This window comes from Sphingopyxis sp. Root154 (assembly GCF_001427105.1).
In the GTDB taxonomy this organism is placed as follows: Bacteria; Pseudomonadota; Alphaproteobacteria; order Sphingomonadales; family Sphingomonadaceae; genus Sphingopyxis.
Genome location: NZ_LMGI01000004.1, coordinates 394,509 through 452,179, shown reverse-complemented (window position 1 = coordinate 452,179; position 57,671 = coordinate 394,509). Strand labels below are relative to the sequence as shown.

The 57,671-nt window shown below is 64.7% G+C and carries 49 protein-coding genes (2 of these 49 cut by a window edge); 27 read left to right on the top strand and 22 right to left on the bottom strand.

Going from position 1 to position 57,671, the window contains the following annotated elements; all coding sequences use genetic code 11:
- The 5 genes from ASD73_RS21700 to ASD73_RS21680 all read right to left on the bottom strand — a co-directional run.
- On the bottom strand, window positions 1–793 hold the 5' portion of the coding sequence (locus tag ASD73_RS21700) for a serine hydrolase (protein ID WP_056368187.1). 356 nt of this gene lie to the left of the window's left edge; 793 of the gene's 1,149 nt are visible here — the first part of the coding sequence; it begins with the start codon at window positions 791–793; its stop codon lies beyond the left edge, outside the window.
- A 169-nt stretch (window positions 794–962) separates the two neighbouring features.
- Window positions 963–1,643 (bottom strand): peptide-methionine (S)-S-oxide reductase MsrA, encoded by a 681-nt coding sequence (msrA, locus tag ASD73_RS21695; protein WP_056368302.1) that lies wholly within the window; start codon window positions 1,641–1,643, stop codon window positions 963–965.
- 353 nt (window positions 1,644–1,996) lie between these two features.
- Window positions 1,997–3,208: a pyridoxal phosphate-dependent aminotransferase gene (locus ASD73_RS21690; RefSeq protein WP_056368185.1), complete on the bottom strand. Its 1,212-nt coding sequence runs from the start codon at window positions 3,206–3,208 to the stop codon at window positions 1,997–1,999.
- A 206-nt stretch (window positions 3,209–3,414) separates the two neighbouring features.
- Window positions 3,415–5,241 (bottom strand): aminodeoxychorismate synthase component I, encoded by a 1,827-nt coding sequence (gene pabB, locus ASD73_RS21685; protein ID WP_200934997.1) that lies wholly within the window; start codon window positions 5,239–5,241, stop codon window positions 3,415–3,417.
- A 37-nt stretch (window positions 5,242–5,278) separates the two neighbouring features.
- Complete coding sequence (locus tag ASD73_RS21680) at window positions 5,279–5,812, bottom strand: hypothetical protein (RefSeq protein ID WP_056368183.1); 534 nt, start codon at window positions 5,810–5,812, stop codon at window positions 5,279–5,281.
- Between the two features lie 135 nt (window positions 5,813–5,947).
- On the opposite strand from ASD73_RS21680, the gene ASD73_RS21675 reads away from it, so the two are divergent.
- Together ASD73_RS21675 and ASD73_RS21670 are read left to right on the top strand one after the other, a co-directional pair.
- Window positions 5,948–7,627: an AMP-binding protein gene (locus ASD73_RS21675; protein WP_056368181.1), complete on the top strand. Its 1,680-nt coding sequence runs from the start codon at window positions 5,948–5,950 to the stop codon at window positions 7,625–7,627.
- 65 nt (window positions 7,628–7,692) lie between these two features.
- Entirely contained in the window at window positions 7,693–8,133 is a 441-nt protein-coding gene (locus ASD73_RS21670; protein ID WP_056368180.1) for a DUF6894 family protein, read from the top strand.
- A gap of 12 nt (window positions 8,134–8,145) precedes the next feature.
- Here the strand turns inward: ASD73_RS21670 and ASD73_RS21665 are convergent, their stop codons facing one another.
- A complete protein-coding gene (locus tag ASD73_RS21665; RefSeq protein WP_235534638.1) occupies window positions 8,146–8,841 on the bottom strand; it encodes a Crp/Fnr family transcriptional regulator in 696 nt (231 codons plus the stop codon).
- Window positions 8,842–9,216: 375 nt separating this feature from the next.
- Between ASD73_RS21665 and ASD73_RS21660 the strand changes: the two genes are divergently transcribed.
- The 7 genes from ASD73_RS21660 to ASD73_RS21630 all read left to right on the top strand — a co-directional run bounded on the left by ASD73_RS21660 (window position 9,217) and on the right by ASD73_RS21630 (window position 15,290).
- A complete protein-coding gene (locus tag ASD73_RS21660; RefSeq protein ID WP_082521757.1) occupies window positions 9,217–9,672 on the top strand; it encodes a MerC domain-containing protein in 456 nt (151 codons plus the stop codon).
- Between the two features lie 101 nt (window positions 9,673–9,773).
- Window positions 9,774–10,238: a Fur family transcriptional regulator gene (locus ASD73_RS21655; protein ID WP_056368177.1), complete on the top strand. Its 465-nt coding sequence runs from the start codon at window positions 9,774–9,776 to the stop codon at window positions 10,236–10,238.
- A 34-nt stretch (window positions 10,239–10,272) separates the two neighbouring features.
- Window positions 10,273–11,109 (top strand): hypothetical protein, encoded by an 837-nt coding sequence (locus tag ASD73_RS21650; RefSeq protein WP_200934996.1) that lies wholly within the window; start codon window positions 10,273–10,275, stop codon window positions 11,107–11,109.
- A 69-nt stretch (window positions 11,110–11,178) separates the two neighbouring features.
- On the top strand, window positions 11,179–12,702 hold the full coding sequence (locus ASD73_RS21645) for a fumarate hydratase (RefSeq protein WP_056368175.1): 1,524 nt from the start codon (window positions 11,179–11,181) through the stop codon (window positions 12,700–12,702).
- A 12-nt stretch (window positions 12,703–12,714) separates the two neighbouring features.
- A complete protein-coding gene (locus tag ASD73_RS21640; RefSeq protein WP_056368172.1) occupies window positions 12,715–13,206 on the top strand; it encodes a hypothetical protein in 492 nt (163 codons plus the stop codon).
- Window positions 13,207–13,284: 78 nt separating this feature from the next.
- Window positions 13,285–14,823 (top strand): M20/M25/M40 family metallo-hydrolase, encoded by a 1,539-nt coding sequence (locus tag ASD73_RS21635; protein WP_443027989.1) that lies wholly within the window; start codon window positions 13,285–13,287, stop codon window positions 14,821–14,823.
- An 11-nt stretch (window positions 14,824–14,834) separates the two neighbouring features.
- Window positions 14,835–15,290 (top strand): VOC family protein, encoded by a 456-nt coding sequence (locus ASD73_RS21630; RefSeq protein WP_056368167.1) that lies wholly within the window; start codon window positions 14,835–14,837, stop codon window positions 15,288–15,290.
- On the opposite strand, the gene ASD73_RS21625 is transcribed toward ASD73_RS21630, so the two are convergent.
- Complete coding sequence (locus tag ASD73_RS21625; RefSeq protein ID WP_235534637.1) at window positions 15,287–16,468, bottom strand: DUF481 domain-containing protein; 1,182 nt, start codon at window positions 16,466–16,468, stop codon at window positions 15,287–15,289. The two genes, ASD73_RS21630 and ASD73_RS21625, sit on opposite strands and share 4 nt — an antisense overlap.
- Before the next feature lie 132 nt (window positions 16,469–16,600).
- On the opposite strand from ASD73_RS21625, the gene ASD73_RS21620 reads away from it, so the two are divergent.
- Window positions 16,601–16,876 carry a hypothetical protein gene (locus ASD73_RS21620; protein WP_037518141.1) on the top strand — a complete coding sequence of 92 codons (276 nt, stop codon included), beginning with the start codon at window positions 16,601–16,603 and terminating at the stop codon, window positions 16,874–16,876.
- Between the two features lie 7 nt (window positions 16,877–16,883).
- Here ASD73_RS21620 and ASD73_RS21615 read toward each other — a convergent pair whose 3' ends face one another.
- From ASD73_RS21615 to ASD73_RS21600, 4 genes are all read right to left on the bottom strand, one after another.
- Entirely contained in the window at window positions 16,884–17,819 is a 936-nt protein-coding gene (locus ASD73_RS21615) for a TraB/GumN family protein (RefSeq protein ID WP_056368165.1), read from the bottom strand.
- Window positions 17,819–18,958, bottom strand: a complete 1,140-nt coding sequence (locus ASD73_RS21610) for an MBL fold metallo-hydrolase (RefSeq protein WP_056368163.1) — start codon at window positions 18,956–18,958, stop codon at window positions 17,819–17,821. Before ASD73_RS21610 ends, ASD73_RS21615 begins: the two co-directional genes overlap by 1 nt.
- Before the next feature lie 3 nt (window positions 18,959–18,961).
- Window positions 18,962–19,630, bottom strand: coding sequence for a DUF1013 domain-containing protein (locus ASD73_RS21605; protein WP_082521756.1), 669 nt, complete (start codon window positions 19,628–19,630; stop codon window positions 18,962–18,964).
- Window positions 19,631–19,707: 77 nt separating this feature from the next.
- The gene (locus tag ASD73_RS21600; protein WP_156377499.1) at window positions 19,708–20,628 is read right to left on the bottom strand and encodes a LysR substrate-binding domain-containing protein; all 921 of its coding nucleotides are present in this window, start codon (window positions 20,626–20,628) and stop codon (window positions 19,708–19,710) included.
- A 105-nt stretch (window positions 20,629–20,733) separates the two neighbouring features.
- On the opposite strand from ASD73_RS21600, the gene ASD73_RS21595 reads away from it, so the two are divergent.
- The gene (locus tag ASD73_RS21595; protein ID WP_056368158.1) at window positions 20,734–21,468 is read left to right on the top strand and encodes an FMN-dependent NADH-azoreductase; all 735 of its coding nucleotides are present in this window, start codon (window positions 20,734–20,736) and stop codon (window positions 21,466–21,468) included.
- Here ASD73_RS21595 and ASD73_RS21590 read toward each other — a convergent pair.
- The 3 genes from ASD73_RS21590 to ASD73_RS21580 form a co-directional block, all read right to left on the bottom strand.
- Window positions 21,450–22,070: a glutathione S-transferase family protein gene (locus tag ASD73_RS21590; RefSeq protein WP_056368155.1), complete on the bottom strand. Its 621-nt coding sequence runs from the start codon at window positions 22,068–22,070 to the stop codon at window positions 21,450–21,452. The genes ASD73_RS21595 and ASD73_RS21590 overlap by 19 nt on opposite strands.
- 89 nt (window positions 22,071–22,159) lie before the next feature.
- Window positions 22,160–22,726: a hypothetical protein gene (locus tag ASD73_RS21585; RefSeq protein ID WP_056368153.1), complete on the bottom strand. Its 567-nt coding sequence runs from the start codon at window positions 22,724–22,726 to the stop codon at window positions 22,160–22,162.
- A 72-nt stretch (window positions 22,727–22,798) separates the two neighbouring features.
- A complete protein-coding gene (locus tag ASD73_RS21580) occupies window positions 22,799–23,779 on the bottom strand; it encodes an NAD(P)H-quinone oxidoreductase (protein WP_056368151.1) in 981 nt (326 codons plus the stop codon).
- A 142-nt stretch (window positions 23,780–23,921) separates the two neighbouring features.
- On the opposite strand from ASD73_RS21580, the gene ASD73_RS21575 reads away from it, so the two are divergent.
- A complete protein-coding gene (locus ASD73_RS21575) occupies window positions 23,922–24,119 on the top strand; it encodes a DUF1192 domain-containing protein (RefSeq protein ID WP_056368149.1) in 198 nt (65 codons plus the stop codon).
- Between the two features lie 58 nt (window positions 24,120–24,177).
- Here ASD73_RS21575 and ASD73_RS21570 read toward each other — a convergent pair whose 3' ends face one another.
- A complete protein-coding gene (locus ASD73_RS21570; protein ID WP_056368147.1) occupies window positions 24,178–25,662 on the bottom strand; it encodes a peroxidase family protein in 1,485 nt (494 codons plus the stop codon).
- Window positions 25,663–25,865: 203 nt separating this feature from the next.
- Complete coding sequence (locus tag ASD73_RS21565; RefSeq protein ID WP_235534636.1) at window positions 25,866–27,338, bottom strand: ATP-binding protein; 1,473 nt, start codon at window positions 27,336–27,338, stop codon at window positions 25,866–25,868.
- 110 nt (window positions 27,339–27,448) lie between these two features.
- On the opposite strand from ASD73_RS21565, the gene ASD73_RS21560 reads away from it, so the two are divergent.
- The 13 genes from ASD73_RS21560 to argJ all read left to right on the top strand — a co-directional run bounded on the left by ASD73_RS21560 (window position 27,449) and on the right by argJ (window position 43,488).
- Window positions 27,449–27,709: a hypothetical protein gene (locus tag ASD73_RS21560; protein ID WP_056368145.1), complete on the top strand. Its 261-nt coding sequence runs from the start codon at window positions 27,449–27,451 to the stop codon at window positions 27,707–27,709.
- 96 nt (window positions 27,710–27,805) lie between these two features.
- Window positions 27,806–28,195 (top strand): hypothetical protein, encoded by a 390-nt coding sequence (locus tag ASD73_RS22900; protein WP_156407298.1) that lies wholly within the window; start codon window positions 27,806–27,808, stop codon window positions 28,193–28,195.
- Window positions 28,196–28,625: 430 nt separating this feature from the next.
- Window positions 28,626–30,965, top strand: a complete 2,340-nt coding sequence (gene clpA, locus ASD73_RS21555) for an ATP-dependent Clp protease ATP-binding subunit ClpA (RefSeq protein WP_056368143.1) — start codon at window positions 28,626–28,628, stop codon at window positions 30,963–30,965.
- A gap of 63 nt (window positions 30,966–31,028) precedes the next feature.
- Window positions 31,029–31,868, top strand: coding sequence for a type I methionyl aminopeptidase (map, locus tag ASD73_RS21550; protein WP_056368142.1), 840 nt, complete (start codon window positions 31,029–31,031; stop codon window positions 31,866–31,868).
- A gap of 211 nt (window positions 31,869–32,079) precedes the next feature.
- Window positions 32,080–34,266, top strand: coding sequence for a PQQ-dependent dehydrogenase, methanol/ethanol family (locus tag ASD73_RS21545; RefSeq protein ID WP_056368140.1), 2,187 nt, complete (start codon window positions 32,080–32,082; stop codon window positions 34,264–34,266).
- Window positions 34,267–34,494: 228 nt separating this feature from the next.
- The gene (locus ASD73_RS21540; protein ID WP_056368137.1) at window positions 34,495–34,833 is read left to right on the top strand and encodes a P-II family nitrogen regulator; all 339 of its coding nucleotides are present in this window, start codon (window positions 34,495–34,497) and stop codon (window positions 34,831–34,833) included.
- A 71-nt stretch (window positions 34,834–34,904) separates the two neighbouring features.
- A complete protein-coding gene (gene glnA / locus ASD73_RS21535; RefSeq protein ID WP_056368135.1) occupies window positions 34,905–36,317 on the top strand; it encodes a type I glutamate--ammonia ligase in 1,413 nt (470 codons plus the stop codon).
- A gap of 142 nt (window positions 36,318–36,459) precedes the next feature.
- The gene (locus ASD73_RS21530; protein WP_056368133.1) at window positions 36,460–36,978 is read left to right on the top strand and encodes a hypothetical protein; all 519 of its coding nucleotides are present in this window, start codon (window positions 36,460–36,462) and stop codon (window positions 36,976–36,978) included.
- Between the two features lie 82 nt (window positions 36,979–37,060).
- Window positions 37,061–38,545, top strand: a complete 1,485-nt coding sequence (locus tag ASD73_RS21525) for a PQQ-dependent sugar dehydrogenase (protein ID WP_082521754.1) — start codon at window positions 37,061–37,063, stop codon at window positions 38,543–38,545.
- Window positions 38,546–38,598: 53 nt separating this feature from the next.
- Complete coding sequence (locus ASD73_RS21520; protein WP_056368130.1) at window positions 38,599–39,210, top strand: flavodoxin family protein; 612 nt, start codon at window positions 38,599–38,601, stop codon at window positions 39,208–39,210.
- 56 nt (window positions 39,211–39,266) lie between these two features.
- The gene (locus ASD73_RS21515) at window positions 39,267–40,577 is read left to right on the top strand and encodes a M20/M25/M40 family metallo-hydrolase (RefSeq protein ID WP_056368129.1); all 1,311 of its coding nucleotides are present in this window, start codon (window positions 39,267–39,269) and stop codon (window positions 40,575–40,577) included.
- A gap of 95 nt (window positions 40,578–40,672) precedes the next feature.
- The gene (locus tag ASD73_RS21510) at window positions 40,673–42,106 is read left to right on the top strand and encodes an aldehyde dehydrogenase family protein (protein WP_056368126.1); all 1,434 of its coding nucleotides are present in this window, start codon (window positions 40,673–40,675) and stop codon (window positions 42,104–42,106) included.
- Window positions 42,107–42,261: 155 nt separating this feature from the next.
- Window positions 42,262–43,488, top strand: a complete 1,227-nt coding sequence (argJ, locus tag ASD73_RS21505; RefSeq protein ID WP_056368124.1) for a bifunctional glutamate N-acetyltransferase/amino-acid acetyltransferase ArgJ — start codon at window positions 42,262–42,264, stop codon at window positions 43,486–43,488.
- A gap of 101 nt (window positions 43,489–43,589) precedes the next feature.
- Here argJ and ASD73_RS21500 read toward each other — a convergent pair whose 3' ends face one another.
- The 5 genes from ASD73_RS21500 to ASD73_RS21480 all read right to left on the bottom strand — a co-directional run bounded on the left by ASD73_RS21500 (window position 43,590) and on the right by ASD73_RS21480 (window position 53,409).
- Window positions 43,590–45,632, bottom strand: coding sequence for a glycoside hydrolase family 97 protein (locus tag ASD73_RS21500; protein WP_056368122.1), 2,043 nt, complete (start codon window positions 45,630–45,632; stop codon window positions 43,590–43,592).
- Entirely contained in the window at window positions 45,632–47,272 is a 1,641-nt protein-coding gene (locus tag ASD73_RS21495; protein ID WP_056368120.1) for an alpha-amylase family glycosyl hydrolase, read from the bottom strand. Before ASD73_RS21495 ends, ASD73_RS21500 begins: the two co-directional genes overlap by 1 nt.
- 17 nt (window positions 47,273–47,289) lie before the next feature.
- Entirely contained in the window at window positions 47,290–49,083 is a 1,794-nt protein-coding gene (locus tag ASD73_RS21490) for an alpha-amylase family glycosyl hydrolase (RefSeq protein ID WP_200934995.1), read from the bottom strand.
- A complete protein-coding gene (locus ASD73_RS21485) occupies window positions 49,080–50,597 on the bottom strand; it encodes a tryptophan halogenase family protein (RefSeq protein ID WP_056368292.1) in 1,518 nt (505 codons plus the stop codon). Before ASD73_RS21485 ends, ASD73_RS21490 begins: the two co-directional genes overlap by 4 nt.
- 61 nt (window positions 50,598–50,658) lie before the next feature.
- Window positions 50,659–53,409, bottom strand: coding sequence for a TonB-dependent receptor (locus tag ASD73_RS21480; protein ID WP_162248183.1), 2,751 nt, complete (start codon window positions 53,407–53,409; stop codon window positions 50,659–50,661).
- A 318-nt stretch (window positions 53,410–53,727) separates the two neighbouring features.
- Between ASD73_RS21480 and ASD73_RS21475 the strand changes: the two genes are divergently transcribed.
- Both ASD73_RS21475 and ASD73_RS21470 read left to right on the top strand, forming a co-directional pair.
- A complete protein-coding gene (locus ASD73_RS21475; RefSeq protein WP_056368116.1) occupies window positions 53,728–54,762 on the top strand; it encodes a LacI family DNA-binding transcriptional regulator in 1,035 nt (344 codons plus the stop codon).
- Window positions 54,763–54,870: 108 nt separating this feature from the next.
- Entirely contained in the window at window positions 54,871–56,376 is a 1,506-nt protein-coding gene (locus tag ASD73_RS21470) for an MFS transporter (RefSeq protein WP_056368114.1), read from the top strand.
- A 10-nt stretch (window positions 56,377–56,386) separates the two neighbouring features.
- Here the strand turns inward: ASD73_RS21470 and ASD73_RS21465 are convergent, their stop codons facing one another.
- On the bottom strand, window positions 56,387–57,671 hold the 3' portion of the coding sequence (locus ASD73_RS21465) for a sulfatase-like hydrolase/transferase (protein ID WP_056368111.1). The gene runs 419 nt beyond the window's last position; only the last 1,285 of its 1,704 coding nucleotides appear in the window; its start codon lies beyond the right edge, outside the window; its stop codon occupies window positions 56,387–56,389.

The following is a 57,671-nucleotide window of genomic DNA, read 5'->3' as shown; positions in this document are numbered from 1 at the left end:
CGGGATTGGCGAGATAATTGTTCATCGCGGCCTGGCGCGCCGCGGCCGACAGCGCGGCGCGCGCGGTCTCGAAATTGCGGCCGACCGAATAGCTTTGCTGCCAGGTCAGCCCCGCGGTCCCCGCCTGCAACAGGCGTTCGCCAGGGCCAAAGCGGATCGAGCCGAGGTCCTTTTTCGCGATGAAGGCGCGCACGGCGGCAGGTCCACCGACGGTGCGCAAAAGGCTGTCGTTCGCAAGATTGTCGCTGTGGGTGATCGCGGTCTCGATCAGGTCACGGACGCTCATCGTAACCGAGCGCTCAGCCCGCACGCGTGCCGCGAGCGGCTGGTGAAAGACCACCAGATCCTCGGGGCCGATGCGGACGCGCTGGTCCATCGTCATCCGCCCCTGATCGACCGCGTCGAGCACTGTGAGCGTGACCCACAGCTTCGACACGCTCTGCTGCGGGAACAGCTCGCCGCCGCGCTGCGACAGCGACCATTCACCATCGATGCGCTGCACCGCGATGCCGGTCTTGCCGGGGAAGGCGCGCCACAGTTCATAGATGCGGTCGTTGAGACCCGCGGGGGCGCGGCGGAAGCCGGGATCGACGGGGCCGGCGGGGCGCGGCATCGCCGACCGCACCGGTTGACCGATCGGCACCGTCACCGACCCGGACGGACCGCGCACCGCCGCTGGCTGCTGCTGCGCGCGTGGCTGCGGAACGATCGCGGCGCTGCTGACGCAGCCCGCAAGCACCGCGGCGCTCATCGACACGGCGAGGAGCGGCTTGCCGGAAAACCTGAACTTCATTCGAACCCCGCACTTGCGACTTTATATTATCCCGACCCCATTCGGACTTTATCCTGCGTCACGCAGGCGCGCGGGAGGGGCCAGCGATTTGCGGTGAATGATTCTTCTGCCGCGACCAATCGCGGAACCGGGCGGATTTCAGGGCGCGGGGTTCGCCCGGACGCCGTTGTCAGGGTGCGGGCTTCGCCCGAACCATATCGGGATAGAGCCGCTTCAACGCCGCGAGCTTGGGCGCGTCCCAGCGCAATATATAGCCGTTCTTGGGATTGCGGCGCATGAAATCCTGATGATTCGCCTCGGCGGGATAGAAACGCTTGTACGCCTCGATCGGCACCGCGACGGGCTTGGCGAAATATTTGCCGCCGCCGATCTGCGACAGATAGGCAGTTGCGACCTGGCGCTGGCTGGCGTCGAGCGGCACGATCGCGGCGCGATATTGCGGACCCGTGTCGGGACCCTGACGATTCTTGAGCGTCGGGTCGGCGATCACCGAAAAGAGGATGCGGAGCAGGCTGCCATAGCTGACCTGCGACGGGTCATAGACGATGCGAACCGCCTCGGCATGGCCCGACTTGCCGTCATGAGTGAGTTCATATTTGGCCGTCGCGGCGTTGCCGCCATGATAGCCCGATTCGACCGAAATCACGCCTTTGACGTTGGAAAAGACGCCTTCAACGCCCCAGAAACAACCGCCGGCGAGTACCGCGGTCGCGCGTTTCGCACTAACGGCGGGATCGACTAGCGCAGCGGGCAGCTTGACGACGCTTTCGGCCTGCGCCGGAGTGCATTGCGCGACGATCGCGCCTGCAACCAGCGCCGTGACGGCGCGAAGCGAAAGGCTTCGCCGCAGCGGCGTCAAGCCGGGATCGGCAGCGCCGGCTGATTGAGCACGATATAGGTTGCGCCAATCGCGAAGCCAGCGAGCATGGTCAGGAACCAGTCGGAGCGGAGCATGGAGAGCATATGGGCCTCTTTTTTTCATATCTGTCAATTCGCGGCCGAGACCGCTTTGGTTACACCGACGATATGGAGCGCCCCGACCAGCCGTGCAGTGATGGCAGTCACCCTTAACGGAAATGACTTACTATCCGGTGAACCGGGCGGTTAACCGCCGTTCAGGTTCAAATAGTCGCCCCCGCTGCGATTACAAGACCGATCGGTACAAAATAATCGTGCGCAGATAAATTTGCGCTGGATGAGGTGTTAGCTGAGCGCAGCGCACGCCTGCTGGATGCGCACGCAGGCTTCCTTCAGCACTGCTTCCGACGTCGCGTAAGAGACGCGGAACGCCGGCGACAGGCCAAAAGCGCCGCCGTGCACCGCCGCGACCTTCGCGCTGTCGACGAAATAGTCGATCAGCGCCTCGTCGCTGTCGATCAGCTTGCCGTCGGGGGTCTTCTTGCCGATGCAGCCCGACGCGTCGGGATAGACGTAGAAAGCGCCGTCGGGGACCGGGCAGTTGAGGCCGGGCGCGTCGTTGAGCATCGCGACGACCATGTCACGGCGCTTCTTGAACGCGGCGTTGCGGTCGTCGAGGAACTGCTGCGGCCCGCCGAGCGCGGCGGCGGCAGCGGCCTGCGCGATCGAACAGGGGTTCGACGTCGACTGCGACTGGAGCTTGCCCATCGCCTTGATAATCCACGCGGGGCCGCCGGCATAGCCGATGCGCCAGCCGGTCATCGCATAGGCTTTCGAACAGCCGTTCACGGTCAGGATGCGGTCGATCAGGTCGGGGCAACGCTGCGCGAAGGTCGTGAATTCGAAATCGGCGTACCAGACATGCTCATACATATCGTCGGTCATCACCATCACATGCGGATGACGGCGGATCACCTCGCCGAGCGCGTCAAGTTCCTCGCCCGAATAGGCGGCGCCCGACGGGTTCGACGGCGAGTTGAACATCACCCAGCGCGTCTTCGCGGTGATCGCGGCGTCGAGCTGCCCCGGGGTGATCTTGTAGTTCTGCGCCGCGGTGCCCTCGATGATCACCGGCGTGCCGCCCGCAAAGGCGACGATGTCGGGGTAGCTGACCCAATAGGGCGCGGGGATGATCACCTCGTCGCCCGGATCGACCGTCGCGACGAGCGCGTTGAACAAAGTGTGCTTGCCGCCGACGTTCACCGAAATCTGGTCGAGCCCATATTCGAGGCCGTTGTCGCGGCGGAATTTGCCGCGGATCGCCTCTTTCAGCGCCACCGTGCCGTCGACGAGCGTATATTTGGTCTGCCCATTGCGGATCGCCTCGATCGCCGCTTCCTTGACGAAGTCGGGGGTGTCGAAATCGGGCTCGCCGGCGCTGAGGCCGATCACGTCGACGCCCGCGGCTTTCAGCGCCGACACGCGCGCGGTCATCGCGAGCGTTGCCGACGGCTGGATGCGGTTGAGGGCGGCGGAGACATGGGGCTTCAGCGACATGACGATATCTTCCGTGGCTTGCGCGGTCGGGCTGCAAAAGGACAGGAAATTGCGCGCGGCCGCGCCTAAAGCCTCTAACCAACATTCGCAAGCGCGCTGGTTGATAATTTACCTATGCATGGCCCAAGATGTCGCACGACACAGTCTCAAAGCTGCGCGTGTCACCGGGGTCGAGATTCCCGCCTTCGCCAGAATGACGGAGTTTTTCAGGAAGAAATGGCAGCGTCCGCCAAGCGCGCCGGGATCAGTCCGCGCAGCGAATTGCCGATGAAGAATCCGCTCTCCAGATCCGCGATCCGCAGGTGCGATTCGACCGCGCGGCCCTTGTCGATCAGTTCGGCGCGCAGCACCCCGGGAAGCAGCCCCAGCGCGAGCGGCGGGGTGAGCAACTGCCCATCGCGTTCGACGAAGATATTGCTCCAGCTCCCTTCGGTGACGAAGCCGGGCTCGTCGACGAAGACAACCTCGGCCGTGCCGCTCTCTTGCCGCGCGCCGTCATAGGCGGCGCGCAGGCTCGTCTTGTGCGTCAGGCGGAAATCGTCGGCGGCCATCGGCGCGGGCCGCACCGCGACGGGCACGGGCAGCTCGGCAAGCCGCGGCAGCGGAGACACCTCGATCGCGAGCGCCCCCGACGGCGCGAGCCGCATCCGCACCCGCGCGGCGCTGCGCAGGCGAAAGGTCGCCGATTGCAGGACGTTGCGCGCGCCGTGCCGGTCGAACACGAAGCCCAGCGCCGCGGCGCTCGCCTTCATCCTCGCCAGATGCCCCTCGATCCGCTGGACGCCTTCGACCGGATCGAAGAACATCGTTTCGATGAGGTCGAAGCTTTCCCCCGCTGCGCCCACAAATTCCCCTTTGGCCAGACATTCGCGCCATTCTTCAACCGGTTCGCTGTCGGCGACGATTCCGGAGCCCAGTCCCAGCGTGGCGCAAGCAAGGCCGTCCTGCAAGGCGCTTTGCGGTAACAAAAGCGTCCGGATCGCGACATTGAATGCCGCATCCCCCCCCGGCTCGATGAACCCGATCGAGCCCGTGTAAAGCCCGCGCGCACCCGATTCCAGTGCGTCGATGATTTCCATCGCGCGCACTTTCGGCGCCCCGGTGATAGACCCGCACGGAAAAGCGGCACGCAACACGTCGACTGCCCCGGCGCCTTCGGGCAGGCGCGCGCTGACATCGGAGACGAGCTGGTGGATCGTCGGAAAGCTTTCGACACGGAACAGTTCGGGCACCGCGACCGACCCCGGCACCGCGACGCGCGACAGGTCGTTGCGGATCAGGTCGACGATCATCAGATTTTCGGCGCGCTGCTTGGGATCTTCGGCAAGCTCGCGCGCCGCAGCAGCATCGGCCTCGGGAGCGGAAAGCCGCGCCGCGGTTCCCTTCATCGGCCGTGCCATCACCTGCCCCTCGCGCAGCGCGAAGAAGAGTTCGGGCGAGTGTGAGACAATCGCCTGTTCGCCAGTCCAGATCACCCCGCCATAACCCGCGCGCGCGGTGCGGCGCAGCCGGGCATGAACCGCGAGCGGATTGCCGCGCACCGGAACGTCGGCGCGAAAGGTGAAATTCGCCTGATAGATATCGCCGGCGCGGATCAGGCCGAGCACGGATTCGACGGCAGCCAGATAGTCGGCGCGCGCGACGCGCGGCGCGACCTTGCCGATCCACGCCGACGCGGGATCGGGGAGAAGGTCCGCGACCTTGTCGGCGTCGATCCGCCGGACCGTGTGAAACAGCCCGAACCAGCCGAGCGGAGCCGCGCCCGCTTCGGCATCGACCGCACCGCGCCACGCCGGCGCGAGCGCCTTGCCGGCCTCATAGGTGAGATAGCCCGCGGCATGGAGCCCGCGGCCCTGCGCCGCTTCGAGCGCCGACAGCAGCGCCGGGACCTCGGCCGCCGAATGCGCCGTCAGCACGTCGACGGGATCGACGAACAATCGCGCCGCCGCCGCGCCTTCGGCGCGCGCATCGTCGAGCAGCACGAAAGGTGGGCAGTCCGGGCCCGGAACGGGAATCGCGTCGCCCTCGGCCATCGCTATTTCGCAGGGTTCGATGGCGCGCCGGCCGCGATCAGCGGTCGCGCTTCATGCGGATCGTGCGGCCGCCGTCGATCGTCGCGAAATAGCTGCCCATCGTCGCGACCTTGATCTTGACCTTCTGCCCCGGCTTGGGCTGGCGCGGGCTGCTCCCGTCGAGCTGTACCCACACCGCATCGTCTTCCATCGTAAGCGTATATTTGCCCGAGCGGTCCACGCTGACCGAACGGATCGTCGTTTCGATTTCCTTGACCTCGTCCTCGTCACCGCCGAAAATTCCGCCGAGCTTGGGGAAGTTGAAACCGAACAGCCCGCGCCGGGCCTTTTTGGCGGTCTCGCGGTCGGTGAAGGTGATTTCGCGCGCCTGGTCGGCCGCCGACAACTCGCCGACCTCGCGGTCGAAACAGGCGAGGCGCGCCGCCGGATCGGTGATGTCGCGGCACGCGTAAAGCTCTTTGATCTGGGTCGGAACGCCCGCCGGCAGCCTGTCCTTGGCGGCGGCCGGCACAGCGGCGGCGCAGGCGAGAAGGACGAGCGACGCGGCGACGCGCGATGACAGCTGCAACATGGCAAAACCCCTGGCGATAACGATATGCGCTGCCTAGCCGCAGCGGCGCCGCGCCGCAAGCGAGCCCGGTTGCGATATGGGCTTACTGACCCTAGTGTCAGGAAGCCCCTCCCGTTTCAAAGGACGTCCGCCCGCATGGATAGCCACTTTTCCTGGTCGACCGATTATCGCCACCCCACGGCCTGGGATCAGGAATTTCCGCCGCTGTCGCTGCCCGACATGCTCGCCGCCAGCGTCGCGCGGCGCGGCGACGCGCCGATGCTCGACTTCATGGGCCGCCAGTTCGGCTATGCCGAGGTGGCGCGCGGCGCCGCGCGCGTTGCGCGCGGATTGCAATTGCAGGGCATCGGCAAGGACAGCCGCGTCGGCCTGTTCCTCCCCAACGTCCCCCATTATGTCGCCGCCTATTATGGCGCGCTCGCTGCGGGGGCCACCGTGGTCAATTTCTCGCCGCTCTATACCGTTGCCGAGCTGGAAGCGCAGGTCGAGGATTCGGGGACCGAGACGCTGTTCACAATCAGCGCCGCCGCCCTGCTGCCCACCGCGCTCAAGGTGCTCGACGGGTCGAGCCTCAAACGGCTGGTCGTCGGCTCCGTCGCGGGTGGTCTTCCCGCCGCCAAGTCGGTGCTCTACCGCCTGCTCAAGCGCAGCGAGGTCGCGGCGCTGCCCGTCGACCCGCGCGTCATCCGTTTCTCGGCGCTCACCGACAATGACGGCCGACCCGACCCCGTCACGATCGACGCCCGAAAGGATATCGCGCTGATCCAGTATACCGGCGGCACGACCGGAACGCCAAAGGGCGCGAAGCTGACGCACCAGAACCTCACCGCCAATGCGCGGCAGGTGAACGCTATCGATCCCGATCACGACGCCGCCGACCGCATCCTCGGCGTGCTCCCCTTCTTCCACGTTTTTGCGAACACCTGCGTGCTCAACCGAACGATCCTCAACGGCGGCACGATCACGATGCTGCCGCGTTTCGAGGCGAAACAGGCGCTGCAGGCAATCACGCGGACGAAAACGACCGCACTCCCCGGCGTGCCGACGATGTACCAGGCGCTGCTCGATCATCCCGATCTGGCGAAGACCGACTTCTCTTCGCTGCGCATCTGCATTTCGGGCGGCGCGCCGATGCCCGGCGAGCTGCGCGAGAAATTCACCGCGGCGACCGGGGCGTCGCTCGTCGAAGGCTATGGCCTCACCGAAAGTTCGGGGGTCGTCGCGACCAATCCCTATGAAGGCCCGGCCCAGCCGGGCACGATTGGCCAGCCGCTCCCCGCGACGCACATTCGCCTGCTCGACAAGGAAGACCCATCGAAAGATGCGCCAGACGGCGAGCCCGGCGAACTCGCGGTCAAGGGACCGCAGATCATGCAGGGGTACTGGAACCGGGCCGAGGCGGACAAGGACAGCTTCACCGACGACGGCTGGCTGCGCACCGGCGACGTCGCGGTGGTCGAAGCCGATGGTTATATCCGCATCGTCGACCGGCTGAAGGACATGATCGCGGTTGGCGGCTTCAAGGTCTACCCGAGCGTGATCGAGGCGCATCTGTACGAGCATCCCGCGGTCAAGGAAGCGATCGTGCTGGGCGTTCCCGACGCCTATCGCGGCGAAGCGCCCAAGGCGTTCGTCACGCTCGAGGACGGCTTTCAGATCAGCGGCGAGGCGCTGGCTGCGTGGCTCAACCCGCAGCTCGGCAAGCATGAGCGAGTGAAGGCGGTCGAGGTGCGGCTGAACCTGCCCAAGACGATGATCGGCAAGCTCGACCGCAAGGCCTTACGCGCGGAGGAAGATCCGAAAGCCAGAGTCTAACCTGTTTTATGGACCCGGCGGCCAAGCTGCGCGACCATGCCCCCCCTCATATGGGGAGAAGGGGCATGGAAGAGAATCGCGAATTCCTGGCCCGACGGCGTGCCGAAGAAGAAGCCGCCGCCGTCTGCGCCTTGTCCGAGGAAGAACGCGTCCTGCGCCGCGAACTCGCGCAATATTATGCCGGGCGCCTAGCGCAATTCACCTCGATCGAGACGAATCCCCCTGTAACAACAGTTTGGACGGATGCTGACATGGCCGACACCTACCCCCCCCGCAGCTATTATTTCCATGTCCGTAACGGCCATGGCTTTGTCCGCGACGAAGAGGGGCAGATGGTGTCGCCGGACAAAAGCGTCCGTCAGATCGCGATCGACGGCGCGCGATCGGTGATGGCGGCCGATATATTGGACGGTTTTCTGGACCTGTCGGGACAGATCGAGGTGGCGGACGACGAGAATGCGACGATTCTGACCCTTCGCTTTGGCGACGCCATCATCATGAAATGAGGCCCCGCGCCCTCATGCTTCCACATCGACCGAGTCTTTGGTCAGATTGGGGTGAAGATAGCGGTCGTTAAAGTCGCCCAGTTCCTCCAGTGCCGCCCATTCGACGATGCAGATGGTCCGCTTCTCGCGCTTGATCAGATTCTTGCGTTCTAGGTCTCGCAGCGTCCGGTTGACGTGGATCGGGGTCAATCCCACGGCGTCGGCCAGCTGCTCCTGCGTCAGCGGCATCTTGTAGCAATGATCCTTCGCCAGACCGGCGTGCGTGAGGCGGATCGAAAGTTCGCACAGCAAGTGCGCGATGCGCGATGCAGCGTCACGGCGGCCGACATTGACGATCCATTCGCGAAAAATGGCCGCGTCGATCAACGTATCGCGCCACAAGGCGCGTCCCAGCGCCGGGCGCTCGGCGATCAGCGCCTCGATCGCCGTCACGGGGATCAGCGCCACATGCGCCTTGGTCAAGGTTTGCACACTATGGTCGGCGACATCGAGGAGCGAGTTTTGCAAATCGACGAAATCGCCCGGAATCTGGATCGAGACGATCTGTCGATTGCCGCCGTTGGTCACCTTGTGCCGGATCGCAATGCCTTCGAGCAAGACGCAGCAATGCTCGATCCGGTCGTCCTCGCGCACCACATAGCCACCAAGATCGAGCCATTTCAGACGGTGCGGCAGCGCCAGAAACGCGTCGACATCGTCCTGCGACAAGCGCTCAAGTCGCCTCAGTTTCTCGGCTGCAGGGTAAAAGATCGACGATGGCGACAAAAACTGGCTCCCCTTTTGGATAGTGGGAGCATCGCGCATCTCTCAGTCGCTGAAGCAAAGGCACATTCAACGATCAGCGAGATATAGCAAAAAACTTGGCCCCCGTCGCGATTTATACACGCGGCGCGAGAAGCCGACTTAACTTCGGCAACGCATTGATAACTTAACTTACATTAGCTGTTGTCGATTTGAGGTGGGCAAAATTTGCCGCGGACGGGTTATTGAACCTGGCGGAATCCACGGAATCGCAATGTGATGTTGTAACCTTTGTCATGATATGCCATATCTCGCCTCGCAATTGCACCAACGGAGAATCGGGTGACCCAAGTCGCCAGCCATGCCCCTGTCCTGACGCGCCCTGCCCCTTTCTTGAAGCGGTGGGTCGCGGTGGTTCGGGCTGCACGCGATTCGCGGCCGCTGACCTCCTTGAGCGGCGACCAGCTGGCGATGGGCCTGTCGGGTCTGTGCCTCGTCCACTGCCTCGCAACGACGATCTTCTTCGCGTCGATCGCCTCGGTCGGTGGCGTGTTTCTCGACAATCATCTGTTCCACGAGATCGGGCTGATCATCGCGATCGGCTTTGCGCTGATCACGCTCGTTTCGGGCGTGCTCAGCCACGGTTATATGATGCCCTTCGCGGTCGGCAGCTTCGGGCTCGGCATGATGGCGGGCGCGCTGTCGCGGCCGCACGACGGCAGCGAAGTGATCGCGACGATGATCGGTGTCGCGGTCGTCGCCCTGGGTCACGACCTCAACCGCCGCGCGCGGCACTGATCCCACCGCATCGGAGATGTCCGCAACTTGCGGGCACGCCCTAAACAGCCTACATTGAAGCGATAGTTAGCGCGGGATTTCCCACGCCTGAGGAAACGCCAATGGGCAAGCATGATCATCCGCACGTCGAGGCCAGCGGCGCCTCGCTCGCCAGGGCGGCGCAGAGCGCGCTCGAGGGCGCGGGCGAAGCATGGACCGACATGCGCGCGCAGATTTTCGACGCGGTCGCAGAGATCGGCAAGCCCGCGAGCGCCTATGAAATCGCCGACATCGTCTCGCAAAAACGCGGCAAGCGCGTCGCGCCGAACAGCGTCTATCGCATCCTCGACCTGTTCGTCGCGAACAACCTCGTCCGCCGCGTCGAGAGCGCGAATGCCTTTGTCGCGAACAGCCACCCCGGCTGCCTTCACGACTGCATCTTCCTGATCTGCGATACGTGCGGCAGCGCGGTGCATGTCGACAATGACAAGATTTCGGGCGGCGTCCGCGCTGCGGCCGAGGCGACGGGCTTCGCCGCCGAACGCCCGGTGATCGAGGTGCGCGGCAAATGCGCCGAGTGCCAATAAGGTGATCCGCCGCGCTCCACCGGACAGCTAGAGCGTGTTCGGGGGGCTTCAGCATTGGATCGAAGCGCAGCGGACGCGCCCGCCCGCGCCAACGCGCGTGTGGGTCTGGACGTTGGCTTTCGGCATCGCCACGCTCCTCTTCGGCCTTCACCTGGAGCAGGTTTTTCCGCAAGCGGGCCATGACATCGCGCCCGGCTATGGCGCGCCCGTCCTCGCGTTCGAGTTCGCCGGCGGGCAAGCCGATCTCGAAGCGATCTTCGGCTTCTATACCGATCCCGAGCAGGTCACGCGCCTCGCGGCGATGCGGACGGGCAACGAGCGCGACTATCTCTACATGCTGCTCTACGCCGGCTTTCTGACGAGCGGCTGTATCGCGCTGTGGTACGAGCTTCGCCTCCGCGCGCTCCTCGCCGCGGCGGTACTGCCGATCGCCGCGTCGCTTTGCGACGCATGGGAAAATTACCTGCTCTTCGACATCCAGGCCGCCTTCACGCTCGGCGACTATTCGCCCGCGATGGCAAGCCTACCCTATCCCGTCGCCGCCAAGTTCCTGCTGCTCGCCGCGACCAATGTCGTGATCGGGGCGGCGGCGACGCAGATCGGGCGCTGGTGGGCGCTGTTCGGGACGATCGCGATCCTCGCCGCGATCCCGACCGTGATGGCGATCATCACCCCCGCCGCCTTCGCCTGGGCGCTGATACCGTCCGCCGCGGGCGGCTGGCTTCTGCTCCTCGCACTCGCTGCGGCGGGCAGTTGGCAGGCGTTCGTCCGCAAGCGTCCGCTTGTCGACTTGGGTGATGCGGTCCCCGTGTCCGACGAACTACAACCCGTCTCATCGGCTCGCCGCGTCTTCGGCCGCCGCCGCACCTGACCCCTTGTCCACCCCGGCCGTGCAGGTCTAGGGAGGCCGCGAATCCCGCAAAAGGGCGAAAGGCTGCACATGAATACCGTGATCATCCGCGAAGACGACCTCATCGAAACGATCGCCGACGCGCTCCAGTACATCAGCTATTTCCATCCGATGGATTATATCCGCGCGCTCGGCGCCGCGTATGAACGCGAAGTCTCGCCCGCCGCGAAGGACGCGATGGCGCAGATCCTGTCGAACAGCCGCATGTGCGCCGAGGGGCATCGCCCGATCTGCCAAGACACGGGAATCGTCACGGTCTTCATCAAATGGGGCATGGACTGCCGCCTCGACTCACCCCGCAGCCTGCAGCAGGTCGTCGACGAGGGCGTGCGCAAGGCGTACCTCCACCCCGACAACAAGCTCCGCGCCTCGATCCTCGCCGACCCCGCATTCAGCCGCGTGAACACCAAGGACAACACGCCCTCGGTGCTCAATGTCGAGATGGTGCCCGGCGCGAAGGTCCATATCGACGTCGCGGCGAAGGGCGGCGGCAGCGAGAACAAGTCGAAGTTCAAGATGATGAACCCCAGCGACAGCATCGTCGACTGGGTGCTCGAAATGGTCCCGCAGATGGGCGCCGGCTGGTGTCCGCCGGGCATGCTCGGCATCGGCATCGGCGGCACCGCCGAAAAAGCGATGCTGCTCGCGAAACAGTCGCTGATGGACCCGATCGACATGACCGAACTGCTCGCGCGCGGGCCGTCGAACCCGACCGAGGAACTGCGCATCGAACTGTATGAAAAGGTCAATGCGCTCGGCATCGGCGCGCAGGGGCTTGGCGGCCTCGCGACCGTGCTCGACATCAAGATCGCCGACTGGCCGACGCACGCCGCATCGAAGCCCGTCGCGATGATCCCGAACTGCGCCGCAACGCGCCACGCGCACGTGACGCTCGACGGCACCGGGCCGGCCTTTCTCGAACCGCCGGTGCTCGCCGATTATCCGCAGATCGACTGGAAGCCCGATCAGGCGGCGATCCGCGTCGATCTCGATAACCTTACCCCCGAGGTCGTCGCCAGCTGGAAACAGGGTGATCGGCTCTTGCTCAACGGCAAGATGCTCACCGGCCGCGACGCCGCGCACAAGCGCATCGCCGAGATGCTGACGAAAGGCGAAGAACTGCCTGTCACCTTCCGCGACCGCGTGATCTATTATGTCGGCCCCGTCGACCCGGTCGGCGAGGAAATCGTCGGCCCGGCAGGCCCGACGACCGCGACGCGCATGGACAAGTTCATGGACATGATGCTCGATCAGGGCCTGCTCGCCTGCGTCGGCAAGGCCGAACGCGGCCCCGCCGCGACACAATCGATCGCGAAGCACAAGAGCGCCTATCTGATGGCGGTCGGCGGCGCCGCCTATCTCGTCGCGCGCGCGATCAAGGGCAGCAAGGTCGTCGGTTTTGCCGACCTCGGCATGGAAGCGATCTACGAATTCGAGGTTCAGGACTTCCCCGTCACCGTCGCGGTCGACAGCGAAGGCCAGAATGTCCACGTCAACGCACCAATGCTGTGGCAGAAGCGGATCAAGGAAGAAGGTCTGCTCGAAAAGGCGTAAGGGGACAGGGCGATGGCGGACAGCGAAGCGATCGACCTCTACTCGCCCCTCTCGCCCGAGGCCATCGCACGCAAGCTCAAGAAGATCATGGACGACCCGATGCCGGACGCGAAGGCCCGCGTGCTCGGCAAGGGTAGTGAGCGCGACATGACACTGCGCTACCGTCAGCGCGATGCGCGCACGAATATGGAACCGGTGCTCGACGCGCTGATGGAGCCGCACAACGGCGGCACCCGGATCACCGGCACCTTCGGCACGCCGCCGGGAGCGCGCTATTTTCCCTATGTGTGGGTCGGCTTCCTCTCGCTGTTCGTCATCGGCGGCGTCCTCGCCTTTATGTACATTCCCGGTGCCGGGTTGTTCGCGACCTTCTTTGCCGGCATCCCGATGCTGATGATCTTCGGAGGGCTCGCCGCCTTTCGTGCCCAGCCAAGCCCTGCCGCGGACAAGGCGAAGATTCTCGCTTTCCTCGCCCGCGAAATAGACGCCCGGCCGTCCGCGTAACGGTAAGTCCCCGGCACGGCCTTGCGTTTCCCCGCCGATGCGGCACATTGCTTCGCATACGAAGCAGGCAGGGGACGCATGATGGATTTCCGTGAGCTTAACCGACTGAACCGCCGCGACATGTTGCGCGGCACCGCGATGCTGGGCGCGGGCGCCGCCTTCATGCAGCCCGTCCCGCTCTGGGCGCAGTCGGGCACGATGACGGATATCCGGAAAGCGGCCGAAGCGGGTAAGGACGCGTCGATCAAGCGCATCCGCGACTGGATCGCCCTCCCCTCGATCGCCGCCGAAAACCGCAGCATGCCCGAAGGCGCGGCCTATATGGCCGAGCTCGCGAAGGACGCGGGCTTCACCAATGTCGAGATCGTCCCGACCGACGGCCACCCCGGCGTGTTCGGCACGATCGACGTCGGCGCCCCGCGCACGCTCGGCATCTATTTCATGTACGACGTCAAACAGTTCGATCCGGCCGAATGGTCGTCACCGCCGCTCGAAGGCAAGATGGTCGAGCGCCCCGGTTTCGGGCAGGCGATCATGGGCCGCGGCGCGGTGAACCAGAAGGGGCCCGAGGCGACCTTCCTCGCCGCGCTCCACGCGATCCGCGCCGCAGGGCGCAAGCTGCCGGTCAATATCGTGCTCGTGTGCGAGGGCGAGGAGGAGATCGGATCGCCGCACTTCCGCCAGATCGCGACCAGGCCGAACATCCTCGCCGCACTCAAGAAGTGCGAAGGCATTTTCATTCCCTTTGCCTCGCAGGGCAAGACCGGCAACGTCACGGTCAACCTCGGCTCGAAAGGCATCATCGAACTCGAACTGATCGCGAGCGGCGAGAAATGGGGCCGCGGTCCGAAAGGCGACGTCCATTCGAGCCTGAAAGCGATGGTCGATTCGCCCGCATGGCGTCTGGTGCAGGCGCTCCAGACCCTCGTCACGCCCGATGGCAACAAGCCCGCGATCGAGGGCTGGTTCGAAAATGTCCGCCCGCTCACCGACCGCGAAAAGACGCTGATCCGCGAAGCCGCGAAGGCGGGCGACGAGGCACAGCAGAAGGCGGCGCTCGGCATCACTCACTGGATCGACAATCTCGCCTACGACGACGCGCTGATCCGCCTCGCGCAGGAACCGACGGTCAATATCGAGGGGCTGGTCGCGGGCTATACCGGCCCCGGCGGCAAGACCGTGCTGCCCGGCAAGGCGGTCGCGAAGCTCGACCTGCGCCTCGTCCCGAACCAGACGCGCGCCGAGGCCGAGAAGAAGCTGCGCGCGCATCTCGACAAACATGGCTTCACCGATGTCGAGGTGAACGTGTCGGGCGGTTACGATCCGACCGAGGTCGCCGAGGACAGCCGCCTCGTCCGCTCGGAACTCGCAACCTACAAGAAGCTCGGTATCGCGACGAGCCTCAACCCGCGGATGGCGGGCAGCTGGCCGGGCTCGACCTTCACCGCGCCGCCGGTGTCGATCCCCGCGGCGCATTTCGGCATCGGCCACGGATCGGGCGCGCACGCCCCCGACGAATATTTCCTCATCGATTCGACCAATCCCAAGGTCGCCGGGCTCGTCGACGCGACGATGGGCTTCGCCGAATTCCTCTACGTGCTGGCGAGCATCAAATAGGGAGGGGGCGAATGAGCGACCTCAACGGCGTCGCGCACGTCATCCTGACCGCGGGCGATTTCGAACGATCGACCACCTTTTGGCGCGCGATGATCCGCTATCTCGATCTCAAGATCGTGCTCGACAGCGAATATATGCTCTACGGCGTGGGCGGCCGCACCGCGATCGGCATTCGTACCGGCAGTCCGGAAAATACCGGCAAGCGTTTCGATCAGGGCGCACCCGGGTTGCACCACGCCTGTTTCCGCATGCGCGACCGCGCCGCGATCGATGCTGTCGGCGCCTTCCTGAAAGCCCGCGACGATATCCATATCGTCCATGCGCCGCAGGAAGAGCCCTGGGCGCCCGGCTATTATTCGATCCTGTTCGAGGATCCCGACGGCATCCGGATCGAGTTCAACCATGTGCCCGGCGTTGGCCTGCTCGCCGATGGCGAGCAGATCGGCGGGGCCGACGCGTTCGACTAGAAGCCGTACACCAGCGTAAAGCGCGTCTGCGTGTCGACGCTTTCGATCCCCGGTGGCGGGCTCGTATCGATCTGCGCCGAATAGGCGATGCGCGCCGACAGCGCGCCGGTCAGCTTGGCACTGAGCGCGGTCTGCGAGCTGGTCGATCCATTGGCCTCGCCGATGATCGTCGATGCGACCTGCGTCAGCCGCAGCGTCGGCGATATCTGCCAGCCGAAATCGAGCCCCGCGAGCGCGGTCAGTTCGGTGTCCTCTTCGCCGTTCACGAAGTCGGTCTGGCGAAATGCCGGCCCGCCCTTCAGGCTCAGCGTCATCTTCTTGCTGTCGAAGACCTTGTAACCGAGCCCGCCCGACAGGTTCCAGCGCGTGTCATACCCGAGGATCCGGTCATGTTCCCAGCGGCCAAGGCCAAATGCGAAAGTCCGGTCGTTGATCCGATATTGCGGCTCCACCTCGGTCAGATAGCGTTCGACCGAGGTCTGACCGTTCGTGCGCTGATAATCGGCCTGCGCGCGAAACTTGTGCGTCCAGTCGATCCCCTTGCGCGCAAGCGCGACGCCGGCGCTCAGCCCGACGGACTCGGTGTTACCGCTGCTCTGCGACGCGCCGATCTGCCCCTCGCCCTTCCAGTTCTGCCAGAATTTGGCCGCGGCCAGTCGAGCGCGCTCGGCCGCCGCCGCCTCGTCTCTCAGACGCTTTCGTTCGGCGCGGTAAGCGAGGAGCCGTTCCTCGATCTCCGCTGCATTCTCGGGGTTGGTTTCCTTGGCGAGCTTTGCCACCGCCTCGACATCGGCATCCTTGGCGGTCGCCATCGCTGCCGCGAGCATATTGCCCACCGGGTCGGGCGGCGTCTCGGGGGGATGCTCGCTGCGATAATAAGCGAGAAGTGCGTCGATTTCGCCGATATTACGCGGGTTGGTCCGTCTGGCGACCTTGGCCACCGCTTCGACATCATCATTGTCGCCGCTCGCAAAGGCGGCGTCGATCATTGCGCGCACCGCGTCGGGCAACACCGGGTCGGGCTCCATCAGTGCCGTGGGAATCGGATTGGCGAGCACCGGGTCGACAAGCACGGGGTTCGGCTGCGGCGGATTCACCGGTTCCTGCGACGCGTGCGCAGACGGCACAGCAAGAGCAAGCGGCAGACAAAGCGCGGCCAGGCGGGGGAGAGTTGTCACCGAAGACGTCCTTCTCTGGGGGCAGGAGCCGGGTTCGTTCGATCGACCGCGCGGGGCCGGTGCGCGAGCGATGCGCCCCTATAAACCGAAAGTTGCTGGCATTTCCACCCCGCGTCCCCCATTTGCAAACCTATGGTTATCGCGCTCATCGCCATTTTCTGTGCCGGCGTCGGAAATTTCGCGATGCACCGCGCCTTCATGGAAAGCGATGACCCGCTGATCCAGCAGATGGTCAAACCACTTGCCGACAAGGTCGGGCCGAACATCACCTATGTCTTTGAATTCCTGCTGCTCGTCGGCGCGATGGCGATTGCGACGCGGAACTGGTTCACCGCGCTGATGCTCTATGGCCTCTATACGATCTTCAACGCGATGGCGTTCAGCTGGATCATGCAAAGACCGCGGTAGGCCGTGGCTACCAGGCGGGGCCGGTGATCGGCAAACCTTGCGATTTGAGCTGGTCGAGCACGCCGTCCTTTTCGGCCAATATGCGCAGCGGAACGACTGCAAGTGTCACGCCGGGCTGCGCCGTCGCATCGCGGATCGCCCCGACCCAGGTCTGGCGCAGCGCCGGGCCGAAACTGTCGTTCGTCCAGGGCCAGCAGCGCCCGAGCGCCTCCTCGAGCGGACTCGCCATCACCGCGGGCACGTCGAATTCGGTCCACGCGCGGCCGCGCTCTATCACCACATCGCCGCCCGCCTCGGCCGCCGCCATCGCGGCTTCGAGGCACGGGACATGCGTTTCGGGCGCCGCGGCGAACAGATTGTCGAGCATATCCTCGCCGCGCACTTCGCCGACGGGCTGGGTCGGAATTTTCGACTGCCGCGCCGCCTTACGCACGACGTCGGAGGCGTCGTCGGCGCTGTCCTTGTTGAAAGCGAGCCGCTTCGAAAGCAGATCGAACGCCGTCATCAGGAAGTTCGAGCGGGCGTAATCCTGATCGAACCGCGTTTCGAGCGCATGGAGCCGTTTCATCTGGCGCGCATCGAGATAATCGGCGGCGACGCGCCCCTTCGGCAATTTGGTGAGCCCGCCACCCTTGAAGATCAGCCGCAAGATGTCGCCCGGCGACACCTTCGCCTTGGTGCCGAGAATGACGCGCTGCGCGCGGTCGGTCGCGCCTTCGAGCCGCTCGGGACGCCACGGCGTCGCCTTCGGAACCGCCGCGATCTCGCCGACGAGGATGACGACGCCGGTCGGCGTCTGGATCGTCCACATCGGCGCGCCCGAACGGCGCGCGGTGACGACGATCTCGTCATTGATCTGATCGGCGGCCGCCGGTTCGGTCGCCCGCACGGTGGGCGATGCCACCGTCGCGGCGGCGAGCAGTATCGCCATCGCACACCGCATCAGGCTACGCCGTGATACCACCACACACCGTCGCGGTCTTCGCGCTGGACGCGGCCTTCGATCTCGAGCCGCTTCAGATGCGCGAGTGCCTCACCCGTCGCGAGCCCCTGATTATGCTCCCCGATCGGGCGGTTGAAAAGCAGCGGGAAGCTGTCGACCGCGCGCATCGGCGCCTTCGCCGCCGCCTCGGCCAGATTGTAGAGCCGCATGCGATGCTCGTCGCGCAGCGCCATCAGGCGGACATGCAGGCCCTTGAACGGCTCGCCGTGCGCGGGGCAGGTGACGACGTCGGCGGGGACGGTTGCGAGCAATTTGTCGATCGACGCGAGCCACTCACCGAGCGGATCGGCGTCGGGCTCGGTGATGTTCACCGAAACGTTCGAGCTGATCCGCGGCAGCACCTGGTCGCCCGACACCAGAACGCCTTCGCGCTCGTTCCACAGGCACGCATGTTCGGGGCTGTGTCCCGACCCGGTGACGACACGCCACTGGTGCGCGCCCATGTCGAGGCGCTCGCCGTCAGCGATCCGCACATAGGAGCGCGGCAGGGTGAAGATCATGCGCTGGAACATGTTCCAGCCGCGCGAGCGCTGCGCCTCGATCGCGGTTTCGTCCCAGCCCGCGGCGCGCGACTGCGTCAGCACCTCGTCGGGGGCAGTGTCGGACGAATCGGCGACGATCGCACGCGCGGTGAGCATCTCGCCGCGCGTCATCCACAGCTTCACATCCTGCTTCTTCGCGATCCAGCCCGCGAGGCCGATATGATCGGGGTGGAGGTGCGTGCCGATGACGCGCGTGATGCGCTTGTCCTTCAGCGCCCCGGCATAGAGCGCCTTCCAAGCATCAGAACACATGGTGAGGCAGATGCCGGTGTCGACGACCGCGACGCCCCCCTCTTCACCGTTGGCGCCGTCGTCGAGCAGCCAGCTGTTGATATGGCCGAGCGACCCCGGCATCGGGATGCGCGCCCAGCTGATCCCGTTCGCGATACGGATCGTCTCGCCCGCACCCGGCGCGGCGGCGCCCCATGGATAGATGAGGCCCGCATGGCTCGTCGCGGTAAAGCTGTCGTCCTGGGTCAGCGAAGCATCCGGCGAACCGCTGGCCGCCGGGATATCATCCTCGTCCGTCCCCGCCATGCCTCAGGCTTCGCCGTCGGCTTCGGCTTCGGCTTCCTCGGCGGCACGCGCTTCGTTCGCGGCGGTGCGTTCGGCGCGCAGCTCTTCGAGCAGCGCTTCGCGGTCGCCTTCGAAACGGCTGTCCTCGGGCGCCTTGATGCCGGCCTTCTTCGCCGCCTTGGCGACGAGCGCGTCGAGCTCGCGCTGCGAGCAGAGGCCGAGCGTTACCGGATCCTTGGGCACGATGTTCGCGCTGTTCCAATGGCTGCGGTCGCGGATCGCGCCGATCGTGTTGCGGGTGGTGCCGATCAGCTTGCCGATCGCGCCGTCCGAAACTTCGGGATGATTCTTCAGGATCCACGCGATGCCGTCGGGCTTGTCCTGACGCTTGCTGACCGGCGTGTAGCGCGGGCCGCGCGTGCGGCGGATCGTGTCCTGCGCCTGCTTGCTCATCTTGAGCTTGTAGTTCGGGTCCTTCTGACCCTTTTCGATTTCTTCCATCGACAGTTCGTGCGCGCGGACGGGGTCGCGGCCGGTGTATTTGGTCGCGGCGGTCTCGTCGGCGATCGCCTGCACTTCGAGGATGTGGATGCCGCAATATTCGGCGATCTGGACAAAGGTGAGGCCGGTGTTGTCGACCAGCCAGGCGGCGGTCGCGTGCGGCATCAGCGGGGTGGCATCGGGATTGGCCATGGCGGAAACTCTCCAAGCGGAAATAATAAGGGCCGCCCCTTGCGAGGCGGCCGTTCGGCGGCTGATGTAGACCTGTTTTAGGCTGCGGGCAAGGGGTGGTCGCCGGCGGTGAAGCCCGCGACAGATTCGGCGAGCCACGCGCAAACCGCCCGCACGTCGGCGCAGGCCATATTGGCGGGGGTCGCAAGCATATGGTAGCTCTCCCCTTCGATGACCGGTCCGAAGGGATGGACCAGCAGCCCCGCATCGATCTCCGGCCGGGCGAGGATCAGGCTGCCGATCATAACCCCATGCCCTGCGACAGCCGCCTGCACGGCGTGATCGTCCGAACTGAAACGCGGCCCTTCATCGACGGCCAGCCCCTCGATCCCGGCAAGCCGCGCCCACCGCCGCCAGTCGGACGCGTTGGCGGGCTGGCGCCATTCGACATGCAGCAAGGTGGCGCGCGCGAGATCTTCTGGTCCGGTAAGGCCGAGCTTCGGGCTGCAGAGCAATCCGAAGCGTTCCGAAAAAAGCGGCCGGCCGACCAGCCCGTCAAAGGGCCCGCGACCATAGCGAACCGCGACATCGGCCAGCCCGGCAGCCAGATCGACGGGCTCGTTCGAGGAATGCAGCCGCAGGTCGAAATCGGGAAAGCGTTCGCGAAACGAGCCGAGCGCGGGCAGAAGCCTGCGCGCCGTAAACTGGATCGTCGCGGTCAATGTCACCGCCGCGCGCCGGGATCCCGGCGTGAGGTCGGCAAGCGCCCGGTCGAACGCATCGAACCCGTCGCGCAAGGTCGGATATAATCGCTCGCCCGCTTCGGTCAGCGCGACCTGCCGCACCTGACGCGTGAACAGCGCGAACCCCAGCACATCCTCCAGCAGACGAATCTGGTGGCTGATCGCCGTCGGCGTGACGGCCAGTTCGCCGGCTGCTCGCTGGAAACTGAGATGACGCGCTGCCGCCTCAAAGGCGCGCAACGCCGCCAGCGGCGGCAATTTCCGGTTACGTATCATAGGTGAGGAAAATCGATCCATTGGCTGACGTATTCGCGTTCGACTGAACAAATTATATGGGAATATATGCGTCCAGTCATCCAATTAAATGAACTGGATTATTCCATGAACGCTCCTGAAAAATCACTCCTCCGCATACTTCACATCGATTCCAGCGCCCGTCAGGGCCTTTCGGGCCGGGACCCGCATGGCTCGCATAGCCGGCGGCTGGGTGAACGTCTGATACGCCGCTGGTCGAGCGCGCGGCCGCAGGATGAGATCGTCTATCGCGACGTCGGCCTCGCTCCGCCGTCGCATGTCGACGCCGAATGGATCGCCGCCGCTTTCTCTCCGCCCGGCCGGCGCAGCGACGAACAGCGCGCCCGGCTGGCCGAAAGCGACCGGCTGGTCGCCGAACTGATGGCGGCGGATCTCGTCGTCGTCGGCGCGCCCATGTATAATTTCGGCATGCCGGCACCGCTGAAGGCATGGCTCGACAACATCGTTCGCGTCGGCGTCACTTTCGGTTTCGACCGCGCGCGGGCGGGCGAGCCATATTGGCCGATGCTGCCCTCCGGCAAGCGGCTGGTCATCCTCGGCGCGCGCGGCGATTATGGTTATGATCCGGGCGGGCGCCAGGCCGACGTCAATTTCGTCGAGGCCGGCCTGAAAGCGCCGCTCGCCTACATCGGCCTTCGCGATACGGATTCGATCGCGGTCGAATTTGACGAGTTCGCCGACGAACGCCTCGCCCGATCGATCGCCGCGGCGGAAAGCAGCGTCGACGCGCTGGTCGTCCGGCTGGTTGCCGATCTGGACGAACGCGCTTGCCGATCTGACCGCTATCCCATCCTTACATAGCCGGGTTCAGCCTCCACCCGCGCGATCCAGCGCTGCACGGCGGGATAGTCGGACAAAGCGAACAACCCGCCCTCCTCGGCGACATGCGTATAGGCATAGAGCGCGATGTCGGCGAGCGAGAGGTCCTGCCCCGCGAGCCACTCGCGCGCCGCCAGATGTTCATTCATCAGCTTCAGCGCCGCGACGCCTGCGGCCTGTTTGAGCGGCAATTGCGTTCGCTGCGCGTCGCTCAGATTGTCTGCGCCGATCCACTTCATCCAGAAGCGCAAAGTCGCGACATTCGGTTCGTGATTATATTGTTCGAAGAACATCCAGTGCAGCATGTCGGCGCGCTCGAAGCGATCATACGGGACGAGGTGCGTCCCGTCGGCGAGCCAGAAGCAGGCGGCGTTGCTTTCGGGGAGGAAGCGGTCGCCGACCTGCAGCACCGGGATGCGCCCATTGGCGTTGACGTTCGCGAGGAAGTCGGGCGTGCGCGTCTCGCCCTGCACGATGTCATATTCGCGCCGTTCGATCGGGCAGTCGAGCAACGCCGCGGTCAGCCGGACCTTGTAGCAATTGCCGCTCGCGGCATATTCGTGAAGGATCGGCCTGTCGCCCATTGCAGCCCCCATCGTGATGGATCGCCGCCATCCCCCGACACCGCGGCGACGCCTCTATGCGGCGCGCGCGCGGTGCCCGCAAGCGGGCGTTACGGACCGCAGCGCCACAGCCCGGCAAAGACGCGCTGGGCGCCGTCAGCGCGGTCGGCGGTCAGCGTCGCGGGACGCGGCGGCGACTCGCCGCCACCCGGTGCCGGTCCGACCAGCGCGACGCGAAGCTCAAGCCCCTTGGCAAAGAATTTGGTGCCCTTCGCCATCGCGTCGAAGCCGCCGTTCGCCGACGCCGCTTCGATCGTATCGCCGACCTTGACGATGCCGCGCGACGGCTCGGTCGACGCGACGTCGCCCTGCGCGTGCAGGATCGGCTGCGCGGCCGCGTCCGCGGCAAAGCTGCACGCGAGTTCGCCCTTGAGCTTGGCGCCGCTGACGTCGGCTTCGGTCAGTGCCGCGAGTTCGATCGGCGATCCGTCGCCGCCGCGCGTCGGAATGTCGGTCGGCTTGATAGTGGGCACGGCCGGTTCGGCCGCCTTACCCTCGGGCACGACGTCGCCGTCATAGGATGCGGTCGGCGTTTTTTCGGTTTCGGTAGGTCCAGAACAAGCCGCAAGGGCAAAGGAGAGAGCGGTGGCGGGAAGCAACAAACTACGCATCTTCATCGGGAGAGATCATCCTCTTTTGATTGGCCCCCGCTCGCTCAACCGCCGATCCTTGGCGAATGTTCCCTCGGCTCATCCCACGCTGAGCACGATCTTCCCCACATGCTCGCCAGCCTGCATCCGCGCGTGCGCAGCAGCGGCGTCGGCGAGCGGGAATGTCTGATCCATTGCGGGCTTCCATCCGCCCTCGGCCAATAGCGGCCACAGCGTGCGGTGAAGCTCGTCGGCGAGCAGCGCCTTGAAGTCGGCGCTGCGGGCGCGGAGCGTCGATCCGGTCAGCGTCAGCCGGCGGCGCATCACGTCGGCGATGTCGAATTCGACCTTCGCGCCGCGCTGGAACGCGATGGTGACATGGCGCCCGTCCTCGGCGAGGCAGGCGAGGTTGCGCGGCAGATAGTCGCCGCCGACCATGTCGAGCACGACGTTGACGCCCTTGCCGCCGGTGAAGCCCTTCACCGCCTCGACATAATCCTCGGACGAATAATCAATCGCCAGGTCGGCGCCGAGCGCGGTCGCGGCGGCGCATTTGTCGGCGCTGCCGCACGTCACGATGATCTTGATGTCGAACAATTTGCAGAGGCCGATCGCGGTGGTGCCGATGCCGCTGGTGCCGCCGTGGACGAGCACCGTCTCGCCGTCGCGCACATAACCGCGCTCGAAGAGGTTGTGCCACACGGTAAAGACGGTCTCGGGCAGCGCCGCCGCCTCTTCCATCGAAAAGCCCTTCGGCACCGGCAGGCAGCTTCCGGCCGGCGCGGTGCAATATTCGGCGTAGCCGCCGCCCGCGACGAGCGCGCACACCGCCTGCCCCAAAAGCTCGGGATCGCTCCCCGGGCCGACCGCGGCAACCGTCCCCGCGATTTCGAGCCCCGGCAAGTCCGAAGCGCCCGGAGGCGGCGGGTAAAAGCCCATGCGCTGGAGCACGTCGGGACGGTTCACCCCGGCCGCGGCGACGCGGATCAGCACCTCGCCCGGTCCGGGCTGGGGCACCGGCCGCGTTGTCGGTTGCAACACTTCGGGTCCGCCCGGCGCACTGATGGCGATGGCGGTCATATCTACTGGCACGCTGGTCACGCTGCGAATTCCCCCACTGGTCCCTTCATCCCCTACCCCCTGCCGCGCCTTATTGACAGTGCCGCGACACGGGTCAACAGTCGCGCGCCCATATTAACATTAGGGACCAGGAGGATGCGCCATGGATGATGACGACCTTCCCCGTCGCCGCGACGATGTTCTGACGGCGCTGATCAAGCAGCCGCTCGACCCTCTCTCGGTCGACGAACTGGGCGAACGCATCGAAATTCTCGAAGCCGAGATCGCGCGCGTTAAGGCGCACCGCAGCGCCGCGACCAGCCAGAAGGCGGCGGCCGAAGCCTTGTTCCGGAAAAGTTGAGTTTAGGAAATCGCCGACGCCCCCAGGGCGCCGGCGACATCGCCCCCCTTTTCGCTCGCTAGGCGACCTCGGCGTAGCGGAGCAGGTCAATCATCCGGAAATCGTCGCCCTTCTTCGACGCGTCGACCGTCGGCAGGAAGGGTTGCCATTCGGGATCCTGCGACAGATACGAGCCTTTGTCGCCCTGCAGCAGCCCAAGGAACACTTCGGTGACGATCCGCGCGCCGACCGGCCCCAGCCGCTCGCCATTCTGCGTTACCTGCGCCTCGCGCAGGATGTAGAACCAGAGCGGCGTCCGGTCGTCAAAGCCGTGCGGCTTGAGGTCGGCGAGATCGCCCTTCGACAATTCGGGCAGCTTCATCGCGCGCGCCACCCGCTGCCCCGACGGCAGCGAGAAGGTCAGGTGGCGGAGCAGATTGCGCTGCGCGAGCGAGGCCGGGTTCGTCTTTGGATCGGGGTTCGACACAACCGAACCCGGCAGGCGGAACAGCGACGTCGACAGGGTGGAATCGATCTTCTTGTTCGGCTTCACATTGCCGTCGCTGAAATCGAAGAAGGTCGGCCAGTCGATGAAACGCCGCGGCGCGCGGCAGCCGCCCGACAGATCGTCGGGATCGTTCGGGTCCGACGGCGTCGGGGTAAAGATCATCGCGAAAAAGGGATTGCCGCCATTGCCGGTAAAGTTGGCGCGATACGACGGCCGCACCTGGCTGTGCCCGAACCGGTAGGCCGCGACCGAAAATTCGACCGGGATATAGGGCTCGTTGTGCCAGTTGTAATATTTGCGACCGTTCGTCAGCACATCGTCGACCACCGCATCGCCGCACGTCTTGCGCAGGAATTCGTGGACGATGATCCACTGATAATGCCAGCGCACGATCCGCTGCGCCTCGGCGAAAATCTCGTCCGATCCGGTCAGCTTGATCTTGGTCTTCACATATTCGACGACTTCATTGTGAAACTTCAGGAAAGCGACCTGAAGCTGGCTGATGATCAGATTTTCGTCGTCGCGCGGGTCGCCGATCAGCGCGACCTTCTGGCTGTTTCGCGGCACGTCGAACTTGTTCGCGGTGCCCGTCGGCTCGAGCAGGAACTTGCCGCCCTTGCCGCCCTGCGTGTCATAGAGGTGCGGACTGCCGCCCGGCCCCGCGCCATAGACATTGTCGAGGCCGAGGCTCGGGGTGCGGAAATTCGCGATCTGTTCGGGATCGACCTGCCGCTCGAGGCTGGAGGTCGGGTCGAAGGTCATGTCGTGATCGAGGAACTGGCCGAGGAAGGTAAAGCCCGCGGTCAGCGTCGGATTGTCGCTGTTCTTTGCCGACAGCGCCGGATTGGTGATCAGCTCGGCGGGGGTCTTGGCCAGATTGTCCTTGGCATCCATGATGCCCCCGACCTTGCCGATCTCGATCAGCGCGGCGCGCACATCGGGGGTGTCGGCGGCAAAGGGCGGCAATTCGCCGAACATGCGGCCAAAGCGGCCAGAGTCGGAATATTTGGAGCGCGGCGGAACGATGTCGCGCGGATATACGCCGTGACGAGGCATGGCAGTCTCTCCTGTTGGTCTGACTATGTTTTGGGTTTTTCGGGACGATCCACCCACCAAGAGAGCTGGCATCCGCTTTTATAGGCGCGAACCTGCGGCAAGGATTGCCGCGATCCGCCCATCGCCCCAAGATTTTAGGTGGCTAATTCGTGATTAACATGCCGGGTCGCGGCGAAATCGCGACGGAGTGAGGCGCAATCGCCCTATTCGGCCTCGGTGCTGAGCCCGAGTTCGGGGATACCGATCGAGCGGCGACCGCCAAAGTCGGCGCGCACGACGATAACGCCCTGCTTTTCCATATATTCGACGAGCCGGCGGATGCGCCCCGGCGAGCGGCTGCCATAGGCGCGGCCGAGGATGTCGTCGTCGGGGCACGGCTCGCCGTCCATCGCGGCGCGCGCGATCTGCAGGAACGGGGCGAACATGTCGTGCGGCAGCCGGTCGGCGACCGACAGCGCCTCGCGCCAGCGCGGCTCGGACGGATCGAACACCCCGCCCTTGGCGAGCGCGAAGCGGCGGCGGAAGGCGGCGAGGTCGAGCGGCACCTTCTTCAATTTCTGCATCCGGCAGCGCACCGAAAAATCCTGATAGAGATAGGCTTCGGGCTGGAAGGCGCTGTCGGGGTCGGACAGCATCTCTTCGAGCATCGCGATCACCACCGCATCGCTGTGCCCCGCTTCCTCGGCCGCCTCGACGATGTCGAACACCGGCGGGGCGTCATGATCTTCGTGGAGCCCCTCGCTCGACGCGATGCGCTCCAGAAGCTCGCTCGCGGCGACGGGTTCGGGTTCGGGCGCAAAGACGCGCGGCGCTACCGGCGCCTCCATCTCGGTGAAGAGCATCGAGCGCATATCCTCTCCGCCCGCCGACGGGAGCGGCATCAGGCTGTGCGTCCCCATCCGCGTCGCGGTCTGCGTCGACCCGATCCGCACCGACAGCGGCCGCCGCGAAATCGCCGGACCGAGCCCGAGGAAATGTCCGCGCTCGAGGTCGCGGATCGCCTCGGCCTGCCGCCGCTCCATGCCGAGCAGGTCGGCGGCGCGTGCCATGTCGATGTCGAGGAAGGTGCGCCCCATCAGGAAATTGCTCGCCTCGGCGGCGACATTCTTCGCGAGCTTCGCGAGCCGCTGCGTCGCGATCGCCCCCGCAAGCCCGCGCTTGCGCCCGCGGCACATCAAGTTGGTCATCGCACCCAGGCTCGCGCGGCGGACATTGTCGGCGACATCGCCCGCGACGCTCGGCGCGAACATCTGCGCCTCGTCGACCACCACCAGCGCGGGAAACCAATGCTCGCGCGGCGCATCGAACAGCGCGTTCAGGAACGCCGCGGCGCACGTCATCTGCGCCTCGATATCGAGCGATTCCAGACTGAGGACGATCGACGCACGATGCTCGCGGATGCGTGCGCCCATCGCCGCGATCTCGCGCTCGTTATAATCGCCGCCGTTGATCACGACATGGCTGTACGCATCGGCGAGCGTCACGAAATCGCCCTCTGGATCGATCACGATCTGCTGTACCAGCTCGGCGCTTTCCTCGAGGATACGGCGCAAAAGGTGCGACTTGCCCGACCCCGAATTGCCCTGGACGAGCAGCCGCGTCGCCAGCAGTTCCTGGACGTTGATGTGCACGCCCTGCCCGGTGCTGTCGGTTCCGATCTCGATGCTCGTCTTCACGGACGCCGCCCTATCGGGGCGCATGGGCAAAGACAACCGGGCCAGCCCTCGGATCGCCGGATTTTGCCGCGCGACCTTGCCAAGCGACGCGAACGGGCCAAAAGGGCGGCATGGATTTCGACGACCAACTCCGCCGCTATTTCGGCACCGCCGACCTCGCGGCGATCCACCCCGAGGCGCACGCCGCGGGCACCGAACGCATGCGCGTCGACTTCGGCCTCGAAACCAACCCCGGCCGCCGCTTCGCGCTGTGGGCGCTGATGTACATGCTCGGCGTCGCGCCCGACCTCGATGTCGCGTTCAAGGACGAGGGTGAGCGCAACACGGCGCGCGATTTCATGGATATGGTGGATAGGGCGGGCGAGAGTTGATCTGGAGTGTCAGGAAACGACCGGTGGCGGACAAAGCCGATCTTGGTAAAAGGCCGCATGATCGACAAACCTGTCAGGACTGACTGCGCCTTTCTTGTGGACGTGCTCGACAGCATATCCCGCCGACGCAAGGCGCTAAAAAACCAGAACGCTGCGCCAACAATTGAGCGTTTTGTCGATATTCGTGGCCACACCGCCGAAGAGCGCATCGAAATCACGATCCGCCAACGCAACCGACAGACGTTGGCGCTAACGCTGTGGAGCGACAGGTGGGTATCCGTTCGCGCATCGGAGGCAATTGCAAAAGATGGCTGGAAGTATCGATATGAGCGCTCAGGACGGTTCGTCGGGACAAGCGGCGGCCGTGATTTGGTTCAGGCTGTGGAAGCATCAATATCGGAAATGTTTGGTATGACGAAAAATGATGTAGATCGACTGGATGCTATCTGGGCTCCCAAACTAGCCGGTGGCCCTCAAGCCGTGTGACAGCTTCCCGCCCCTAAGCCGACGTCGCCTCAAATAGTCCTTTCCTACATTATTCGGCTATGCCAGCCTTCATCCTGCTCTTTCATTTGGTGAACGAAAGCGGTCGCTGTCCGGCTTGCGGGTGCGGCCACGGCGCGCGCGTCCGGCACGCCGGGAGGTCCAAGCGGGGCGCATAGGGCTGAACTTTCCTGAACTTTGGGATTGTTAGCTGTCCTTGCGTCAACCGGATACCCGATCCAACCGGGTAACGAGGTGGATTGAAGCGACTTGCGCCAAATTCCCAACGCCCCGTTAACCATACTACAACCCCCGTCATCGTAATTTCACAAAGCCATCCGCTTTTCCCTTGCGGTGGGGCGGCGGCATCGCCACGTTGCCTTTCTAAGGGGGCCGCTCTCCCCGGCCTGGTCCCCGCAAGGAGATGAAGACCATGCCGTCCTTTTCGGAAAGCCTCGAAAAGACTCTACACAATGCGCTGAAGGCCGCTTCCGAGCGCCATCACGAATATGCGACGCTCGAGCATCTACTTTACGCGCTGATCGACGACGATCATGCCGCCGAAGTGATGCGCGCCTGCGGCGTCGCACTCGACGACCTGCAATCGGCGGTCGTCCATTATCTCGATACCGAACTCGACAGCCTGAAGGTCGAGGGGCACAGCGACCCGTCGCCGACGAGCGGATTCCAGCGCGTCGTCCAGCGCGCGATCCTGCACGTCCAGTCGTCGGGCAAGGATGAAGTGACGGGCGCCAACGTCCTCGTCGCCTTGTTCTCGGAACGCGAGAGCTACGCGGTCTATTTCCTCCAGCAGCAGGACCTGACGCGCCTCGACGCGGTCTCCTACCTCAGCCACGGCGTCGGCAAGGGCGGCAAGCCCTCGCCGCAGGCCGAGCCCGAGGAAAAGGAAGAGGCGAAGGAAAAGGAGGGCGGCAAGTCCAAGAAGGAAACCGCGCTCGATCAGTTCACCGTCAACCTCAACGAAAAGGCGAAGATCGGCAAGGTCGACCCGCTGATCGGCCGCAATGCCGAGGTCGACCGCACGATCCAGATCCTCTGCCGCCGGTCGAAGAACAACCCGCTCTATGTCGGCGATCCCGGCGTCGGCAAGACCGCGATCGCCGAGGGTCTCGCGCGCAAGATCATCGAGGGCGACGTGCCCGAGGTGCTACTGCCCGCGGTCATCTATTCGCTCGACATGGGCGCGCTGCTCGCGGGCACGCGCTATCGCGGCGACTTCGAGGAGCGGCTGAAACAGGTCGTGACCGAACTCGAAGGCCTGCCGCACGCGATCCTGTTCATCGACGAAATCCACACCGTGATCGGTGCGGGCGCGACTTCGGGTGGCGCGATGGACGCGTCGAACCTCTTGAAGCCCGCCTTGTCGGGCGGCGTGATCCGCTGCATCGGCTCGACCACGTACAAGGAGTTCCGCAACCATTTCGAAAAGGACCGCGCGCTGCTCCGCCGGTTCCAGAAGATCGACGTGGTCGAACCGACGCTCGAGGACACCAAGAAGATCCTCGCGGGTCTGCGCAGCGCGTTCGAGGCGCATCATCAGGTGCGGTACACGCAGGATGCGATTAACGCCGCGGTCGACCTGTCGGCGCGCTACATCAACGACCGCAAATTGCCCGACAAGGCGATCGATGTGATCGACGAGGTCGGCGCGATGCAGATGCTCGTCGCCCCGTCGAAGCGCAAGAAGACGATCACCGCCAAGGAGATCGAGGCCGTGATCGCGACGATGGCGCGCATCCCGCCCAAATCGGTGTCGAGCGACGACAAGGCGACGCTCGCCAGCCTCGAGACCGACCTCAAGCGCGTCGTGTTCGGCCAGAACACCGCAATCGAGGTGCTGTCGTCGGCGATCAAGCTGAGCCGTGCGGGCCTGCGCGATCCCGAAAAGCCGATCGGCAACTATCTGTTCAGCGGCCCGACCGGCGTCGGCAAGACCGAGGTCGCCAAGCAGCTCGCGTCGATCATGGGCATCCCGCTCCAGCGTTTCGACATGTCCGAATATATGGAGCGGCACAGCGTGTCGCGCCTGATCGGCGCGCCTCCGGGCTATGTCGGTTACGATCAGGGCGGTCTGCTCACCGATGCGATCGACCAGAACCCGCACTGCGTGCTGCTGCTCGACGAGATCGAAAAGGCACATCCCGACCTGTTCAACATCTTGTTGCAGGTGATGGATCATGGCCGCCTGACCGACCATCACGGCAAGACGGTCGATTTCCGGAACGTCATCCTGATCATGACGACCAATGCAGGCGCGAGCGACATGGCGCGCGAGGGCATCGGCTTCGGTCAGTTCACGCGCGAGGATGTGCAGGAGGAAGCGGTGAAGAATCTCTTCACCCCCGAATTCCGCAACCGCCTCGATGCGATCGTGCCGTTCGGCTATCTGCCGCCCGAAGTGGTCGCGCGCGTCGTCGACAAGTTCATCCTCGAACTCGAGCTGCAGCTTGCCGACCGCAATGTCCACATTCAGCTCGACGATGCGGCGCGCGAATGGCTGACCGGCAAGGGCTATGACAAGCTCTATGGCGCACGCCCGATGGGCCGCCTGATCCAGGAAAAGATCAAGCAGCCGCTCGCCGAGGAACTGCTGTTCGGCAAGCTCGTCCATGGCGGCGAGGTCAAGGTGAAGATGAAGACCGGCGACGACGCCAAGGTCGGCAATCCGCTCGCCTTCGAAATCGTCTCGGCCCCGCCCAAGGCGAGCAAGGGCAAGCCGAAAGCCGACAAGGCGAAGAAGTCCGCGGAATAAAGGTGACGGGGCGGCCATTGGCCGCCCCTCGCTTTTTCGGCCCCCAGCGACTATATGGGTCCGATGTACGACTATGTCTCCGTAACCGCCGGCGATGCGGCGAGCCCCACCCCCGTGCGCGACGGCACGATCAAGCTGCATGATGAGGCAGGCTTTGCTGGCATGCGCAAAGCGGGCCGATTGTCGGCCGAAATCCTCGACGCGCTTGTTCCCTTTGTCCAGCCGGGTGTGACCACCGCGGCGATCGACGACCTTGTCCGCACGATGATGCTCGATGGCGGCGGCATCCCAGCGACATTGGGCTATCGCGGTTTCACACACAGCTGCTGCACCAGCATCAACCATGTCGTCTGCCACGGCATCCCCGACGACAAGCCGGTGCGCGAGGGCGATATCGTCAACATCGACGTCACCAGCATCGTCGACGGCTGGCACGGCGACACGAGCCGCATGTATCTGGTCGGCGACGTGCCGATCAAGGCGAAGCGCCTCGTCGAAGTCACCTATGAATGCCTGATGCTCGGCATCGAGCAGGCGAAACCCGGTAACCGCATGGGCGATGTCGCGCACGCGATCCAGACCCATGCCGAGCGCCACCGCTATTCTGTTGTGCGCGATTTCTGCGGCCACGGGCTGGGGCAGATGTTCCACGACGCTCCTGAAGTCGTCCACGCGGGCCGCCCCGGCACCGGCCCCGAACTGCGCCCCGGCATGTTCTTCACGATCGAACCGATGATCAACACCGGCAAATATGCGGTGAAGATGCTCGCCGATGGCTGGACCGCGGTGACGCGCGACCGCTCGCTCTCGGCGCAGTTCGAACACAGCATCGGGATCACCGAAACCGGCTGCGAGATTTTCACCGCGAGCCCGACAGGCCTGAACGCGCCGCCCTGGGCCTAATCGGCACCCATTTTGATTTCGTCATCCCGGACTTGATCCGGGATCCATGACTTTCAACGCATCGCTGTCCTTCGTGGACCCCGGATCAAGTCCGGGGTGACGATAGCGATGCCCCGCTCCCGCCCCCCCATTTTCCCGCTTGCACCCGTCCCCCTTCGCGCGCAGTCTTGACGTTAACGTCAACGATAGGCGTCGAACGGGAGAGCAAGGGATGGCGAAACGGGTCTTTACGGCCGCGCTGCTGGGCTGCGCGGCACTGGCATTGGCGGCATGCAATGCGTCGAAAAATGACAGTATCACGGGCGGCGGATCGCTCGACGATGCCGAAAAGGCCAGCGAGACCCTGCTCAAGACCGGCGGCAACGGCGACGATTGGGGCGGCATCGGCTATAGTTACGACGAGCAGCGCTTCAGCCCGCTCACCGACATCAACGACAAGAATGTAGGCGAGCTCGGAATCGCGTGGACCGCCGATCTCGACGATGCGCGCGGGCAGGAAGCAACGCCCGTCGTCGTCGATGGCGTGATGTATGTGACCCACGCCTGGTCGAAAGTCAGCGCATGGGACGCCGCGACGGGCAAGCCCTTGTGGAAATTTGACCCGAAGGTCCCTGGCGAGCGTGCGGTTTCCGCCTGCTGCGACGTCGTCAACCGCGGCGTCGCCGTCTGGGGCGACAAGGTCTTTGTCGGCGCACTCGACGGCCGTCTGATCGCGCTCGACAAAAAGACCGGCAAGGAGCTGTGGTCGACGCAGACCTTCGACACTTCGAAACCCTACACGATCACCGGCGCGCCGCGCGTGGTGAAGGACATGGTGCTGATCGGCAACGGCGGCGCCGAATTCGGGGTGCGCGGTTATGTCACCGCCTATGACGCCGACACCGGCAAGGAACGCTGGCGCTTCTACACCACGCCCAACCCGACCAAGGCGAAGGACGGCGCAGCCTCCGACGACATTTTCGCGAGCAAGGCGAACGCGACATGGTCCGACAAGGGCGAGTGGCAGACCTCGGGCGGCGGCGGCACCGTGTGGGACGCGATCGTCTACGACAAGGATCTCGACCAGATCTATCTCGGCGTCGGCAACGGCAATCCGTGGAACCATGGCACGCGCTCGAACGGCGAGGGCGACAACTGGTTCCTCTCGTCCGTCGTTGCTTTGGATGCGTCGACCGGCAAGTATAAATGGCACTATCAGGAGACCCCGGGCGAGACGTGGGACTATACCGCGACCCAGCCGATCATCCTCGCCGAGCAGGCGGTGAACGGTACGCCGACCAAGGTGCTGTACCATGCGCCGAAGAACGGCTTCTTCTTCACGATCGACCGCGCGAACGGCAAGCTGATCGACGCCAAGCCCTTTGTCGATGGCATCAACTGGGCGACGGGTTACGACATGGCCACCGGCCGCCCGATCGAAAATCCCGAGGCGCGCTTCTACAAGACCGGCAAACCGTTCATCGCAATCCCCGGCGCATTGGGCGCGCACAACTGGCACCCGATGAGCTACAATCCAGCGACCGGCCTCGTCTATATTCCCGCGCAGCAGATCCCGCAGGGCTATCTCGCCGACATGACCGAGCTCGACAAACGCAAGGTCGTCGGCTTCAACATCGGCTCGTCGCTGACCGCGACGATGATGCCCGATGACAAGGCGGCGTATCGCGCCGCGGTCGCCGCGACGACCGGCCGCCTCGTCGCCTTCGATCCGCGCGCCGGCAAGGTCGCATGGGCGGTTGATCATCCCGCGGCGTGGAACGGCGGCACGATGACGACCGCGGGCAACCTCGTCTTCCAGGGCACGAGCACGGGCCGCTTCCGCGCCTATGCCGCCGACACCGGCAGGCAATTGCTCGATCTCGACATGCAGTCAGGGATCGTCAGCGCGCCGTCGACCTTCCGCGCCGGCGGCGTCCAATATGTCGCCTTCCAGACGAGCAAGGGCGGCGCCTTCCCGCTCGTCGCCGGGGTTGCGGGCGGCGTGACGCGCAAGGTCCCCAATATCCCGCGTCTCGTCGTGATGAAGATCGGCGGCACGGTGAAGCTGCCCGCGCCGCCCGCCGCGGCAGCGCTCGCGTGGAGCCCGCCGCCGCAGTTCGGCACGCCCGCGCAGGTCGCGGCGGGCAAGGCGCATTTCGGCCGCTATTGCATCGTGTGTCACGGCGACAGTGCGATCGGCAACGGCTTCACCCCCGACCTGCGCGTCTCGGCCACGCTCGCCAACCCCGACGCGTGGAAGTCGGTGATCATCGACGGCGCGCTCAAGGACCGCGGCATGGTGAGTTTCGCAAGGGTACTCACCCCCCCCGATGCCGAAGCGCTACGCGCCTATGTCATCGACCGGTCGAACTGGACCAAGGCCAATCTCGCGGACTCCTCGGCGCCGATGGGGCGCTGAATGCCCAAAATTTAGGCACTCGAATGAAGCTGTTGCTCACCACTTGGGCAGCCGCTTCATTTCGTTTCAAATTTCTTACCAAATCCCCGCGATTCGCCAATTGGCACGGCTTTTGATTGGTGCAAGATGGCGGGACATCGCACCGACTCGACGGCAGACCGGACCAGGCACGCCTGATCCGGCTTGACGCGCAAGGAGCGGCGGCCAGCCCAAAGGGGGACGAAAAGCGTGAAGAAGATTGAGGCGATCATCAAGCCGTTCAAGCTCGACGAAGTGAAGGAAGCGCTGCACGAAGTCGGTGTCAGCGGCATCACCGTCACCGAGGCCAAGGGTTTCGGACGGCAGAAGGGTCACACCGAACTGTATCGCGGCGCCGAATATGTCGTCGACTTTCTGCCCAAGGTGAAGCTGGAGGTCATCGTCGAAGACACGATGGCCGAACGCGTCGTAGAGGCGATCGCTGCCGCTGCGCAGACCGGCCGCATCGGCGACGGCAAGATCTTCGTCATTCCGGTCGAGACCGCGCTCCGCATCCGCACCGGCGAACGCAACGAGGACGCGCTTTAACCTTTCGCACTTTTCGAAAACCCGACAATCCCCGGCACGCCGGATCATTTCGCAAGAAGGAAGCATAGACGATGGCTACGAAGCCCAAGGATATCATCGCGCGGATCAAGGAAAACGACATCGAGTGGGTCGACCTGCGCTTCACCGACCCCAAGGGCAAGTGGCAGCACCTGACCATGGTCGCCTCCGTCCTCGGCGAGGACGAGCTCGAAGACGGCCTGATGTTCGACGGTTCGTCGATCGAAGGCTGGAAGGCGATCAACGAGTCGGACATGATCCTGAAGCCCGACCTCGACGCTGTCTATGACGATCCCTTCTCGGCGACCCCGATGCTCGTAATCTTCTGCGACATCGTCGAGCCGTCGACCGGCGAAGGCTATGCGCGCGATCCGCGCACGACCGCGAAACGCGCCGAGGCCTATGTCGCCTCGACCGGCATCGGCGACACCGTCTATGTCGGCCCCGAAGCCGAATTCTTCATGTTCGACGACGTCCGTTTCGAAACCGGCTACAACAAGTCGGGCTTCGAGATCGACGATATCGAACTCCCGACCAACACCGGTCGCAGCTATGAAGGCGGCAACCTCGCCCACCGTCCGCGCGCCAAGGGCGGCTATTTTCCCGTCGCGCCGGTCGACAGCGCCGTCGACATCCGCGCCGAAATGGTCTCGACGATGCTCGAACTCGGCCTGCCGTGTGACAAGCATCACCATGAAGTCGCCGCGGCACAGCACGAGCTCGGCCTGACCTTCGGCACGCTCACCGAAACCGCCGACCGCATGCAGATCTACAAGTACGTCGTGCACCAGGTCGCGCATGCCTATGGCAAGACCGCGACCTTCATGCCGAAGCCGATCAAGGACGATAACGGCAGCGGCATGCACACCCACATCTCGATCTGGGAAAAGGGCAAGCCGCTCTTCGCCGGCAACGGCTATGCGGGCCTCAGCGACATGTGCCTTTATTTCATCGGCGGCGTCGTCAAGCATGCCAAGGCATTGAACGCCTTCACCAACCCGACGACGAACAGCTACAAGCGCCTCGTCCCCGGCTTCGAAGCCCCGGTGCTGCTCGCTTATTCGAGCCGCAACCGTTCGGCCTCGTGCCGCATTCCTTACGGTGCGGGCGCCAAGTCGAAGCGCGTCGAGTTCCGCTTCCCCGACGCGATGGCGAACCCCTATCTCTGCTATTCGGCGCTGCTGATGGCGGGCCTCGACGGCATCCAGAACAAGATCCACCCGGGCGACCCGATGGACAAGAATCTGTACGACCTGCCGCCCGAGGAACTGAGCGAAGTCCCGACCGTTTGCGCCAGCTTGCGCGAAGCGCTCGACAGCCTGCTCGCGGACCACGACTTCCTGCTCAAGGGTGACGTGTTCTCGAAAGACCAGATCGAAGCCTATGTCGAACTGAAGTGGGACGAGGTCTATCGTTTCGAACAGACACCCAGCCCGGTCGAATTCGACATGTACTACAGCGCCTGATCGCAGCGATCAGCACGCCAAGGGAGGGCGTCCGGTTCGGGGGAACCGGACGCCCTTTCCTTTTGGCCGTCTGCCGCCCATTACGCTTTGGTAAGCCCTTCGCGTTAAGAGAAGGCCGGTCTTTCCGGGGAGGGAATGCTCGATGTTGCGCATGATGGTTCCGATTGCGGCGATGCTGCTGGCGACCGGCTGCGGCAAAATGGCCGAACTGGCGAACCAGACGCGGACCGTCGCGGCGCCGCGCGAACAGGTGTTTGCCAAGATGTTCGGCAACGACAGTGCCTTCACCGGCCTGCCGCTCGTCACCAACGGCGGGTCGACGCGCCTCTACGAACTTGTCGTGCAAAAGGGCGAACCCGGGTTCGATACGATGATCCCAGACGAGCGGCCCGAGGCACAAAAGGTCAAGATCGCCGTCGCGATGGAAATCCCCCGCGAAGCGCATCTGATCTACAGCGTCGACGACGGCGCGCTGACCACCGGGCTCAAATTCACTTTCGAGGAGCTGGCGCCCGCGCGCACGCGCGTCGCCTTCACCGTCGACGAGCTGAAAGGCCATGACGCCAAGGGCCTGATGGTGAACCGCATTGTCCTGGAAAAGATCGCCCGCGACGCACTCGACAGGCTCGACGATTTCGAGGAGGCGAAAGAGCCGGCCTGACGGGATCAGCCTTTCGCCCTTGTTGTGCGAGCGGGGCGATGGCAAGGTCCGCGCGAGGAGCGGGTCAGGAAAGATTATTTTCATGCGGTTACGTCTTGCCATGATGCTGGCTCCGCTGTTGCTGGCTTCCTGTGGAGGCAACGGAAGCGGGAACGGCAATCCGCCCCCGACCAATGCACCGCCCAGCTTCACCTCGCTCCAGACCGCCAGCGTCGCCGAAAATACGGCGGCGGCCTATCAGGCGACCGCGAGCGATCCGGACGGCAATGCGCTGACCTTCACCATCGACGGCGGCGCCGATGCCGCGCTCTTCTCGATCACCGCCGCCGGCGCACTGCGCTTCAACGCCGCGCCCGATTACGACCTGCCCGGCGATGCTAACGGCGACAATATCTACGCGGTCCAGCTCCGCGTCGGCGACGCCAGCGCCAGCGCGACGCAAACGGTCAACATCACCGTCACCAACAGCCGCGAGGGCATCGCCGTCGCGCGCGTCGGCACCGGTTTCACCCAGCCAACCTATGTTCTCGGCATTCCGGGCAGCAGCGACGTCTATGTGCTGGAAAAGGCGGGACGGGTCTATCGCCTGAATCCCTCGACGGGCGTTAAGACGCTGCGCTTCACGGTCGGCGATCTGTCAGTCGACGGCGAGCGCGGATTACTCGGCATGGCGCTGCTGCCGAATCCGGCGAATTCCGATCGCTTCATGATCTATTGCACCAATGCCGCGGGCGATATCGAGATTCGTGAATATGGAACCCTCTCCGGAACGCCGCAAATATTGGCGAGGCTCACGATACCGCATCCCGGCGCGAACAATCATAACGGAGGCTCGATGGTCTTCGGTCCCGACGGCTTTCTTTATGTCGGCGTCGGCGACGGCGGCGGCTCGGGCGATCCCGGCAACAATGCCCAGAACCCCAATTCGCGGCTCGGCAAGATCTTGCGGATCAGGGTGGTCGAAGATCCCTATGCAGGTGCGTCGCCGACCTTCTTCACTCCGGCGCCCGGCAACCCCTATCTCGGCGGGGGTGGTGATCCATATGTCTACGCACTGGGCCTCCGCAACCCGTTCCGTACCTCCTTCTCGGGATCGACGCTGATCATTGGCGACGTCGGGCAAGGCGCGGTCGAAGAAATCGACCTGGTGACGACCACCGGGCCGGGGCTGAACTTCGGCTGGCGCTTCAAGGAAGGCACCCAGCCTTTCACCGGCACGGCGCCCGGCGGGCTCACCGACCCGGTCGCCGAATATGGCCATGGCAGCGGTCCGCGGCAGGGCAATTCGATCACCGGCGGCTATGTCTACCGCGGCCCGGTGGCGTCCTTGCAAGGTCAATATGTCTTTGCCGATTTCGTCTCGGGCAATATCTGGTCGGTGTCTTTCGCCAGCCTCGTCCCCGGCCAGACGCTCGCCTCCGCGCGCTTCGCGCGGCGGAACGAGGATTTCGCACCCGACGCCGGGACGCTGAATTCGATCGCCTCGTTCGGCGAGGACAGCGCGGGCAATTTGTTCCTGATCAACATCGGCGGCGGCGACATCTTCATGGTGCGTCAGGGAACCTGAGCCGGACCGACGCGCTTTCCTTTGCGGGGGCGGCAACCCGCAAAGGAAATGGCATGCCCGCTCCCCTGACCGCCGCCGCCATCAACTGCTCGCTCTCGGCGAAGGGGCGCGCGAGCTCGACCGACGCGATGATCGCCGTGCTCGCCGAACATTTCGCGGCTCTGGGCGTGACGGTCGGCAACCCGATCCGGATCGCCGCGCATAATGTCAAATGGGGCGTGACCTCAAACCAGGGATCGGACGATGACTGGCCTAAAATTCGCGAACAGATCCTCGCCGCCGATATCTTGATCTTCGGCACCCCGATCTGGATGGGACAGGCGTCGAGCGTTGCAAAGCTCGTGATGGAGCGCATGGACGCGTTTCTGAGCGAGACCAACGATGCGGGCCGGATGCCGAGCTATTCGAAGGTCGCGGTCGCCGCGATCGTCGGCAATGAGGATGGCGCCCACAATGTCTCGGCGCAAATCTTCCAGGCGCTGAACGATGTTGGCTGGACGATCCCCGCGGTCGCCGCCTGCTATTGGGTCGGCGAGGCGATGGGGTCAAGCGACTTCAAGGACCTCGAACATCGCCCGCGCAAGGTCACCGAAACCGCGAAAATGGTCGCCGCCAACGCAGCGCACCTCGCGCGGCTGCTCAAACAGGCACCGTACCCCGGCTGAGCGCTTGCCGAGGCGTCGCCGAGGCGGCACAAGAGGCTGTCCAGAGGAGCCTCCCCATGAAATCACTGCCTTTTGCCGCTCTCGTCGCCCTTGGGCTTGCACTCGCGCCCGTCGCACAGGCGAAGCTGTCGAAAGCCGAAAGCGCGATGGCAAAGACGGTCGCGGCCGAACAGGACCGCAACCTCGCGCTGCTCGAAAAGCTCGTCAATCAGAACAGCGGCTCGCTCAATCTCGAAGGCGTCGAAAAGGTCGGAGCGATGATGCGCGCCGAACTCGAACCCTTGGGTTTCAAGGTCGAATGGAAGCCGATGCGCGACACCGGCCGCGCCGGCCATTTGATCGCGACCCATAGCGGCAAACCCGATGCCAAGCGCCTGCTGCTGATCGCCCATCTCGATACGGTGTTCGAGCCCGACTCGCCTTTCCAGAAATTCACCCGCAAGGGCGATATGGGCGAAGGCCCCGGCGCGGGTGACGACAAGGGCGGCATGGTCGTAATCGTCGCGGCGCTCCGCGCGATGCAGGCGGCGGGGACGCTAAAGGACGCCAATATCGAAATCCACATGACCGGCGACGAGGAGGATTCGGGCACGCCGATCGAGAAAGCCCGCGCCGACCTGATCGCGGCGGGCAAACGCAGCGACGTCGCGCTCGATTTCGAGGGGCTCGTCCGCGATGGTGGCGCCGATATGGGATCGGTCGCACGGCGTTCGTCGGATAGCTGGACCGTCACCGCGACGGGCAAGAGCGCGCACAGCTCGGGCATCTTCAGCGCCGCGGCGGGCGACGGCGCGATCTACGAGCTGACGCGCATCATCCAGCGCTTTCGTACCGAGCTTCCCGAACCGAACCTGACCTTCAACGTCGGGCTGATCGCCGGCGGGCAGCAGGCCGAGCTCGACGCGGGCGGCATCCGTGCGACGGTGACCGGCAAGACCAACATCATCGCGCCGATCGCGGTCGCGCGCGGCGACCTCCGCGCGCTGTCACCCGAACAGATCGCGCGGGTAAAAGCGAAGATGGCGGCGATCGTCGCCGAGCATGCCGCCGGCACCGACGCAAAGATCGCCTTCGACCCCGGCGGCTATCCCTCGATGGCGCCGACCGACGGCAACCGCGCCTTGCTTGCGAAACTCAACGGCGTGAACCGCGACCTCGGGCTGGCCGAGATGGCGCCGCTCGACCCGCTGAAGCGCGGCGCGGGCGACATCAGCTTCGTCGCCGCCGATGTCGACGGGCTCGCGGGACTCGGGCCGTACAGCACCGGCGACCATGCGCCGGGCGAAGCGGTCGATATCCCCAGCATCGCGCGGCAGGCGACGCGCGCTGCCATCCTGATGTCACGTCTTTCTGCTGAAAAACGCTGACCTGCCGCAATTGGCAGTTGGCCTTCGCTTGATTCATCCGCCACAGTGATTAGGTAGCAATCCGAGACGGATTCACCGCCGATGGGAGACAGGACATGAGCACCGAAACGCACCTCAAGCAGAATTACATCGGCGGCCAATGGGTCGACAGCAAGGGCGGCAAGCCGCACGACGTGATCAACCCGGCGACCGAAGAGGCGGCCTCGACGATCGTCCTCGGCACCGCCGCCGACGTCGACGATGCCGTCGCTGCGGCGCGCGAAGCGCTCAAGAGCTGGTCGCAGACGACGCGTGAGGAACGGCTCGACCTGCTGAACCGCATCGTCGAGGAATATAAGAAGCGCGCACCCGACCTTGCCAAGTCAATGGCGAGTGAAATGGGCGCTCCCGTCAGCTTCGCGGGCACCGCGCAGGTCGGCGCGGGCATCGGCGGCTTCCTCGGCACCATCGCGGCGTTGAAAGACTTCAGCTTCACCGAAAAATATGCCGCAGGCGTCATCGCTTACGAACCGATCGGCGTCGTCGGCATGATCACGCCGTGGAACTGGCCGCTCAACCAGATCGCGCTAAAGGTCGCCCCGGCGCTCGCCGCCGGCAATACGATGGTGCTGAAGCCCTCCGAAGAATGCCCGGGCAACGCGACGATCTTCGCCGAAATCCTGGATGCGGCGGGCGTGCCGCCGGGCGTCTTCAACCTCGTCCAGGGTGACGGACCGACTGTCGGCAATGCGATTTCGGCGCACCCCGGCATCGAAATGGTGAGCTTCACCGGCTCGACCCGCGCCGGCATCCTCGTCGCCAAGGCGGCGGCCGACACGGTGAAGCGCGTCCATCAGGAACTCGGCGGCAAGTCGCCGAACATCGTCCTGCCCGACGCCGATTTCGCCGCCGTGCTGCCGCCGACGGTGCAGGGCGTGCTCGTCAACACCGGCCAGAGCTGCATCGCGCCGACGCGCATCCTCGTCCAGAAGGATCGGGAAGCCGAAGCCGCCGGCTTCATCAAGGCGATGTTCGACGGCACCTCGGTCGGCGATCCGCAGGCCGAGGGTGGCCACATCGGCCCCGTCGTCAACAAGGCGCAGTTCGACAAGATCCAGGGCCTCATCCAGTCGGCGATAGACGAAGGCGCGACGCTCGAGACCGGCGGCACCGGCCTGCCGAGCAACGTCAACCGCGGCTATTATATCAAGCCGACGGTCTTCTCGGGCGTCACGCGCGACATGCGCATCGCCAACGAGGAAATCTTCGGCCCCGTCGCGACGATCATGGCCTATGGCGACCTCGACGAAGCCGTCGATATCGCCAACGACACCGAATATGGTCTGTCGGCGGTCATCTCGGGCGATCCGGCCAAGGCCGCCGCCGTGGCACCGAAACTGCGCGCTGGCATGGTCGCGGTCAACGCGTGGGGCCCCGGCCCGGGCGCGGCGTTCGGCGGCTACAAGGCGTCGGGCAACGGCCGCGAAGGCGGCGTGTTCGGTCTCAAGGATTTCATGGAAGTGAAGTCGATCAGCGGCATTCCGGCGTAACCTCTCCCCTCGCGATTGCGGGAGGGGTCGGGGGTGGGCAGCGCCATTGCTACAGCCCACCCCGCTGCGAATAGCGGACAAGTCCGCAAGTCTCACTACCCCTCCCGCTTGCGGGAGGGGTTTTGCTTTGGGCCGATAGCGATTATGCGCCCCCCATGACCACCCGCTCGCCCCTCGCCCCCGCCGCCTTCCCCGCCCTTCCCGACATCGCCGGAGTGACGCGCCGCGTCGCGCGCGCGCAGTACAAGAATTGGGACCGCTGCGACCTCACCTATGTCGAGCTAACCCCCGGCACCACCGTGGCGGGCGTGTTCACGCGCAACGTCTGCTGCTCGTCCGAAGTCGAGCTCGGCCGCGAACAGGTCAAGGGCGGCGCAGGCCGTGCGCTGATCGTCAACGCGGGCAACAGCAACGCGTTCACCGGTTATCGCGGGCGCGAGGCGGTCGAGCAGATCATGGAACAGGTCGCCGGCCACCTCGGCTGCGAGCCGAGCGAGGTGTTCGTCAGCTCGACCGGCGTCATCGGCGTGCCCTTGCCCAAGGACAAGGCGCGCGCCGGGGTCGAGGCCGCGCTCACCGCCGAGCCCTGCTCGTGGGAGGCGGCCGCCGACACCATCGGCACCACCGACACCTTCGCCAAGGGTTCGGCCGCAAGCGCCGTGATCGGCGACACGACCGTTCATGTCGCCGGGATCGTCAAGGGTTCGGGCATGATCGCCCCCGACATGGCGACGATGCTCGGCTATATCTTCACCGACGCCGCGGTCGCGCCCGCGCTGTTGCAGGAGATGCTGAGCGAAGCGACCGGCGGTAGCTTCAACAGCATCACCGTCGACAGCGACACCTCGACCAGCGACACGGTGCTGCTTTTCGCGACCGGGCAGGCGGGCAATGCCACCCTGACCACGCGCGACGATCCGGGCGCCGATGCGCTCTATGCCGCGATCCGCGAGGTCGCGCTCGACCTTGCACAACAGGTCGTGCGCGATGGCGAAGGCGCGTCGAAGTTCATCGAGATACAGGTGACCGGCGCCATCAGCGATGTCAGCGCCAAGCGCGTCGCGCTCGCGATTGCCAATTCGCCGCTGGTCAAGACTGCGATCGCGGGCGAGGACGCCAACTGGGGCCGCGTCGTGATGGCAGTGGGCAAAGCCGGCGAACCCGCCGACCGCGACCGGCTCGCGATCCGCTTCGGCGATCATTGGGTCGCGAAGGACGGGCTGCCCATCGACGGCTATGACGAAGCGCCGGTCGCGGCGCATCTTACAGGTCAGGACATCCGCGTCGGCGCCGACCTGGGACTCGGCGAAGGCCGCGCGACCGTTTGGACGTGCGACCTCACCCACGGATATATCAGCATCAACGCCGACTATCGGAGCTGATGATCGCCTCCAATAGTGCCATACACCGCTCTAAGTTTGTGAATTTCTCAGAGTTTGTATCCTGCCGCTGTGCGCCGCTGCCTGACCGTGCGACGCCTTCATCAGTCCCGTGAAAGCCGCATCGCGGCGCCCCCGCCCGGTGCGAGCCAGAGCTTGTAGCTGTCGCCCTTCTTCACCTTGATTCTGTCATAGGCGATGCGGTGCCGCGCGTCGGTCAGGTAGGTGGCACCCTCACCATCCTTCCAGACCGTCGCGGTATAGGTTTTTCCGGGTTCGAGGAAATCGAAGCCCAGCGTCAACGTGCGTTCGGTCGCGTCGTTGACCCCGCCGACATACCAGTCGGCGCTGCCCCGGTCCTTGCGCGCGAAGATCGCATAATCGCCGACCTCGCCCGCGATCAGGCGGCTTTCGGACCAGTCGGCGGGAACCTGCTTGATGAATTCGAGCTCGCGCGGATGCGCTTCCAGATTCTCGACGAAATCGGCGGCCATCTGGATCGGCGAATAGATGGCGAGGTAAAGCCCGAGCTGCTTTGCGAGCGTCGAGGCGAGCGGCGCCTTGTTCGCGCCCTCGAGGCTCAGCACGCCCGGCGTGAAGTCCATCGGCCCCGACAGCATGCGTGTATAGACGAGCGTCGGTTCATGGTCCGGGCCGTTCGCAAAGGCGCCCCAAGCGTTATATTCCATGCCGCGCGCGCCTTCGCGCGCGACCCAGTTGGGATAGGTCCGGCGCAGGCCGGTGTCCTTGATCGGTTCGTGCGGATTGACCGCGACATGATATTTGGCGGCGGTTTCGACAACTTTCAGATGATGCTGCACCTGACGCTGGCCATCGTGCCATTCCATCGCGGTCGTGCCCGGCGTGGCGCCGGGCGCAATGATCCCGCCCGCGTCGGCGACATAGCCGGTCTTGACCGTCCCGACGCCGAGCTGGCCATAGAGCTTCATCGCGTCGTCGAGCTGCGCCTCATAGACCGCGATATTGCCGCCGGTTTCGTGGTGGCCGATCAGCTGGACGCCCTTTTTACGCGCATAGTCGGTCACGGCTTTCAGGTCGAAATCGGGGGTCGCCTGGGTAAAGCTGTACTCGTCGCCATGGCCGAACCAGTTTCCGTTCCAGCCCTTGTTCCAGCCTTCGACGAGCACGCCGCCGAAACCGTGCTTCGCGGCGAAGTCGATATACTGCTTCGTACGCTCGGTCGTCGCGCCATGCTTCGGCCCCTCGGCCCAGCTCCAGTCGCCGCGGATCATCCCCCACCAGATGCCGATATATTTCGTCGGCTTGAACCAGGTGACATCGCCCAGCTTGTTCGGTTCGTTGAGGTTGAGTTCGAGATCGCTTTCGACGAGGCCCGCCGCAGTGTCGGCAATCCGGATCGTCCGCCACGGCGTCGCGAACGGCAGGTCGCGCACGACGCGTGCGCCCTGCGATGACGGTGACAGCGTAGCGCGGAACTTCTGCCCCTCGGCGCGCTTGAACCACATGCCGGCATAGTCGACGAGCGCCGCTTCGTGGAATGCCAGATGCGTTCCGTCGTCGAGGCGCATCGTGATCGGCGTGTGCGCAGTCGCGACCGCGTCGATGGGCGTTTTCTGATAGATTTGCTCGTAGCGGTTCCACTCGCCGCCGGTGATCCACCAAGCGGTGCCCTTGGGCGCGATGTCGAATTCGGTGATTTCATCGACGATCTTCGCGGTCGGGAGCCCCGCCTGTTCGGGCAGTTCGTAGCGGAAGCCGATGCCGTCGTCGAACAGGCGGAAGCGCACGTTCATCGCATGGCCGCCCCAGCTTTCGTTCTGGCGGAAGCGGACGAGCAGCTCATTGTGCCGGTCGCGCACGAAGCGGCGCTCGCCCCACGCCTGTTCCCAACGCGTATCGCCGCTCGCGCGCTCGACGCTTTCGATCGCAAAGCCGCGTTGCAGCCCGATGCGGTCGGCGAGGATGAAACCGAGCTTCGACGGCGCGATCAACAGCTTGCCCTTGCGCGACAGCGACCAGGTCGGCCGCTGGTCGTTGTCGGTCGACACGCTGAGCGTGATGGCGCCGTCTGGCGACGAGGCTGTCTGCTCGGGCCGTTTGTCCTGCGCGAAGGCGGGCGCCGCTGCCACGGCGAGCAGCGGGAGGGCGGCGAACAGGCTACGCATCAATTTGTTCCTTCGAGTTTCAGCCAGAGAGCGCCGCACGGCGGCAGATGCGCCGGATCAGCGCCGTTGAGTGCAGCGATGGGCGTGCCGCCCGCGCCATGGGCCGCGACGTCGATTATCGCGCCACCGAGATTGAAGAGGCAGCGGATATGGTCGCCGTCCGCGATGCGGTCGAAACCGAGGAGATCGCCCTCGGCAATCCAGCGCGCGTCGCGGCCGAGGCGCAGCGCGGGGTGCGCGGCGCGCAGTCCGACCAGCTGGCGCGTGAGGTTGAGCAGCGACGCGGGATCGTCCTGTTGCCGGTCGACCGCGAGCGCATCGTGCGTCGAACCCAGCGGCAGCCACGGATCGGCTATCGAAAAGCCCGCATGCGCCTCGCCTGCCGCCCATGGCAGCGGGGTGCGCGCGCCGTCGCGCGACAGCGTCAGCGGCCAGTTCTTGAGCGCCTCGGGATCCTTCACCAGCTCGAACGGAATCTCGACCTGGTCGAGCCCCAGTTCCTCGCCATTGTAGAGGATGATATTGCCGCGCAGCGCGCAGAGCAGCGCCATCTTCATCCGCGCATAGGCTTGCCCGTCGACGCCTTCGGGGGTCCAGCGCGACACGGCGCGCGGCGCGTCGTGATTTTCGAACGCCCAGCTCGGCCAGCCGAGCCCCGGCGTATCGGGCCATTGTTCGGCCGCCTCGCGCACGAGTTGCGGCGTCAGCCGGTCGGCATAGAGGAAGTCGAAGCCATAGGCGCTGTTGAGGCGGCCGTCGCCCGCGGTAAACAGCTTCATCTCGCGCACCGCATCATCGCCGCCGACCTCGGCCACGGTGAAGCTGCCCTCATATTGATCGGTCAGCGCGCGGATGCGTTCGAGGAAGAGCGGGATGTCGGGGTGCGACTGGTTATGGATTTTCTGCTGGAAATCGAACGGGCGGGTGCGGACCTTGTTCGACGGCGGCGCGGGCGGATTGTCGCGCAGTTCGGGATCGTGCATCGAGAAGTTGATCGCATCGATGCGAAACCCATCGACGCCGCGATCGAGCCAGAACCGCACGACGCCGAGCAGCGCGTCCTGCACCGCCGCGTTGTGGACGTTGAGCTGCGGCTGCGACGCCAGGAAATTATGCATATAATATTGGCCGCGCCGCGCGTCCCACGTCCACGCCGGGCCGCCGAACACCGACTGCCAGTTGGTCGGCGGCGACCCGTCGGGCTTGGCATCGGCCCAGACATACCAGTCGGCCTTGTCATTGTCCTTGCTCGCGCGGCTCTCCGCGAACCACGCGTGACGATCGGAGGTGTGCGCGAAGACAAGGTCGGTCGTGACCTTCAGCCCCAGCGCATGTGCACGCGCCACTAGCGCGTCGAAATCGGCGAGCGTGCCGAAGATCGGGTCGACGCCGCAATAGTCGGCGATGTCATAGCCGAAATCATCCATCGGTGAGGGGTAGAAGGGCGACAGCCAGATCGCATCGACGCCGAGCGCGGCGACATAGTCGAGCCGCGTGGTGATGCCGGCAAGGTCGCCGATCCCGTCGCCGTTCGAATCGGCGAAGCTGCGCGGGTAGATCTGATAGATCGCCGCGCCCTTCCACCAGGGCGCCTCGGCGGCGGCGGGCAAGCTGGCATTCTGGACGAGGGACTGGGTCATTATGGCGTGGTCTTCGCTTATTCGCTGGCCTGGCAGATGATCGTGCCGAAAGCGGGGAGGGAAAGATGGATACTACCCGGCGCGGTGGGTGCCGCGGGGCAGTCGCCGTGGACCGCGGTAAAGCGCGCGCTTTTCATATCGATGGCAATATTGGCCGACAGCGGCGCCGTCGACGTGTTGAAGGCGAGCAGCACTTCGCGCCCCGTGTCGGGATCGAAGCGCGATACCGCGAGCAGACCGGGCTTTTCGGAAAAGACGCGGACCTTGGTAGCGCCGCGCATCAGCGCGGGGGTCTTGCGCCGGATTTCTGCCAGCGCCGCGATATGGCGATAGAGCGGATGCGCGGCATCGAAATTGGCGGTCGCGGTCGTCGCGTCGCTGCCGATAAGGTCGTTATCGTTATAGGCCGCGACCTGCGACGCGAACATATTTTCGCGCGCGAGTTGGTCCTTGTCGTCCGACACGAACCCCTGCTCGTCGCCATAATAGATCGTCGGCACCCCGCGCAGCGTCAGCAGCATGGTATGGCCGAGCATCACGCGCTGCAGCAGCTCTGCCTCGCTGGCCTTCGGGTTCGCCGCTTTCACGAACATCGCGAAGCGGCCCATGTCGTGGTTGCCGAGGAAGGTCGGCAGCCCTTGCGCGGCCCCTGCCCCGCCCTTGTAGAGCGCGTCGCCGTCGAACAGCCGCGCGAACTGGTCGGTCCCCTTCGTCCCGCTCACCGCATCGATCGCGGCACGCGCAAAACCGAAGTCGAGCACCGCGGGCAAACCCGCCGCATGCGTGTACCAGGCGAGCGCGCCCGGATCGACGGCGTCGACATAGACTTCGCCGAAGATGTGGAAATTGGGAATGCCGCGCGCCTTCGCCCGCGCCTGCATCGCGGGTACGAAGGCCTGCCAGAATTCGGGGTTCACATGCTTGGCGGTGTCGATCCGGAAACCGTCGATGCCGAATTCGTCGATCCAGCGGCCATAGATGTCAATGAAACCCTGAACGACGCGCGGGTTCTCGGTCGCGAGATCGTCGAGCCCGGAAAAATCGCCGTAGAGCGCCGATTCCCCGACCCAGTCGCTGTTGCCGCGGTTGTGATAATAGATCGGGTCGTTGAGCCAGGCGGGAACCTTCACCCGCTCCTCGCCCTTCGGCACGACGGGCGTGTAGGCGAAAGCCGGGTCGGTCAGCTTTTTCCAGTTCTCCGCATCGGCGACATGGTCGCCAGAAAAGCCCGGATTGATCGCCGCGCCCTTGATCCCGCCGCGCCGCGAATAAGGATAATCGGCGAGACTGCGGTAGCGGAAGCCTCCGGCCGCGTCCTCCTTGTAAGTGATAACGTCGGCGGTGTGGTTGGCGATGATGTCCATATAGACCTTCATCCCGCGCGCGTGCGCGGCGTCAACGAACGCCTTGAACTCTTTATTGGTGCCGAAATGCGGGTCGACCTGCGTGAAGTCGGTGACCCAATAGCCGTGATAGCCCGCGCTTTCGTCGCCCTTCGGCCCCTGCACGGGCTTGTTCTTGAAGATCGGCGCGAACCAGATCGCGGTAGCCCCCAGACCCTCGATATAATCGAGCCGCTTGGTGAGGCCGGCGAGGTCGCCGCCGTTGAAAAAGCCCTTGGCGGTCGGGTCATAGCCGGTCTGGAGCCGGTCGCCCTTCAGCCCGCCGCGATCGTTCTTGGGATCGCCATTCTCGAAGCGGTCGGGAAGGACGAAATAGATGATTTCGTCCTCGGGCGGGCGCTGGCGGTAATCCTCAGCGGGCGCAGCGCCCGCCAGGCTCAGCGCGATAATCGATGAGAGCAAGCTCATGCGGGCACTCCTGCCGCGCAATGCTGCGCGATAAATTCTTCGTGGGTTGGTAAATGCGACGCGGTGCGCGCGACGATCGTTTCGATGTCGGCGAAAAAGCCCGCGAGCTCGTCGGGGGTGAGCTGGTCCACCATCGGATGATAGCCAGCGGGCATGACATTCTGCCCCGTCAGCACCTGGAACCAGCCGATCTCGATAAACAATTCGTCGCCCTCGCGGACAATCTGGCCGTGGCTTTTGAACAGCTCGATCTTGCGCGCCAGCGTATCGGGAATGCCCATCTCGCGGCAGCGGATCCAGAAGGGCGCGTCGGTGCGCTGGTTCGCGTGATAGTGGAGGATGACGAAGTCGCGGATGCGTTCGTAATCGAAGCGGACACGCCGGTTATAGCCGTCGATATTGGCGGCATCGAAATCGCGATCGGGAAAGTGCGCGAGCAGCTTGGCGATCCCGTTCTGGATCAAGTGGATGCTCGTCGATTCAAGCGGCTCGAGGAAACCCGAGGCGAGACCAAGCGCGACGACATTGGCGTTCCACGCCTTCCTGCGCATCCCGGTGCGAAAGCGAAGCGTCCGCGGTTCGGCGAGCGGGCGGCCTTCGACATGGGCGAGCAGGGTCGCGGTCGCCTCATCCTCGCTGATGAAGTCGCTGCAGAAGACGTGGCCGTTACCGGTCCGATGCTGGAGCGGGATGCGCCATTGCCAGCCGGCCTTGTGCGCGATCGCCTGCGTATAGGGCCGGGCCGGGCCAGCATTTTCGCTCGGCACCGCGATCGCGCGATCGCAGGGCAGCCAGTGCGTCCAGTCCTCGAAGCCGGTTTCGAGCGCGTCCTCGATCAGCAGCGCGCGAAAGCCCGAACAGTCGATGAAAAGCTCGCCTTCGATCGCTTTACCGTTGTCCAGCACGACGGCTTCGACATGGCCGCCTTCACCATTGCGCCGGACGCTGGCGATCTTGCCTTCGGTCCTTTCTACCCCGGCGGCCTCGGCGACCTTGCGCAAATATGCCGCATAAAGCGCGGCGTCGAAATGAAAGGCGTAAGCGATGCCGTCGAGGCTGGTGTTCGGGATTTGCGGCAGCCGCGCGAAGCGGTTCTGGCGTCCCGCCGTTTCGTTCAGCGAAGAGTCGCCGAGCCGCCCCGCGACGCCTTCGTTACGGCCGCGGAGCCAATATTGCTGGAACGGCAGCATGCCGAGGCTGCGCCCGATCTGCCCGAACGCGTGCATATAGACGTCGCCGATCCGGCCCCAGTCGTGGAACTGGATGCCGAGCTTGAACGTCCCGCCCGTTTCGCGAATGAACTCATTCTCGTCGATGCCGATCAGCGCATTGAACAGGCGGATCGCGGGAATGGTCGCCTCGCCGACCCCGACGGTGCCGATCTCGTCGCTCTCGACCAGCCGGATCGACAGATTGTCCATCGTCCGCGACAGCGCCGCGGCGGCCATCCAGCCCGCGGTTCCGCCGCCGACGATGACGACCTTCGTGATGCGACTGTCGCCCACCCTGTTCATTCCCTCTCGCCAGTCCGCATCCGTGACAAGCGGGCCGGACATGCCCGGCCCGCTTGTCCCGTCAGAACTTATAGGTGATGCCGGCCATGAAGTTGCGACCATAATTCTGGTAGTCGCGGATCTGGCGCGGATCATTGTTGTAATAGGTCACGAACGGCTCATTCGTCAGGTTCGACGCCTGCAGCAGCACACCCAGCCCTTCGAGCGCACCGCTCTGGAACGTATATCCGACCTGCGCATCTACGACGAATTCGCTCTTCGCCATGAACATATCGCGCGCGAGGCTGATCGTCGAAACTTCGGCGAGGAACTTCGAGCGGTAGCGGCCCGATGCACGCACCTGGAAACCATCCTTTTCGAAATAGGCGGTTCCGTTGATGACCCATTTCGACAGGCCGGGCATCGAAATCGCATCCTCCGTGCCTTCGCGCACGCGGCTCTTGGTATAGGAGGCGCTGCCGAGCACGCCAAAACCGTCAAGCGCCTGGGTGAAGTTTGCGAAGGGCAGCGAGAAGGAAGCTTCGGCGCCATAGACGCGCCCGGCATTGCCGTTCAGCCACTGTTTGCTGAGGCCGGCGCGCGTGCCGACCGTGCCGCCATCGGGGACCTCGAAGTCGGTGAAGTCGAACGGATTGACCTGACGATAGATGTAATTTTCGAGATATTTGTAGAAGCCGCCGACCGAGACATAGCCGCCCTGCCCGAAATATTTCTCGAGCCCGACATCGACCGTGTCGGCCATCAGCGGACGCAGCTTCGCATTGCCGAGATCGAGCGACCAGGGCGACGCGTTGACGTCGGTGTTGTTGCGCTTCGACGTATCGAAATTGACGCCGCCGCCGGGCTTCAGTTGGTCCATGCGCGCGCGCGCCAGCACGCGCGCGGCACCGAAGCGCAGGAAGGTGTTATCGGCGAATTCGACCGACAGGTTCATGCTGGGCAAGATGTCGGTATATTTGTCGCCATCGGTCACCGGGGTCGACTGGGTGACGCCGCCGACGACCTGCGCATAAAAGCTCGATCCCGTCTGGTCCGAATGGATAACCTGAACGCCGACGTTGCCGCGGATCGGGGTGCTTCCCGCATCGGCGTCAAAATTCGCCTGCACAAAGCCGGTGAGCACCTTTTCACGGATTGTATAATCGTTGAAGACACGCGCCGGGTCGAAGCCGGCGCCGTCGGTCAGATTATAGTTTCCGTCATTGTAGAAACGCCAGCTGTCGAACGCGACCATGCCGGGGATGCCGATGAAGTCGAGCGACACCGGGTCATAGAGATAATCGGCGGGCACCGGGGTGTTCGCGGGATAATTTTTGCTGGTCAGCACGAAGCCGCGGTCGTCGAGGCTCTTCTTGCGGTCCGAATAATTGGCGCCGACGCGGATGCTGCTGAGCACGCCGTAGAGTTCCTGCGTCGCCTGCAGGCGCAGCGATTTCAGCTGGTCCTTGACGCGCGGCGTGTTGACGAAGCCGTCCTGGCAGTTGGCAACCGCGCCGCCGCAGCTGTTCCAGCCCTGCGGATCGGTGATCACGAACAAATTGGGATCGGCATAGTCGAGCGAGGGGTCGAACATGATCCCGCCCTTCGGACGCATCTCGAACCCCAGCGCGGTTTCGCGCGCGCCGACGCCCGCGCCGCGACCGGTGCCGAGATAGATTTCCAGATTCTCCTCGGTCTTCTTGATCCGCGAATAACCAAGGTCGAGTTCGAGCGTCAGTTTCTCATTGGGCTTGAACTGCGTGTTCCAGCCGCCCGCGATGATCGTCGAGTCGCGATGGACGACGTCGTTGCGCATCACCGCCTCGGTGCCCGTCCAAACGCCCTTCGTCACCAGACCGTCTTCGACGGTGAAGCCGGGCTGGAGGGTCGAATTGCCCCAGAACAGCGGGAATTCGATGCCGCGCAGGCGCTGCTCGTCCTTGAACTTCGACCAATAACCGTCGATCGTCGTGTGGAATTTGTCGCTCGGTTCCCATTCGACGACCGCCATCACGCCGTCGCGCTTCAATTCGTTCGATTTCACATAGGGCTTGGCGCCGCCGATGACGAAAGCGGTGTTCGTGCCGTCGGTCGCTTCGGGATAGCCCCACGCGTTGAACCGTTCCTCGGCGGTCGGCGACTGCATGCGCGCGTAACCGATCGCCCAGCCGAGCGTGCCGTCGGCATTCTGGTCTATATAGGAGATGTTGGCGCGATAGCCCTTGTTCGAAATATCGGGGTTGAGCTTGCCGAGATCGTTGATCTCGAAACGCGCGCCGGCCGCGATCGTGCGCTTGCCGTAAGCGAGCGGGCGTACCGTGCGCATGTCGATCGTGCCGCCGATCGCCTGCCCGATCAGCGAGGCATCGGGGGTCTTGTAGACGATGGCGCCGTTGAGCAGCTCGGACGGATATTGGTCGAGCTCGACGCCGCGGTTATTGCTCGCCGAAACCTGTTCGCGGCCGTTGAGCAAGGTCGTGGTGAAATCGGGCGCGAGGCCGCGGATCGACACGACGTTCGCGCGGCCATCGAGGCGCTGCGTTGCAAGACCCGGCAAGCGCGACAGCGATTCGGCGATCGACAGGTCGGGCAGCTTGCCGATGTCTTCGGCCGAGACGACCTCGACGATCGAGGTGCTGTTCTTCTTCGCCTGAACCGAATTGTTGATCGCCCCGCGAATGCCGCTGACGATGATTTCGCCGTCGGCCGGCGCCTCGTCGACGGGCGCGGTGCCAGCATCCTGCGCCATCGCGGCGCCGGGCAGCAAGGCGGTCAAGGCGAAGCCGAGCGCGATGGCGCTCGCGTCGCGGCGAAGATTGGTCGGCATGGTCATATGTGGCTCCCCTGGCACGGACGGGTGGTCTTGGCCCATGCATCGGGAGGGGGACGCGGGGCGTCCGTCAGGCTCCTCTCCGGCACGTGGGCTTTCCCATCTTGAGCCTCGCAATTGAAACCAATCACGCCGCGCCGCCATAGGGTATACGTATACGCATAATATGCAGCGCTGCGCCCTGTCGCAGAAATACAACGCTTTCGGGACTGAAAACCGCGGGACTCGACCCCGTGCAATTTCTTGGCATCCACCGGACCAATCGCTAGTCTGCGGGGCGAGCAGCGGCCACCTGGAAGGCAGCGGCGCAGGGAGAGACACATGGGGCGTCAGCCCTCGGCCAAGCCGACGAGTTTCGACATCGCCTATCTGGCGGGCGTCTCGCAGCCGACGGTGTCGCGCGCACTGCGAGGCAGCAAATCGGTCAGCGCCGCGACCCGCGCCAACATCCAGCGGATCGCGCAGGAGCTCAACTACACCGTCGACAAGAACGCCTCGAGCCTGCGCTCGCAGCGCACCCATACGCTCGCCCTGCTCTTCTTCGAGGACCCGAACCCCGACGAATCGATGATCAACCCCTTCTTCCTGTCGATGCTGGGATCGATCACGCGCGAATGTGCGCGGCGCGGTTACGACCTGCTGATCAGTTTCCAGCAGATGCACAACGACTGGCATGTCACCTATCAGGACAGCCACCGGTCCGACGGCATCATCCTGCTCGGCTACGGCGATTATCAGCTTTACCTCACCAAGCTCGAGCATCTGGTCGAAATGGGGACCAAGTTCGTGCGCTGGGGATCCGTGTCCGAAGACGGGATCGGGCTGACCGTCGGGTCGGACAATGTCGGCGCGGGCGAACAGGCGGGGGCGCATCTGGTCGAGATCGGGCGTCGGCGTATCGCCTTCCTCGGTGATGCTTCGGATCATGCGCCCGAATTCCAGGATCGTTACGACGGGCTTTGCCGCGCGATGCGCGCCGCGGGTCTCGAACCCGACCCGGCGTTGCAGCGCGATGCGGTGTCGTCGGAAGATTCGGGCTATGCCGCCGCGCGATCGCTGATCGAAAGCGGCCAGAATTTCGACGCTGTTTTCGCCGCGAGCGACCTGATCGCCATCGGCGCGATGCGCGCACTGGCCGAAGCGGGGCTGCGGCTGCCGCAGGACGTCGCGATCATCGGCTTCGACGATATCCCTGCCGCCAGCCTGACCTCGCCGACATTGACCACGCTGATGCAGGATATGAAGGGCGCGGGAGCCTTGCTCGTCGACGCGCTGCTCGCGCGGATCGACGGCCGCCCGGTCGAACAGCGGATATTGCCGGCCCGGCTGATCCGGCGTCAGAGTACGGCCGTCTGACGCCAACGTATTCGTATACGTAGCCGCACTGCGCTTGCCCTGCCCGGTGTGCGCTGCAACACCCGCACCAACGCGAGCCGCGACAGCGGCCGCAAGGGGAGACGCATGATGGAAAAGCCGAAGCAGGGCTTTGCCGGCCTATGGAATATCAGCTTCGGCTTTTTCGGCATCCAGATCGGCTTCGCGCTGCAAAATGCGAATATGAGCCGGATCTTCCAGTCGCTGGGCGAGGATATCGAACGCCTGCCCGGCCTGTGGGTCGCCGCGCCGCTGACCGGGCTGCTCGTCCAGCCGATCGTCGGGCATATGAGCGACCGCACCTGGCTCGGCCGGCTCGGACGCCGCCGTCCTTACTTTCTCGCCGGCGCGATCCTCGCCGTGATCGCGCTGTTCGTCATGCCCGAAAGCCCCGCGATCTGGTTTGCGGCGATGATGCTGTGGATCCTCGACGCCTCGCTCAACATCTCGATGGAACCATTCCGCGCCTTCGTCGGCGATATGCTGCGCAAGGACCAGCACAGCGTCGGCTATGCGGTGCAGACTGCCTTCATCGGCGCGGGCGCCGTCGTCGGGTCGCTGTTTCCTTCGCTGATGGAGGCGATGGGCGTCGCGAACGTCGCACCGGCGGGGCAGATCCCCGATACCGTCCGCTATGCCTTCTGGTTCGGCGGGATCGCGCTGTTCCTCGCGGTGCTGTGGACCATCGTCACAACGGGCGAATATAGCCCCGAACAGATGGCGGCGTTCGAACGCGCCGCGCCCGACGCGGCATCGGCCAGCCGCGCACTCGCGTCGCGGAGCTATCGCGGCGGCCTCGCCTGGGCAGCCGCGGGCATCCTCATCCTGTTCGTCCAGCATCATTTCGCGCTGCTCCGCGAAGTGCTGCTGCTCGGCGCGCTGCTCATTGGCTACGGTCTCGCAAGCATCGCCGCGATCGCGCTGGCGCGCCGGGGCAACGACAAGAATATGCTGTCGAGCATCGTCGGCGATTTCTCGGGCATGCCGCCGCTGATGAAGCGGCTGGCGCTCGTACAGTTCTTCAGCTGGTCGGCGCTGTTCATCATGTGGATCAACACCACCCCGATCGTCGCCCAATATCATTTCGGAACGACCGATGCCGCGAGCGCGGCGTATCAGGACGCGGGCAACTGGGTCGGCCAATTGTTCGCCATCTATAACGGCGTCGCCGCGGTAGCGGCGCTCACCTTGCTCCCCTGGCTCGCGCGGCGTCTTGGGCAGGCGCGGACGCACATGGTCGGGCTCGCGTGCGGCGCGGTTGGGTACGGAAGCTTCTTCCTGCTGCGCGATCCCACGCAGCTGATCATCAGCGAAATCTTCATCGGCATTTTCTGGGCGTCGGTCCTCGCGATGCCTTACGCGATCCTCGCCTCCAGCCTGCCGCAAGCGAAGCTCGGCATCTACATGGGGCTCTTCAACGTCTTCGTCGTGGTCCCGCAATTGCTCGTCGCAACAGTGATGGGCTCGATCATGAAATCGCTGTTTCCGGGGGAGCCCATCTATACGATGGCCTTCGCCGCCTTTGCCTTGCTGCTTTCAATCGCCGCGATGACACGCGTCGACCCGCAGGCCCACGCCGAAGCCAGCCAGGGCTGACGATCCGCTCTCATCCCGGCCATGGCCGATTATATATCTCGGTCGGCCCCGGATATTCGCTGCCGTCGTCCGTCCCGACCTCGCGCGCGATCAGCGCGTTCACCATCGCATTGAGCCGCGTCATGTTGCGTCGCTGCTCGGGCCGCGCGGCGAGATTGACGATCTCGTCGGGGTCGGCGTGCGTATCATAGAGTTCGAGATCGTTGTTCGCTGACAATTCGGCCCAGTTTTGCGGGTGCCGATGATGCGCAGGCGCAAAATAGCGCGCGAATTTCCAGCGGCCGTCATGCACGCCGCGGTGCAACCGCCGGCGCGAGAGGTCGAAACGGTCGGTAAAAGGGGCGGTCGCGGGCTGTCCCGCCTTCGGCGCCCAGCCATAACCCACGGCGTAGTTGAACAAATGCCCCCGGACGTCGCGTTCGGTGCGCGCATCGGCATCGGTCAGCAGCGACGTCACGTCGACGCCGGGCAGATCGGGATAATGCTCCTTCCGCCAGCCGGCATCCTTCCCCCCCAGCGCGAGCAGGGTCGGCGCGATATCGACCGCGCTCATCAGGCGGCGCGAGCGGCGCCCGCCCGCGGCATCGGGATGGACGATGATCATCGGCACGTTCGTTTCCTCGCGGTAGATCGTGCCGCCCTTTTGCCGCATGCCGTGCGCCCCGGCGCGTTCGCCATGGTCGGCGGTATAGACGATGATCGTGTTCTCGAGCTGGCCGCTCGTCTCGAGCGCCCACAACAACTGGCCGATCCGGCGGTCGACGTCGCGGATGCAGTTGTAATAATAATTGCGAAAACGGCGCCACGACGCTTCGTCGCCATGATCCATCGCGCCATAGGTGCGGATGTTCGACGCGGCGATGCCGCGATGCGCCTCGGGCTTGCCGCTGAGATCGTCGCGGTAAAAGCTCTCGGGCAGCTCGAAACCATTGTCCTCGGCATAGAGCGGATCCCCCGGTTCGCGGCGGAGCGGCCCCAGAAGATAGGGATGCGCGCGCGTCTCGGTTTGCTTGCCCGTCGCATCATAGAACATGATGTCGTGCGGGTTGAGCAGGCCGACGACCATGAACCACGGCTGGCCGGCGGTCTTGCTGCCCTGCCCCTTGAAATCGAGAATGCTGCGCGACGCATCGGCGGCGATATATTGATCGTGCCGGTATCCGTCCCACGTCAGCCCGACCGCCTCGCCGTCGAACCCGTAATCGTCGAAGCCATATTCTTCCATGGCTTTCTCGGTGGCCGGGTAGATCATGCCCGACACCTGGTTCCAGTTGCGCTTTTCGTTGATCGGCGAA

Coding starts and splice junctions, on each gene's coding strand:
- ASD73_RS21600 (WP_156377499.1), bottom strand. CDS start 20,628: ATGATACGTAACCGGAAATTGCCGCCGCTGGCGGCGTTGCGCGCCTTT.
- ASD73_RS21495 (WP_056368120.1), bottom strand. CDS start 47,272: ATGACCCAGTCCCTCGTCCAGAATGCCAGCTTGCCCGCCGCCGCCGAG.
- ASD73_RS21630 (WP_056368167.1), top strand. CDS start 14,835: ATGAGCGACCTCAACGGCGTCGCGCACGTCATCCTGACCGCGGGCGAT.
- ASD73_RS21670 (WP_056368180.1), top strand. CDS start 7,693: ATGGAAGAGAATCGCGAATTCCTGGCCCGACGGCGTGCCGAAGAAGAA.
- ASD73_RS21635 (WP_443027989.1), top strand. CDS start 13,285: ATGATGGATTTCCGTGAGCTTAACCGACTGAACCGCCGCGACATGTTG.
- ASD73_RS21515 (WP_056368129.1), top strand. CDS start 39,267: ATGAAATCACTGCCTTTTGCCGCTCTCGTCGCCCTTGGGCTTGCACTC.
- ASD73_RS21680 (WP_056368183.1), bottom strand. CDS start 5,812: ATGTTGCAGCTGTCATCGCGCGTCGCCGCGTCGCTCGTCCTTCTCGCC.
- ASD73_RS21470 (WP_056368114.1), top strand. CDS start 54,871: ATGGAAAAGCCGAAGCAGGGCTTTGCCGGCCTATGGAATATCAGCTTC.
- ASD73_RS21490 (WP_200934995.1), bottom strand. CDS start 49,083: ATGAGCTTGCTCTCATCGATTATCGCGCTGAGCCTGGCGGGCGCTGCG.
- ASD73_RS21585 (WP_056368153.1), bottom strand. CDS start 22,726: ATGAAGATGCGTAGTTTGTTGCTTCCCGCCACCGCTCTCTCCTTTGCC.
- ASD73_RS21475 (WP_056368116.1), top strand. CDS start 53,728: ATGGGGCGTCAGCCCTCGGCCAAGCCGACGAGTTTCGACATCGCCTAT.
- glnA (WP_056368135.1), top strand. CDS start 34,905: ATGGCTACGAAGCCCAAGGATATCATCGCGCGGATCAAGGAAAACGAC.
- map (WP_056368142.1), top strand. CDS start 31,029: ATGTACGACTATGTCTCCGTAACCGCCGGCGATGCGGCGAGCCCCACC.
- ASD73_RS21620 (WP_037518141.1), top strand. CDS start 16,601: ATGGTTATCGCGCTCATCGCCATTTTCTGTGCCGGCGTCGGAAATTTC.
- ASD73_RS21675 (WP_056368181.1), top strand. CDS start 5,948: ATGGATAGCCACTTTTCCTGGTCGACCGATTATCGCCACCCCACGGCC.
- ASD73_RS21640 (WP_056368172.1), top strand. CDS start 12,715: ATGGCGGACAGCGAAGCGATCGACCTCTACTCGCCCCTCTCGCCCGAG.
- ASD73_RS21615 (WP_056368165.1), bottom strand. CDS start 17,819: ATGCGGTGTGCGATGGCGATACTGCTCGCCGCCGCGACGGTGGCATCG.
- ASD73_RS21605 (WP_082521756.1), bottom strand. CDS start 19,630: ATGGCCAATCCCGATGCCACCCCGCTGATGCCGCACGCGACCGCCGCC.
- ASD73_RS21575 (WP_056368149.1), top strand. CDS start 23,922: ATGGATGATGACGACCTTCCCCGTCGCCGCGACGATGTTCTGACGGCG.
- ASD73_RS21500 (WP_056368122.1), bottom strand. CDS start 45,632: ATGCGTAGCCTGTTCGCCGCCCTCCCGCTGCTCGCCGTGGCAGCGGCG.
- ASD73_RS21530 (WP_056368133.1), top strand. CDS start 36,460: ATGTTGCGCATGATGGTTCCGATTGCGGCGATGCTGCTGGCGACCGGC.
- ASD73_RS21690 (WP_056368185.1), bottom strand. CDS start 3,208: ATGTCGCTGAAGCCCCATGTCTCCGCCGCCCTCAACCGCATCCAGCCG.
- ASD73_RS21580 (WP_056368151.1), bottom strand. CDS start 23,779: ATGACCGCCATCGCCATCAGTGCGCCGGGCGGACCCGAAGTGTTGCAA.
- ASD73_RS21570 (WP_056368147.1), bottom strand. CDS start 25,662: ATGCCTCGTCACGGCGTATATCCGCGCGACATCGTTCCGCCGCGCTCC.
- ASD73_RS21655 (WP_056368177.1), top strand. CDS start 9,774: ATGGGCAAGCATGATCATCCGCACGTCGAGGCCAGCGGCGCCTCGCTC.
- ASD73_RS21545 (WP_056368140.1), top strand. CDS start 32,080: ATGGCGAAACGGGTCTTTACGGCCGCGCTGCTGGGCTGCGCGGCACTG.
- pabB (WP_200934997.1), bottom strand. CDS start 5,241: ATGGCCGAGGGCGACGCGATTCCCGTTCCGGGCCCGGACTGCCCACCT.
- ASD73_RS21560 (WP_056368145.1), top strand. CDS start 27,449: ATGGATTTCGACGACCAACTCCGCCGCTATTTCGGCACCGCCGACCTC.
- ASD73_RS21590 (WP_056368155.1), bottom strand. CDS start 22,070: ATGGGCGACAGGCCGATCCTTCACGAATATGCCGCGAGCGGCAATTGC.
- ASD73_RS21485 (WP_056368292.1), bottom strand. CDS start 50,597: ATGAACAGGGTGGGCGACAGTCGCATCACGAAGGTCGTCATCGTCGGC.
- ASD73_RS21520 (WP_056368130.1), top strand. CDS start 38,599: ATGCCCGCTCCCCTGACCGCCGCCGCCATCAACTGCTCGCTCTCGGCG.
- ASD73_RS21595 (WP_056368158.1), top strand. CDS start 20,734: ATGAACGCTCCTGAAAAATCACTCCTCCGCATACTTCACATCGATTCC.
- ASD73_RS21645 (WP_056368175.1), top strand. CDS start 11,179: ATGAATACCGTGATCATCCGCGAAGACGACCTCATCGAAACGATCGCC.
- argJ (WP_056368124.1), top strand. CDS start 42,262: ATGACCACCCGCTCGCCCCTCGCCCCCGCCGCCTTCCCCGCCCTTCCC.
- ASD73_RS21480 (WP_162248183.1), bottom strand. CDS start 53,409: ATGACCATGCCGACCAATCTTCGCCGCGACGCGAGCGCCATCGCGCTC.
- clpA (WP_056368143.1), top strand. CDS start 28,626: ATGCCGTCCTTTTCGGAAAGCCTCGAAAAGACTCTACACAATGCGCTG.
- ASD73_RS21510 (WP_056368126.1), top strand. CDS start 40,673: ATGAGCACCGAAACGCACCTCAAGCAGAATTACATCGGCGGCCAATGG.
- ASD73_RS21525 (WP_082521754.1), top strand. CDS start 37,061: ATGCGGTTACGTCTTGCCATGATGCTGGCTCCGCTGTTGCTGGCTTCC.
- ASD73_RS21610 (WP_056368163.1), bottom strand. CDS start 18,958: ATGGCGGGGACGGACGAGGATGATATCCCGGCGGCCAGCGGTTCGCCG.